Source organism: Hymenobacter sp. BT491, assembly GCF_014349165.1.
Classification (GTDB): Bacteria; Bacteroidota; Bacteroidia; order Cytophagales; family Hymenobacteraceae; genus Hymenobacter; species Hymenobacter jejuensis.
Genome location: NZ_JACSJJ010000001.1, coordinates 576,716 through 634,386 on the forward strand (window position 1 = coordinate 576,716; position 57,671 = coordinate 634,386).

54 protein-coding genes (2 of these 54 running past the window's edge) are annotated in these 57,671 nt (G+C 56.7%); 46 read left to right on the top strand and 8 right to left on the bottom strand.

Annotated elements, in window-relative coordinates:
• From H9I52_RS02465 to H9I52_RS02490, 6 genes are all read left to right on the top strand, one after another.
• Nucleotides 1-2, top strand: partial view of an amidohydrolase family protein gene (locus H9I52_RS02465; protein WP_187452503.1) — a 2-nt sliver only. The gene continues 3,049 nt to the left of window position 1, outside the view; a 2-nt sliver of its 3,051-nt coding sequence is all that appears in the window; its start codon lies off the left edge, out of view; the stop codon is cut by the window's left edge — 2 of its three bases fall inside, at nt 1-2.
• A gap of 81 nt (nt 3-83) precedes the next feature.
• A complete protein-coding gene (locus tag H9I52_RS02470) occupies nt 84-1,388 on the top strand; it encodes an amidohydrolase family protein (RefSeq protein WP_187452504.1) in 1,305 nt (434 codons plus the stop codon).
• Between the two features lie 304 nt (nt 1,389-1,692).
• Nucleotides 1,693-2,376 (top strand): response regulator, encoded by a 684-nt coding sequence (locus H9I52_RS02475; RefSeq protein ID WP_187452505.1) that lies wholly within the window; start codon nt 1,693-1,695, stop codon nt 2,374-2,376.
• A gap of 640 nt (nt 2,377-3,016) precedes the next feature.
• Nucleotides 3,017-3,229, top strand: a complete 213-nt coding sequence (locus H9I52_RS02480; protein WP_139514198.1) for a hypothetical protein — start codon at nt 3,017-3,019, stop codon at nt 3,227-3,229.
• Nucleotides 3,230-3,378: 149 nt separating this feature from the next.
• The gene (locus tag H9I52_RS02485) at nt 3,379-5,409 is read left to right on the top strand and encodes an RICIN domain-containing protein (protein ID WP_187452506.1); all 2,031 of its coding nucleotides are present in this window, start codon (nt 3,379-3,381) and stop codon (nt 5,407-5,409) included.
• A 37-nt stretch (nt 5,410-5,446) separates the two neighbouring features.
• Nucleotides 5,447-6,364, top strand: a complete 918-nt coding sequence (locus tag H9I52_RS02490) for a DUF6929 family protein (RefSeq protein ID WP_187452507.1) — start codon at nt 5,447-5,449, stop codon at nt 6,362-6,364.
• A 32-nt stretch (nt 6,365-6,396) separates the two neighbouring features.
• Here the strand turns inward: H9I52_RS02490 and H9I52_RS02495 are convergent, their stop codons facing one another.
• Nucleotides 6,397-7,902, bottom strand: coding sequence for a pyridoxal phosphate-dependent decarboxylase family protein (locus tag H9I52_RS02495; protein ID WP_187452508.1), 1,506 nt, complete (start codon nt 7,900-7,902; stop codon nt 6,397-6,399).
• 246 nt (nt 7,903-8,148) lie between these two features.
• Between H9I52_RS02495 and H9I52_RS02500 the strand changes: the two genes are divergently transcribed.
• Nucleotides 8,149-8,622 (top strand): MaoC family dehydratase, encoded by a 474-nt coding sequence (locus tag H9I52_RS02500; RefSeq protein ID WP_139514194.1) that lies wholly within the window; start codon nt 8,149-8,151, stop codon nt 8,620-8,622.
• Between the two features lie 34 nt (nt 8,623-8,656).
• On the opposite strand, the gene H9I52_RS02505 is transcribed toward H9I52_RS02500, so the two are convergent.
• Nucleotides 8,657-9,079: a BLUF domain-containing protein gene (locus tag H9I52_RS02505; protein ID WP_187452509.1), complete on the bottom strand. Its 423-nt coding sequence runs from the start codon at nt 9,077-9,079 to the stop codon at nt 8,657-8,659.
• 543 nt (nt 9,080-9,622) lie between these two features.
• The gene (locus H9I52_RS02510; RefSeq protein ID WP_187452510.1) at nt 9,623-12,046 is read right to left on the bottom strand and encodes a prolyl oligopeptidase family serine peptidase; all 2,424 of its coding nucleotides are present in this window, start codon (nt 12,044-12,046) and stop codon (nt 9,623-9,625) included.
• A gap of 293 nt (nt 12,047-12,339) precedes the next feature.
• Here H9I52_RS02510 and H9I52_RS02515 point away from each other — a divergent pair, with 293 nt between their 5' ends.
• Nucleotides 12,340-15,342, top strand: a complete 3,003-nt coding sequence (locus tag H9I52_RS02515) for a DUF2723 domain-containing protein (protein ID WP_187452511.1) — start codon at nt 12,340-12,342, stop codon at nt 15,340-15,342.
• 63 nt (nt 15,343-15,405) lie between these two features.
• Here H9I52_RS02515 and H9I52_RS02520 read toward each other — a convergent pair whose 3' ends face one another.
• The 4 genes from H9I52_RS02520 to H9I52_RS02535 all read right to left on the bottom strand — a co-directional run bounded on the left by H9I52_RS02520 (nt 15,406) and on the right by H9I52_RS02535 (nt 19,798).
• Entirely contained in the window at nt 15,406-16,131 is a 726-nt protein-coding gene (locus tag H9I52_RS02520) for a LytR/AlgR family response regulator transcription factor (RefSeq protein ID WP_139514190.1), read from the bottom strand.
• Nucleotides 16,132-16,376: 245 nt separating this feature from the next.
• Nucleotides 16,377-18,467 carry an ATP-binding protein gene (locus tag H9I52_RS02525; RefSeq protein WP_187452512.1) on the bottom strand — a complete coding sequence of 697 codons (2,091 nt, stop codon included), beginning with the start codon at nt 18,465-18,467 and terminating at the stop codon, nt 16,377-16,379.
• A 168-nt stretch (nt 18,468-18,635) separates the two neighbouring features.
• Nucleotides 18,636-18,896: a hypothetical protein gene (locus H9I52_RS02530; RefSeq protein WP_187452513.1), complete on the bottom strand. Its 261-nt coding sequence runs from the start codon at nt 18,894-18,896 to the stop codon at nt 18,636-18,638.
• An 8-nt stretch (nt 18,897-18,904) separates the two neighbouring features.
• The gene (locus H9I52_RS02535; protein ID WP_187452514.1) at nt 18,905-19,798 is read right to left on the bottom strand and encodes an XRE family transcriptional regulator; all 894 of its coding nucleotides are present in this window, start codon (nt 19,796-19,798) and stop codon (nt 18,905-18,907) included.
• 146 nt (nt 19,799-19,944) lie between these two features.
• On the opposite strand from H9I52_RS02535, the gene H9I52_RS02540 reads away from it, so the two are divergent.
• The 16 genes from H9I52_RS02540 (at nt 19,945) to H9I52_RS02615 (ending at nt 34,168) form a co-directional block, all read left to right on the top strand.
• Entirely contained in the window at nt 19,945-20,214 is a 270-nt protein-coding gene (locus H9I52_RS02540; RefSeq protein WP_187452515.1) for a hypothetical protein, read from the top strand.
• 37 nt (nt 20,215-20,251) lie between these two features.
• Nucleotides 20,252-20,638: a hypothetical protein gene (locus H9I52_RS02545; protein WP_187452516.1), complete on the top strand. Its 387-nt coding sequence runs from the start codon at nt 20,252-20,254 to the stop codon at nt 20,636-20,638.
• Between the two features lie 13 nt (nt 20,639-20,651).
• Nucleotides 20,652-20,915: a hypothetical protein gene (locus tag H9I52_RS02550; protein WP_187452517.1), complete on the top strand. Its 264-nt coding sequence runs from the start codon at nt 20,652-20,654 to the stop codon at nt 20,913-20,915.
• Nucleotides 20,912-21,247 carry a hypothetical protein gene (locus H9I52_RS02555; protein ID WP_187452518.1) on the top strand — a complete coding sequence of 112 codons (336 nt, stop codon included), beginning with the start codon at nt 20,912-20,914 and terminating at the stop codon, nt 21,245-21,247. The genes H9I52_RS02550 and H9I52_RS02555 overlap by 4 nt, the downstream gene beginning before the upstream one ends.
• A 181-nt stretch (nt 21,248-21,428) precedes the next feature.
• A complete protein-coding gene (locus H9I52_RS02560) occupies nt 21,429-21,689 on the top strand; it encodes a hypothetical protein (RefSeq protein WP_187452519.1) in 261 nt (86 codons plus the stop codon).
• A 9-nt stretch (nt 21,690-21,698) separates the two neighbouring features.
• Entirely contained in the window at nt 21,699-22,049 is a 351-nt protein-coding gene (locus tag H9I52_RS02565) for a hypothetical protein (RefSeq protein WP_187452520.1), read from the top strand.
• Entirely contained in the window at nt 22,042-22,467 is a 426-nt protein-coding gene (locus tag H9I52_RS02570) for a hypothetical protein (RefSeq protein ID WP_187452521.1), read from the top strand. The genes H9I52_RS02565 and H9I52_RS02570 overlap by 8 nt, the downstream gene beginning before the upstream one ends.
• Nucleotides 22,464-22,973 carry a hypothetical protein gene (locus tag H9I52_RS02575; RefSeq protein ID WP_187452522.1) on the top strand — a complete coding sequence of 170 codons (510 nt, stop codon included), beginning with the start codon at nt 22,464-22,466 and terminating at the stop codon, nt 22,971-22,973. The genes H9I52_RS02570 and H9I52_RS02575 overlap by 4 nt, the downstream gene beginning before the upstream one ends.
• On the top strand, nt 22,970-23,260 hold the full coding sequence (locus H9I52_RS02580; RefSeq protein WP_187452523.1) for a hypothetical protein: 291 nt from the start codon (nt 22,970-22,972) through the stop codon (nt 23,258-23,260). Before H9I52_RS02575 ends, H9I52_RS02580 begins: the two co-directional genes overlap by 4 nt.
• Nucleotides 23,261-23,662: a hypothetical protein gene (locus tag H9I52_RS02585; RefSeq protein WP_187452524.1), complete on the top strand. Its 402-nt coding sequence runs from the start codon at nt 23,261-23,263 to the stop codon at nt 23,660-23,662.
• Between the two features lie 4 nt (nt 23,663-23,666).
• On the top strand, nt 23,667-23,966 hold the full coding sequence (locus tag H9I52_RS02590) for a hypothetical protein (RefSeq protein WP_187452525.1): 300 nt from the start codon (nt 23,667-23,669) through the stop codon (nt 23,964-23,966).
• Nucleotides 23,959-24,267, top strand: a complete 309-nt coding sequence (locus tag H9I52_RS02595; protein ID WP_187452526.1) for a hypothetical protein — start codon at nt 23,959-23,961, stop codon at nt 24,265-24,267. Before H9I52_RS02590 ends, H9I52_RS02595 begins: the two co-directional genes overlap by 8 nt.
• Nucleotides 24,268-24,280: 13 nt before the next feature.
• On the top strand, nt 24,281-27,841 hold the full coding sequence (gene dnaG, locus H9I52_RS02600) for a DNA primase (protein WP_187452527.1): 3,561 nt from the start codon (nt 24,281-24,283) through the stop codon (nt 27,839-27,841).
• An 811-nt stretch (nt 27,842-28,652) separates the two neighbouring features.
• On the top strand, nt 28,653-29,150 hold the full coding sequence (locus H9I52_RS02605; RefSeq protein ID WP_187452528.1) for a hypothetical protein: 498 nt from the start codon (nt 28,653-28,655) through the stop codon (nt 29,148-29,150).
• The gene (locus H9I52_RS02610; RefSeq protein ID WP_187452529.1) at nt 29,143-29,802 is read left to right on the top strand and encodes a hypothetical protein; all 660 of its coding nucleotides are present in this window, start codon (nt 29,143-29,145) and stop codon (nt 29,800-29,802) included. Before H9I52_RS02605 ends, H9I52_RS02610 begins: the two co-directional genes overlap by 8 nt.
• Nucleotides 29,803-29,812: 10 nt before the next feature.
• The gene (locus H9I52_RS02615; protein WP_187452530.1) at nt 29,813-34,168 is read left to right on the top strand and encodes a hypothetical protein; all 4,356 of its coding nucleotides are present in this window, start codon (nt 29,813-29,815) and stop codon (nt 34,166-34,168) included.
• A gap of 58 nt (nt 34,169-34,226) precedes the next feature.
• Here the strand turns inward: H9I52_RS02615 and H9I52_RS02620 are convergent, their stop codons facing one another.
• The gene (locus H9I52_RS02620) at nt 34,227-35,423 is read right to left on the bottom strand and encodes an acyltransferase family protein (RefSeq protein WP_187452531.1); all 1,197 of its coding nucleotides are present in this window, start codon (nt 35,421-35,423) and stop codon (nt 34,227-34,229) included.
• Between the two features lie 373 nt (nt 35,424-35,796).
• Between H9I52_RS02620 and H9I52_RS02625 the strand changes: the two genes are divergently transcribed.
• From H9I52_RS02625 to H9I52_RS02730, 22 genes are all read left to right on the top strand, one after another.
• A complete protein-coding gene (locus tag H9I52_RS02625; RefSeq protein WP_187452532.1) occupies nt 35,797-36,297 on the top strand; it encodes a hypothetical protein in 501 nt (166 codons plus the stop codon).
• A gap of 110 nt (nt 36,298-36,407) precedes the next feature.
• Complete coding sequence (locus H9I52_RS02630) at nt 36,408-37,781, top strand: S49 family peptidase (RefSeq protein ID WP_187452533.1); 1,374 nt, start codon at nt 36,408-36,410, stop codon at nt 37,779-37,781.
• 52 nt (nt 37,782-37,833) lie between these two features.
• The gene (locus H9I52_RS02635; RefSeq protein ID WP_187452534.1) at nt 37,834-38,844 is read left to right on the top strand and encodes a hypothetical protein; all 1,011 of its coding nucleotides are present in this window, start codon (nt 37,834-37,836) and stop codon (nt 38,842-38,844) included.
• A 58-nt stretch (nt 38,845-38,902) separates the two neighbouring features.
• Nucleotides 38,903-39,187, top strand: a complete 285-nt coding sequence (locus tag H9I52_RS02640; protein WP_187452535.1) for a hypothetical protein — start codon at nt 38,903-38,905, stop codon at nt 39,185-39,187.
• Between the two features lies 1 nt (nt 39,188).
• Entirely contained in the window at nt 39,189-39,761 is a 573-nt protein-coding gene (locus tag H9I52_RS02645; protein WP_187452536.1) for a hypothetical protein, read from the top strand.
• Nucleotides 39,762-39,867: 106 nt separating this feature from the next.
• Complete coding sequence (locus H9I52_RS02650) at nt 39,868-40,083, top strand: hypothetical protein (RefSeq protein ID WP_187452537.1); 216 nt, start codon at nt 39,868-39,870, stop codon at nt 40,081-40,083.
• A 51-nt stretch (nt 40,084-40,134) separates the two neighbouring features.
• Nucleotides 40,135-40,806 (top strand): hypothetical protein, encoded by a 672-nt coding sequence (locus tag H9I52_RS02655; RefSeq protein WP_187452538.1) that lies wholly within the window; start codon nt 40,135-40,137, stop codon nt 40,804-40,806.
• Nucleotides 40,799-41,431 carry a hypothetical protein gene (locus H9I52_RS02660; RefSeq protein ID WP_187452539.1) on the top strand — a complete coding sequence of 211 codons (633 nt, stop codon included), beginning with the start codon at nt 40,799-40,801 and terminating at the stop codon, nt 41,429-41,431. The genes H9I52_RS02655 and H9I52_RS02660 overlap by 8 nt, the downstream gene beginning before the upstream one ends.
• A complete protein-coding gene (locus H9I52_RS02665) occupies nt 41,428-43,098 on the top strand; it encodes a hypothetical protein (protein ID WP_187452540.1) in 1,671 nt (556 codons plus the stop codon). Before H9I52_RS02660 ends, H9I52_RS02665 begins: the two co-directional genes overlap by 4 nt.
• 346 nt (nt 43,099-43,444) lie before the next feature.
• On the top strand, nt 43,445-43,810 hold the full coding sequence (locus tag H9I52_RS02670) for a hypothetical protein (RefSeq protein WP_187452541.1): 366 nt from the start codon (nt 43,445-43,447) through the stop codon (nt 43,808-43,810).
• A complete protein-coding gene (locus tag H9I52_RS02675) occupies nt 43,810-45,144 on the top strand; it encodes a hypothetical protein (protein WP_187452542.1) in 1,335 nt (444 codons plus the stop codon). The genes H9I52_RS02670 and H9I52_RS02675 overlap by 1 nt, the downstream gene beginning before the upstream one ends.
• 169 nt (nt 45,145-45,313) lie before the next feature.
• A complete protein-coding gene (locus H9I52_RS02680) occupies nt 45,314-46,327 on the top strand; it encodes a DUF6712 family protein (protein WP_187452543.1) in 1,014 nt (337 codons plus the stop codon).
• A 13-nt stretch (nt 46,328-46,340) separates the two neighbouring features.
• Nucleotides 46,341-46,865 (top strand): phage holin family protein, encoded by a 525-nt coding sequence (locus H9I52_RS02685; protein ID WP_187452544.1) that lies wholly within the window; start codon nt 46,341-46,343, stop codon nt 46,863-46,865.
• Nucleotides 46,862-47,362 carry a lysozyme gene (locus tag H9I52_RS02690; protein WP_187452545.1) on the top strand — a complete coding sequence of 167 codons (501 nt, stop codon included), beginning with the start codon at nt 46,862-46,864 and terminating at the stop codon, nt 47,360-47,362. The genes H9I52_RS02685 and H9I52_RS02690 overlap by 4 nt, the downstream gene beginning before the upstream one ends.
• A 230-nt stretch (nt 47,363-47,592) precedes the next feature.
• Complete coding sequence (locus H9I52_RS02695; RefSeq protein WP_187452546.1) at nt 47,593-48,624, top strand: hypothetical protein; 1,032 nt, start codon at nt 47,593-47,595, stop codon at nt 48,622-48,624.
• 187 nt (nt 48,625-48,811) lie between these two features.
• Nucleotides 48,812-49,186, top strand: a complete 375-nt coding sequence (locus tag H9I52_RS02700; protein ID WP_187452547.1) for a hypothetical protein — start codon at nt 48,812-48,814, stop codon at nt 49,184-49,186.
• Nucleotides 49,187-49,191: 5 nt separating this feature from the next.
• On the top strand, nt 49,192-50,025 hold the full coding sequence (locus H9I52_RS02705; RefSeq protein WP_187452548.1) for a hypothetical protein: 834 nt from the start codon (nt 49,192-49,194) through the stop codon (nt 50,023-50,025).
• A gap of 4 nt (nt 50,026-50,029) precedes the next feature.
• Nucleotides 50,030-50,572 (top strand): hypothetical protein, encoded by a 543-nt coding sequence (locus H9I52_RS02710; protein WP_187452549.1) that lies wholly within the window; start codon nt 50,030-50,032, stop codon nt 50,570-50,572.
• Between the two features lies 1 nt (nt 50,573).
• A complete protein-coding gene (locus H9I52_RS02715) occupies nt 50,574-52,610 on the top strand; it encodes a SprB repeat-containing protein (protein ID WP_187452550.1) in 2,037 nt (678 codons plus the stop codon).
• Entirely contained in the window at nt 52,607-54,079 is a 1,473-nt protein-coding gene (locus H9I52_RS02720) for a hypothetical protein (RefSeq protein WP_187452551.1), read from the top strand. Before H9I52_RS02715 ends, H9I52_RS02720 begins: the two co-directional genes overlap by 4 nt.
• Nucleotides 54,079-54,510, top strand: a complete 432-nt coding sequence (locus H9I52_RS02725; protein ID WP_187452552.1) for a hypothetical protein — start codon at nt 54,079-54,081, stop codon at nt 54,508-54,510. The genes H9I52_RS02720 and H9I52_RS02725 overlap by 1 nt, the downstream gene beginning before the upstream one ends.
• A gap of 10 nt (nt 54,511-54,520) precedes the next feature.
• A protein-coding gene (locus H9I52_RS02730) for a hypothetical protein (RefSeq protein ID WP_187452553.1) crosses the window boundary here: on the top strand, nt 54,521-57,671 show its 5' portion. It continues 215 nt past the right edge of the window; 3,151 of the gene's 3,366 nt are visible here — the first part of the coding sequence; it begins with the start codon at nt 54,521-54,523; its stop codon lies off the right edge, out of view.

Here is a 57,671-nt window from a genome sequence, read left to right on the forward strand (position 1 = left end):
AACTAGAGCTAAAAGCTCCCCTCCTTAAAAAAGAAGGGAGACTGCTTTAGAATCAAAATTTGTAGAAGCATAAAATATTGATAATGAAACACATACTGTTTTCATTGGCTTTGCTTACCGCCGTTCCGGCTTTCGCGCAGGTGCCCATTCCGGCGGCGCCTCAGAGCAAGCCGATGCTGCTGCTGGGCGGTACATTGCACGTCGGCAACGGCACGGTCATTCCGGATGCGGCCGTGGCGTTCGAAAAAGGCCGCATCGTGTATGCCGGTGCGCAGGGCGGTTTCGGGCAAGACCGCGGCGCGTATCAGGTGGTGGATGTGAAGGGCCAGGAAATCTATCCGGGCCTTATTCTCCCTAACACTACGCTGGGTCTCACGGAAGTAGAGTCCATTCGGGCTACCGTAGACGAGCAGGAAGTGGGCACGTTCAACCCTAACGTGCGCGCGTTGGTCGCCTACAACACCGACTCCGACATCTTGCCTACCGTGCGTACCAACGGCGTCCTGCTGGCGCAGGTAACGCCGCGCGGCGGCGTCATTTCGGGGCAGAGCAGCGTCGTGCAGCTCGATGCTTGGAACTGGCAGGACGCCGCCGTAAAAGCCGACGACGGCTTGCACGTCAACTGGCCGCCGCTGCTCGTGCGCCTCAATCCGGCCGAAGATGCGCAAGCGTTTGAGCGTCGCGAGAAAGCCCGGCAGCAGCAACTCCGCGACCTGGAGCAACTGCTGAGCGAAGCCTCGGCTTACCGCAAACTACCCGCTGGGCGCAAGGAAAACCTGCGGCTAACGGCGCTGAGCGGCTTGTTCGACGGTTCCAAGACCATGTTCGTTCACGCCGACGACGGCAAGGAAATCATTGAGGCCGTGCGCTTTGCCAAGCAGCAAGGCGTGCAGAAAATAGCCGTGGTTGGCGCCCGGGACGCTTGGATGATGCTGGATTTTCTGAAGCAAAACGACATCGCAGTCGTTCTGTCGCGCATTCACGCGTTGCCGCGCCGCGCCGGCGACGATTATGATTTGCCCTACAAGCTGCCCAGCTTGTTGCAACAAGCTGGCATTCGCTATTGCCTTGACTATGAAGGTAGTATGGAAACCGCTGGATCGCGCAACTTGGCGTTTATTGCCGGCACCGCCGCCGGCCACGGCCTGACCAAAGAGCAAGCCCTGACGGCCGTAACGCTCAGCACGGCCCAGATTTTGGGCCTAGACAAAGATTTCGGCAGCCTGGAAGCTGGCAAAAGCGCTACGCTCGTCGTGAGCAGCGGCGACCTGCTCGACATGCGTACCAACAACGTGACCCAAGCCTACATCGATGGCCGCGCATTCAGCCTCGACAACAAGCAGCTTTACCTCAACAAAAAGTTTCGCGGCAAGTACGGTTTAAAGTAAACACAGCCCTTTGTCAGCCTCAAAAAGCCGCTTCCTGAAAGGAGCGGCTTTTTTGGGCAGTGAATATTGTGTAAAATGCTTTAAATCAAGAAGATAAATACAATTAAGCTTAATTATATAAGCTCAACAGTAGCGCTTTTGTTAAGGAAAATCCTTCAAAAGCTTATACGATTATTGTATCTTTCCATTCCGCCCAAAACGGAAAAATAATAAGGCGCTGAGCTTGGATAAACTACTCAAGAAGCTTTTGCCTTTGGAGTACGACTTCTTGCGTTGCTGCTAGTACTGTTTAAAGCCGTATTCTATGAGTGATTTGTTACCTACTGCAACTGGTATTCCCGTGCGTGTCCTCATTGTCGATGACCATCCGTTGGTAATTGAGGGGGTTAAAATGCTTCTTAAGCAAGAGTCTGATATTGAAATAGTTGCGCAAGCAGAAAGCGGCTTGGAAGCCCTGCAAAAGCTAAAGCAGGACCCAGAAATAACCGTTGCGCTGGTCGATTTGAACATGCCGGAGATGTCGGGCGTGGAACTGACCCAAGCCATTCGGGAGCAGGCGCCGCAAGTGCGCGTGCTGGTGCTGAGCATGACCCACGATCATGCTTCTGTGACGGAAGTACTCGAAGCGGGCGGCTCAGGCTACGTATTAAAAAACACGACCCGCGAAGAACTGGGCGAAGCCATCCGGCAGATTGTGGCGGGCCGCACGTTTTTTAGCCGCGAAGTAGGCGCAACGCTGCTACAGAATTACGAGCTGGCCTCGTTGCGGCTGCCGCCGCGTGAAGAAGTACCGGTCTCGCTTACCACCCGCGAACGCGAGATTCTCAAACTTATCGCCCAGGAGTACTCCAACTACCACATTGCCGAAACGCTCTTCATAAGCGAGCGCACCGTCGAGACCCACCGCAAGAACATTCTGACCAAGACCAACTCGAAATCGGTGGTGGGCCTGATTCAGTATGCCATGCGTCATAAGCTCATCAGTTAAGCCGTCTCGGCGCTCCTTTACAGACGAGCCGAAAATTGACTAAAACCAAGACCGAATAGCCGCAGTTCTATATATAGGGCTGCGGTTTTTGTTTTTGCCGATTGCTCGTATGACGCTGCCTAATCGCGTTTAGGCTAATGGCCCTCGCTGGGTCCGTTATCTCGAGCACGCAAAATATTTGGGGCTTGCAACAACGCACCCACGGTTGCGGGCACTCCAGCTTAGCCGCATTGCCTTTTTATGTGTTTGATGGAGTTTGGAAGCAATGGTGTAAAATATTGACAATCAAAATATTGTAAATATATATTGCTTATATTATATGCTTGCTGGCAACGCCGGAGCGATTGGGTGCAGCCAGTGAGGTGCAAAGGGGGCGAGCTAGCAAGAATCTGCTCTACCGAAGAAGTTATCCGTGCTAATACGGATGCCGTGCTCAGTGCTGCCGCGGACATTGATTCAGGGGTAATACGTATTTACATTTTAATAAGAAAAAATTTACCTTTATATCATACAAGCAAATGGTAATATCTTTACATTTGTTCAGATCGAATTAGTACTTAGTTAATGAAAATTTGTCCTTTTAACTTCTGAGATCTTTTACCCGTTTCGCCCATCGTTCACACTCTAACTGAAAACAAGCATGGCTTCAAAAATCCTCTCCTTCATTGTGCACGTGCCCGGTATGGTTCCTGGCGCATATCCTGCAGTTCCAACTGCCGCTCCAGCCAAACCCGTGGAACGCAAAGCTGAATCTAAGTCGGGCAACACGTCCAGCACGGCTGGTGGCCACTTCGCGGCCATCTACGAAAATGATCGTTTTGTTCGCTTCAAGTATATCAGCAACAATGCATAAACTCTACTAAACCATTGAGTTAATCCTCATACGCAGACGCCGTACTCATCTGACGAGATGAAGTACGGCGTCTGCTCTTTTGTAGGCCGGGGTAGCCCATCGGTTCAGATTTGGGCTAACTTGCCGCCGGTACCATCCGTTTTGCGTGCATGAATCATTCGCTTTTCCGGTCGCTGTTTCTTCTGTTCGTCCTTCTGACCACCGGGCCGCTACAGGCCCAGCAGGTCGATTTTACCATCGACGAATCTGCGTGGTACGGCATCATTGCCCGCAGCAGTGGCCTTTCGCTGGACGTTACCAACTCTTCGGCGGAAGCGGGCGCCGCCACGGTGCAGTGGGAGTTTACGCATTCGCCCAGCCAGCAGTGGCGCTTCGTGCGGGTTACGCCGGGCAGCGTATTCTTCCGAATTGAGGCCAAAAACAGCGGCAAATGCCTTACTTCTGAAGGGCCGGCCGAAAATGCTGCGCTAGTGCAGCGTCCTTGGTCAGGTAGCTTGTACCAACAGTGGGCGCTGGTGCCCGCCGGCCCGATGGGCAGCTTACAGCTGGTAAGCCGCGGCAACGATAAATGTGCCGCCATCGCTACGGCCGACAAGGCCAACGGGACGCCCGTGGTATCGCAGAAGCCGGCAAACCGAGCGACGCAGCAATGGCGCTTGTTTAAGCTGCGCCTCACCGTCGATGGTAGTCAGTACGGCACGCCCGAAGCGCTCTCGGCGGTAAGTACGCCCGGCAACGAGCTGCAACCCGTCATTACACCCGATAACCGCACGCTGTACCTGACGCGTACAAAGTACACCGGCAACACCGAAGGCAACACCGATTCCGGCGACATCTGGGTAAGCACCACCGCCGACAATGGCAAGACCTGGGGCCCCGCCACCCGCCTCGACGCGCTCAACACGCCCCAAAACAACGGCGTGATGGCTGTCGTGGGCAATGGCAACACGCTGGTGGTGCGCGGCACGTACGAACGCGACGGCTCTTTCCGAGACGAAGGCGTGTCACAAGTCGCCCGCAACGCCAAGGGGAAAGCCGCCGTGCCGCAACCTCTTGATATTGAGAACTATTACTCGGCGGGTACGGCCACTACATTCTTTCAGACCCCGGACGAGAAGGTACTGCTCCTGTCATTAGAACGTGCTGATTCACAAGGTCTTAACGATTTGTACGTTAGTTTGCCTGCCGGCGATGGTTCCTGGACTGAGCCGCGCAGCTTGGGAAGCGTAGTCAATTCGCCGGGCTTTGAGTTTGCGCCGTGGCTTTCGCCCGATGGCAAAAGGTTGTATTTCTCGTCGTATGGGCACGCGGGCTACGGCAGCGCCGACATATTCGTGAGCAATCGTCTGGACGAATCTTGGACCAACTGGAGCGAGCCGCGCAACTTGGGTGCGCCCATCAACGGGGCCGGATTCGACGCATATTTCATTCTCGAACCCAACGGCAAGCATGCTTTCTTTGCCTCCAGCCGCACGCCCAACGGCCCTACCGACCTGTACCGCGCCGAAGTAGGAGTGGCCCCGGTGGTGGCGCCCGCCGATACGGCCAAGCCTGCAGCGCCGCCCGTGGCGGTGCGCACGTTGCTGACGGGGCATGTGCTGGACGCCGGTACGCGCAAACCCATCGCGGCGGAAGTAAAAGTGGTTCGCCTCGGCGACAACATCGTTTTTAATGCTACGGCCCGCAGCGAGCCATCGGGCGGTAATTTCCAGTTCTCCTTGCCCGCCGGCCAATACCGAATTACGGCCATCAGCGGAGGTTTCCTGACGGCTACCGACACCGTTAGGATGGTGGGCTCGGTTAGCCGCGACTTGTTGCTGGTGCCGGCGGCCGTTGGGTCGCGGCTGGAGCTGCCGACGCTGATTTTCGCCCAGGGCAAGTACGACTTGTTGCCGGCTTCTTACAGCGAGCTCAACCGCTTGGCGCGCACCCTGATCGACAACCCTGCGGTGAACATTCGGCTGGAAGGCCACACCGACAACGTAGGGCCCGCCGACAAAAATCTGAAGCTCTCGGAAGATCGCGTAGCCGAAGTAAAGCGCTACCTCGTGACCCGCGGCATCGGCGAAAACCGCATCACAACCGTCGGCTACGGCGGCTCGAAACCACGCGCCAGCAACGCCCGCGAGGAAACCCGCCGCCTCAACCGGCGCGTAGAGTTTACGATTACGAACAGATAAACCCCTCCATTCTTCCGTAGCCGACGGCGAACTGACGATGCAAGCCCTTATCCTTCAACAGATTAACTTGCCCAATCTGCCGTCGGCTTCCGGGGTGGAGGTGGTCGGTGATACGGCTTATATCATCGGCGACGATGCCCCGTATCTGTACGCTTTCAAAGCCAATTCCCTGACCAAAGGCGAACAAATCACGCTGTTCGAAACCGCGCATTTCAGCACCGGTCGCATCCCTAAAGCTCTGAAGCCCGATCTGGAATGCCTTACGGCCTTCACCACGTCGGCAGGCGAGAAGGGCTTACTCGTATGCGGCTCCGGAGCGACGCCGGCCCGTGAGGTAGGCTTTTGGGTAACGCTGCCCGGCGGTTCGGACGCAGGCGCAACGGTTTACCCCTTGTCGTTGAGCAACTTATATGGTTTGCTGCGGCAGTATTTGCCGGCGGGCATCGCCCTTAACCTAGAGGCCGCGGCGGCCACGGATACCGAGTTGTTGTTGTTTCAGCGTACGGTGGGTTCGGCAGTCGGCAACTTGGTTTTCTTTTTGCCGTTGGGCGCTACCCTCGATTATATCCGGCAGCGAACCGAGCAGCCACCCGCAGTACAGCGGCAGTTTTACGAGTTGCCAGACCTCAACGGCAAGCCAGCCGGGTTTTCGGGTGCATCGTATTCGCATGATCTGCTGTTGGTTACCGCTTCCGTGGAAGATACCAGCGACCCCGTAGCCGACGGCGAAGTGCTCGGCAGCTTCGTGGGCGTACTGGATCTGGCGCGGCGGGCTGCCACTCCTGTGCCCCTGCAATTGGCCCATCTGGTTTTGCCAACGGGCGCGGCCTATACCGGAAAAGTAGAAAGCGTAACCGTGCAGAAAGTGCTGGGGCCCAAGCACTACCAGTTGCTACTCGTTACGGACGACGATTTGGGCGGCTCCACGGCCGTAGTGGTGGATTTAAGTTTGTAACAAGCACCCGGCCTGCCTCGCCCGATGAAGCGCTAGGCGCTCATATTCAAACTATTCCGGAAGCTTTTGTGCAGCTCTCTGCCTTCCCGGACTATGATTTCGATAATCTCCTCGATATCCTTTTTTGATGTTCTAAAATTCACCACGCACCCCCGTAGGCAATACCTATCGTTTACCACCGCATTCGACAGAAATGCTTCGCCTCCGACTTGCAGGCGGTTTAATAGTTCTTTGTTTAAGTCATTGATATACAATTTGTTGTCTTCTGAGTCCTTTGTTATGCTTTTCGGAACGTATTGCAGCGTAACAATGCTCAGGTTGTGCGTAACGGCTTGTAGCTCGGGGTGCTTTTCCGCTAGGCTGAAAAGGTAGTTGGCGAGTTCTATGTCCTGCCTGATCATTTCTACATAGCCGCTTCGGCCTACGTGTTGCAGCGCTACCCAAACTTTCAAGGCCCGAAAGCCCCGCGAGTTTTGAAGACCGTATTCGTAGTAATTGTGCACGGCGTCTTCTTCCGTACTATCGAAGTTGTAGTAAACGGGATGCGAGCTGAACGTGTCGCGCAAGTAGTTCTCGTTTTTTACCAACGTGCAGCCGGCCTCCAGCGGACTATATAGCCATTTGTGAGGGTCAAGAGCAATGGAATCAGCCTCTTCCATGCCCGCAAACAGGGTTTTTAGCTCGGGAAGCACCGCGGCCGGCGCGCCGTAGGCCCCATCGATGTGAAACCAGAGGGCGTAGGTTTTGCAAATGGCCGCCAAGGCTTGCAGATCGTCTACCACGCCCGTGCTCACGTCGCCGGCGGTGCCGATAACCATGATGGGCGTATGGCCCTTTTGCAGATCGTCTTGGATTGTTTGCTCCAGAATTTGGTGATCCATTTTATAGGCCGCGTCGGTTGGGATCCACCGAATGGCTTTGGAGCCCAACCCAAACAACACGGCCGCTTTTTCTACCCACGTATGGGTCATTTTGGAGCAGTACACGATCAACTGCGAAGCCGCGTTGCCTAAGCCGTCTTCTTTGGTATTGCCGGGCGCTTTGGCCGTTCGGGCCGCTACGAAGGCCGTGAAATTGGCCATGTTGCCACCACTGACCAGTATGCCGCCGTACGTCGGCGAAACGCCTATGAATTCGGCCAGCCAACGAATGGTTTGCTTTTCGATTTCGGTAGCAATGGGGCTCAATATCTGTGCGCCTACATTGGCATTGACTGCCGCCGCCAACAGATCCGCCAGCGCTCCAAGAGGCGCAGCGGAAGACGTGATGTAGCCCAGAAATTTAGGGTGCCCGTTCAACAGAGAATGGTTTAGGACCAGATCGGTCGCTTTCGCCAGGACTTCTGTGGCCGAAGCGCCAGTTTCGGGCAGCAAGGCCGACGGCAGCAACGCCTGAAGCTGCTTGGGGGCCTCACCGGTTGTTACGGGCTTCTCTTCAATGGCATCGAGAAAATTGGCGATGGCATCAACTAGCTGATGGCCAATTACTTGGAACTCGGCTTTGCCAAGCTCAATGGGCGCTTTTCGGGTGCTGGTCATGGTGGTGCGGCCGGGGATGTGGTCCGTTATAACGGCGCGCCTTGAATATAAATGATTGATAGTCAAGTAGAAAACGGCATATGTGATTATTGCCGACAACGGGGCCATCGGCAGCAGGAGCGAAACCGTTGGCCCCGCTGTCGGCGGCCTGAGTTAAGAATTATTGTTACTCGGCAGTCTGCGTGCGTACAAAGCGGTTCCGGGCGTATGTTTGCGGCTCTTTTTCTCCACCCTGATCCTCGTTCTATGTCTATTCTGACCATCCGTAGCCTCCCCGAACTCGAAAGCCACGTGGGCCACGAAATGGGCGTTTCGGCCTACCATACCATCACCCAAGAGCAGATCAATCAGTTTGCGGATGCCACCCTCGACCACCAATGGATTCATGTGGATGCCGAACGCGCCAAGGCCGAGTCGCCGTTTCAGGCTACCATTGCCCACGGCTACCTCACCGTGGCCCTGTTGCCTTTTCTGTGGCAGCAAATCGTAGCCATTGAGAACCTGAAAATGCAAGTCAACTACGAGATCGAGCAGTTGCGCTTCAACCAGGCCGTGACCGTAAACAGCCAGGTGCGCCTGCGAGCCACGTTGCTCTCGGTGGCCAACCTGCGCGGCATTGCCAAGGCTCGCCTGAGCGTAACGCTGGAAATCTTGGATTCTAAAAAGCCCGCTTATACTGGGGTAATCACCTTCCTGTATCACTTTCAGGATCAAGCGTAGCGCTGGCGGCGATTCCGGGCTGGTGCGTCCGTTGCTATTCCCAGGCGACCGCGTGCAGCACGAAAGGCTGAAGCAAGTCGCGCAGGGAAAGCGCGGCGCGGGTGCTGTCGACTGCGGCTTGGGAATGCCGCACCAGTTGGCGTAGCCGGGCTAATATGGGATAGCTCAACTGGCTGAAACCCATGCCCCAGTGCGGGAACTCGCGCCTACGCACCGGACCGCGCACCACTACTCGGATGCCTTCGTGGCGCGGGTCTTGTTGGATGCGGTCAAACAGCGCCTCAACTTCTTCCTGCGCCCCTTCTAGTATTTGCAAAAAATGGCCGTCGGCATGAAGGAGGACGCCCGTCAGGTGCCGCGCGGTGTTATAGGCGCGAGCCTGTGTCAAAAGTAAACGCCGAGCCTCTTTATCTAGGGGTACAGTGGCCTGGCTGGTATAAATCAACGAATACAGCATAACAAGAAAAATAAAGGGAAAGCGCTGCACTCTAGGCGCAGCTATAGGCTATCCGAGCAACTAGAATGGCCAGGCTTGCCGCTGTAAAACTCCTGCGTGAAGCATGATGCGGCGCTGGTTCGTTGTGACAAACATTCTGGGTACGTCTTAACCTCGCACTAGTATAAGCGGCGAGTTTGGTGAAAGAATACTCCCGCACCAGTTGAGCAGGCAGTAGGGGCCAGCACGCATTTGCTGCCGGCCCGGCTGTAACTACAGCATAAAGGCGGGAGCATGCTGGTCGGTTGGCCAGACCAGCATAAAGCAAAAGGAAGGCCCGGTGACTACAGTACACATCGTTGCCGGAAGCAAATTCGGAACTCCTTCTTTGTAAGCTGTACGTATATCACAATAATAAGTGTCTAGTGTTCAGCTACATATGCAAGTAAGGCGGTAGCTGGTGTGTAGGGCCTCGCGGCCGCTTACTGTAACATAAAAGAGCCGTTCTGTAGTCCTACAGAACGGCTCTTTTATGTTACAGTAAGCCTCAAAAACGATAGCGGCTTAGTTGGCCGGTGCGGGCTCGCCTTTTACATATTTATTCAGCCACGTATCCATTTCCCAGAGCATATGCATGATGGATTCTTTGGCGGCGTAGCTGTGCGCCTCGAAGGGCAGCGTGACGTAGCGCACCGTGGCGCCGTGGCCTTTCAGGGCGTTGTAGAAGCGCTCGCTTTGCAGCGGGAAGGTGCCGGAGTTGTTGTCGGCTTCGCCGTGAATGAGTAGGATGGGGGTCTTGATTTTGTCGGCGTAATTGAAAGGTGACATCTGGTTATATACCTCGGGCGCTTCCCAATACGTGCGCTCCTCGGCTTGGAAACCAAATGGCGTGAGCGTGCGGTTGTAGGCACCGCTACGGGCAATTCCTGCCTTAAATAAATCGCTGTGCGCCAATAGGTTAGCGGTCATGAAGGCACCGTACGAATGGCCCATCACGCCCACGCGCTTCGGATCGACTACGCCCAGGCGCTGGCCTTCTGCAATGGCGGCCTTGGCACTGGCAACGAGCTGCTCGGTGTAAGTGTCGTTGGGCTCCTTGGTGCCTTCGCCCACAATCGGGATGGAAGTGCCTTGCAGCACAGCGTACCCTTGCGTAACCCAGAACACGGGCGAGCCCCAACTCAGGCGCGTAAAGGCGTAAGGCGAGCCTTTTACCTGCCCGGCATCCTGCTTATCCTTAAACTCGACGGGGTATGCCTCCATAAGGGTCGGCAGCGGACCGTCTTCTTTTTTGTAATTGGGGGGTAGATACAGATTTGCAGTCAGGTCGACGCCGTCGGCGCGTTTGTATTTGAGCACCTGCTTCTTGAGGTTGCCGATCGACGCGTACGGGTTCGGGAAACTGGTAATCGGCGTCAGCTTGGCGTGCCGCACGTCGCGCAGAAAGTAGTTGGGGCTTTCCTGCTGCGACTCGCGCCGCGTGACCAGCACCTGCTTATTGAGGTCGAGAATGGTAATGGGTACCTCGTAGTAAGGTGCCTCCGAACGCCACCAGCGCGTGCTTTGCTTGGTCTTCAAGTTCAACTCATCCACGAAAGGACGATCGCCTTCGGGTGAGGCGCCGTTGCCGATCAGGAAGATATTTTCGCTCTTTGCGTCAGTGGCCAGCACGTAGCGGCCCGCGGCATTGCGCTGGACAAACGGAGTACCCGGATCGTGGTACGTGTCCTGCGACGACCGATCGAACAACACCGTTAGTGGCGCTTTCGACAGCGTAGGATTCAGCGTCCAGGTCATTTCCTTGCGGTCGGCCCAGCGGTAGCCTTCCACCAACGCTAGGTTGGCGTTGCTCCAGAGTACATCGCGGTAGCGCATAGGCAGCGCGGCTAACTCTGTGGCTGGCGCGTCGAATGGCGCTATCTGCGTAAAGATCTTGTCGCGGACCGAAGCCTGCGTTTTGGGATCGCCGCCGTCTTGGGCTTCCACCCAATAGAGGGTAGCCGGCACGTCGTCGCGCCACGCATGCTCACGCGGGCCGTTGGGCACGGCATCGAAGCTCGTGGGTACGTTATCGGCCAACGGCAGATCGGCTACGGCTTTCACGATCAGTCCTTCCATGCTCAGTACATCCACTTTCACGGGGAAACTGCTGGCTGGCAGGGTATAAGAATACGGGCGGTGCATGGTTTTGAGCAGCACATACCGGCCGTTGGGCGAGGGCGAAGCCTGCTGGATAAGGCCGGGTTCGCCCAGCGGCTGCATCCGACCGCCAACGTCCACTTTCACTGTCTGGGCCGAAGCGTAATATTCAAACAGCTTCTCGTCGAGGGGGCTTTTCAGCAAATCCTGGTAGGTGCGCGCCGCTGCTTTCTTGCCGCCGTTTTCCTGCACTACAGGGCCGGTTGGAGCCGCCGTAGTTACGGGCGCTTCGCCACGACCGCCCACAATGGCGCGGGCAATGATGGTGCGGCTGTCGGACACCCATTGGTAGGAGTTGCCGAATACCGCATTCAAAAACAGATTGGGCAGCAGGCGGGCCGACGCCGAAGCTACGTCCACCGTCCACAGCTCAATGTGGTTGTCGGTGGTGTGCGTAAAGGCAATTTTGGTGTTGTCTGGCGACCACGTCACTTCGCTGATGCGCGCTTTGGCGGGCAAGCCTTGTACCACTAGCTCTTTGCCGTCGGGCAGACGACGCAGGCGCAGGCTCGTGGCATAGCTGATGCGGCTGGGCCCGTTGGTGCGCGGGTTGAGGCGCAACCCCGCAACGCGCAGCTCAGGCTGCGAGAGCTCCGCGATGCTGGGCATGCCTTGTACATCCATGAGCAGCATCCATTGGCCGTTGGAGGCAATGCTGATGCGAGGCGTAGGCGCCGCGCTGGCTAGGGCCGCAATGGCTTTGGGGGGAGTTTGGTACGTAAGGTCTTGGGCGTGAGCCGCTAGGCTGGCCAGCCATAAGGCCCCGGAAAAAAGGTAGGCTTTTCTCATATAAGCAAAAGAGCGAAGAAAGGTCAAGAATTAATGCGCGTATATCGGGCCGGTAAAGCTAGGATAAGATAGCACGCCCGACCGTGCAACTACTGTGCGAGAAACGAAAAAGTACAAGCATAAAAAGAAGCGAAGCATCAACCGAGAGCGCAAGCAGGCCGCTGCTAAGCAACCCTTTAGCAGGGAGGTACATCTATCCTGTTTGGGAGGGCAGAGCTGCCGCGCCATCTCGGAATACAAAATTATGCTTTTTAAGTATGTCTTTTTCAATGCACTTTGTTAAGTAGTTGTAAATGAGGTATAAACATATAAACAACCTGTTGGGCTGGTTGGTATTCCTGCTGGCTTTGGGTACCTACCTGCTCACCCTCGAGCCCACGGCCAGCTTCTGGGATTGTGGCGAGTTCACGGCCAGCGCTCACCATTTGTTAGTGCCGCATCCGCCGGGGGCGCCTACTTTTTTGCTGCTGGGGCGTTTGGCTTCGCTGCTGTCCTTTGGCCATGTCACCTACATCCCGATTCTGATCAACGGCGTGTCGGCCTTGGCGAGCGCGTTCACGGTGCTGTTTCTGTTCTGGATCATCACGATGCTGGGGCGAAAGCTTTTGCAATTACAAGTATTTGATAATCAAAGATTTGTAAAAGAGCCTGATTTCAGCCAAACCGCTCTGATTCAGGCAGCCGGCGTGGTGGGTGCTTTGGCGTTCACGTTTTCCGATTCGTTCTGGTTCAATGCTGTCGAGGCCGAGGTATATGCCATGTCCACGCTGTTCACGGCCTTTGTGGTGTGGGCCATGCTGAAATGGGACCGCCGCGCCGACGAAGCCGATTCGGATAAGTGGCTCATTCTCATTGCCTACGCGGTGGGTCTTTCCATTGGGGTGCACCTGCTGAACCTGCTGGCAATTCCGGCGTTGGGCTTTGTGTATTACTTCCGGCGCGCCAAAAAGCCCAGCACCCCAGGCGGCTTACTGACGCTTGGGCTGAGCTGCGCCGTGGTGTTGGCTATTCTGGTGGGCGTTATTCCGGGGCTGCCCACGCTGGCCGGCGCCTTTGAAGTGTATGTTGTCAACAACTTCGGGCTGCCCTTCAACTCCGGCCTGCTCTGCTTTTTGGTGCTGTTCGTCGGGCTGATTGGCTGGGGATTTCGCTATTCTTTCCGCCGCGGCAGCCGTGTGCTCAACACGGCTATGCTCTGTTTCGTGTTTGTGCTGATTGGGTATTCATCGTATTTAATAGTGCCCATTCGCAGCAGCTACAACCCAACCATCGACGAGAACAAGCCCGGCGACGTGCTTTCGTTCGTGAGTTATCTGAAGCGCGAACAGTACGGCAACCGGCCCTTGCTCTACGGCCCGCACTTGTTTGCCCAACCCATTGATCAACAAGAAGGTGCGCCGCACTATATCCGGCAGGGCAACCGCTACGTGGTCAGCGATCATCGGCAGGAACTAGTCTATCCGGAGCAGGACAACATGCTCCTGCCACGAATTTACGGCGGCCCCGCCGGCGCCACGCCCGACTTGGTGCGCGAATACCAAAAGTGGGTCGGCATTCAGGAAGGGGTGAAGCCAACGATGGCGCAAAACCTGGGCTTTCTGCTTAACTACCAAGTACTGCACATGTACGGCCGCTATTTCTTGTGGAATTTCGTGGGCCGAGAAAGCGACGTGCAACAGGCCGGCGCGTTGTGGCCAACCGCTACCCAGCACGGTTTGCCCCAGTCGCTAGCCGACAACAAAGCCCGCAACAACTTTTTTGCCCTGCCGCTGCTGCTAGGCTTGGCCGGCTTGTTTTTTCAGCTCCGATACGATAAACGCAATGCCTTGGTGGTGAGCATGTTATTTGTGCTCACGGGGTTGGCCATTGTGTTCTACCTCAACCAACCGCCCGTTGAGCCGCGCGAGCGCGATTACACGTTTGCAGGCTCCACGTTCGCCTTTGCCATCTGGATTGGTCTGGGCGTCATGGGGTTAGCTGAAATGCTGCGCGCGGTAGTCAAAGCGGAGCGGGTGCGGGTAGCTTTGGTGACGATGCTCGGGCTGGTGGTACCCACGGTGATGGCTACGCAAGGCTGGGACGACCACGACCGCTCGGGCCGCTATGCTTCCGTCGATTGGGCCAAGAACATGCTCAACAGCGTGGCCCCCAACGCCATCCTCATCACGGAAGCTGACAATGACACGTTTCCGCTGTGGTACGCACAGGAAGTGGAAGGCGTGCGCCGCGACGTGCGCGTGGCCGTGGTCAGCTACCTCAACACCGATTGGTACCTCAACCAGATGAAGCGCCGCAGCTACGCCTCGCAGCCGCTGCCGCTCTCAATAAAGTCGGCGCAGTATCAGCAAGGCACCAACGACTACTTGCCCTACGTGCCCAACGCCGAGGTAAAAGAGGTGAATCTCAAGGAGTTCATTCAGTTGGTTGACCAGAACAGCCCGTTGTTGCAAGTGAGCTACGGAGATGGCGGCCCTGCCATGCTCTCGTTTCCGACCACCAAATTCTATCTGCCCGTTGATACGGCGGCCGTGCAGCGCCTAGGCATTGTGCCCGCTGAGCGCCGTTCGCACTTGGCGTCGCGGATGCAGTGGGATGTGGGCAAAGGTGCGCTGGAAAAGAAAAGCCTCGCCATTCTGGATCTGCTTGCGACCAACAACTGGCAGCGGCCCGTGTATTTTTCCTCGTCTTTGCACCAAGAAGAGTACCGCGGTCTGGAGCCGTATCTGCAAATGGAAGGGCTGGCGTACCGGGTGCTGCCGTGCCGCACGCCCGAGCCCAAATCGCAGGCGGCCGTTGAGGTAGGCTACGTGGCCAAGGACATCACCTACGACTCGTTGATGCGCAAATTCACGTACCGCAACCTCAACAACCCGCACGTGTATTACGACGAAACGCAGCGCCGTACGTTGGCCGAATACCGCGACAAATTTGCCCGGCTGGCCACGGCTTATCTGGCTTCCGGCGAAAAAGCCAAGGCAAAAGAAGTGCTAGATAAGTGCCTGACGGTCATGCCCGACGCGGCCTTGCCATATGATTATTACTCAGCCAACTTGGTGGCGCCGCTAGTGCAGGTGGGCGAGCAAGCCCGCGCAGCCGAAATAATGGATACCCTGACCAGCCGTACGGAGCAAAACCTGGCCTACTACCGCACTCACGATGCCGCTATTTTCGAGCGGGAAGTGACGGCCAACCTCATCACGCTTCGCAATTTGTATCAGGCGGCTGCCGACACCGGCAATCAAGCGCAGGTCGCGCGACTTGGGCAGCTGGCAGAACAATATTTTCCGAGGCAATAACTGGTTCTACCCGAAAAACAAAGCGCCTGGCTGCAAGCCAGGCGCTTTGTTTTTCGGCCTCTATTAAAAGCTGCGCAGCTTGCGCAAAAAGTTTTCCTGGTAGGACTTGCCAATTGGTACTTCGTGCGCGCCCAGTTGCAGGGTATTATCCTGAATAGAGTCAATGCGCTGTGTATTAACCATATACGAGCGGTGAACGCGGGTGAAGTGCGCGAAAGGAATTTTGTCTTCGATGGCCTTCAACGTCGAATACACAATGTGCTTCTGGGTAGGCGTAACCAAGATGGAGTAGGTTGACAGGGCCTCGATGTAGAGCACCTCGTCGAAGTCGATGCGCACCAGCTTGTTGTTTACCTTCACAAACAAGCGGTTGTCGCCGGCAGAAGCCCAGCCATTCGTGGCGTTTTCGGCTTGCAACGCCGCCCGGCGAGTGCTCACCCGGCTTATAGCCTGGTTGAAACGCGCATAATCGACGGGCTTTACCAGGTAATCCGTTACGTTAAGCTCGTAAGCCGTGACAGCAAAATCGCTGTGCGAAGTCACCAGTACAATATCGGGTAGCGGCTCGGGCAGAATCCGGACCAGCTCCAGGCCGTTGAGGTGCGGCATCTCGATGTCCAGCAGCAGCAAATCGACCGGCGGATTTTGGCGCAGGTAGTTAATGCCTTGTACCCCATCAGCCAGCGACGCCACCAATTCCAACGTCTCGGTCATCTCGACAAAGTGTTCGAGCGTGAGGCGGTTGATTTCGTTATCATCGATGATAACGCACGAAAGTTTGGTGGGCATAAAGGGCTAGTGAAAGAAGCACACATCTGGAGTTCGCAGAGGAAAACCAGACGTTCGGCAAGTGAAATCGTCTGTTCAACGTTTCTTGTTAGAAAACAGCAAGGTTAAAATAACCATATCGCTTTCAGATTGCCAGCCGCTTTTCGTCAAGCTGGGCTATTCGGCCGACGAAAGGCCCGCCAAGTCGGTTCGGTTTTATGCCTCCACAAGCTGCGCCTGGGCAGAAACTGTATTTAAGGTCTGTTTCAGTAAGCTAAAACTTTCGGAATAGACAGCTTTGGTTGCAGCGGCAGCGTGAGCATAAATTCGGTGTATTCGCCTTCTTGGCTCTCAACGGTGATGGTGCCGCCATGCCCTTTGGTGACAATGTCATGGCTTAAAGATAGACTCAGCCCCGTGCCTTCGCCGGTGGGCTTGGTGGTAAAAAACCGCTGGAAAATGCTGTCTCGGGCGGATTCGGGAATGCCCATGCCGTTGTCGCGCACCCGGATTTCGACGTGGTCGTTTACCCGTCGGGTGCTGACCGAAACCTGCGGCACATAGTCTTCCTCAGCTAGCCGCTGCCGTTGCTGCACCGCATATAAAGCGTTGGTAAATAGGCTGACCAACACGCGGCCAATGTCGTGACGGGCTAGGCTTACCAAGCCCACTGCGGGGTCGAGTTGGGGAAGGAGGGCTACGTTGAAATTGCGGTTTTTGGCGCGCAAGTCGTGGTACGTCAAGCGCAGATAGTCGTCGGCCAGCGCGTTTAGGTCGGTGGGTTGTCGGGGGCTGGGGCCGGCGCTGGAGTATTCCAGCATATCGCGCACAATGGAATCGGCCCGCTGCCCGTTCTGCACGATTTTGGCCTGATACTGACTCAGGTTCTGCAACAGATCATCAATAAGGTCCTGATCTTCAATCGAAAAGGGCAGGCGCGCCATTTCTTCCCGCAGCTCCTGGCACAGCCCCGCGCTGATGCCGGCAAAGTTCTTCACGCAGGTCACCGGATTCTGGATTTCGTGCGCCACTCCGGCCATGAGTTCGCCCAACGAAGCCATTTTCTCGCGCAGTACCAATTGGCTCTGGGTGGCTTTGAGCTCCTGTAGCGTGCGGGCTAGGTTGTCGCGCTGATCGCGAAGCTCTTCTTTCTGCTGCGTAACCTGCTCGTTCAGCGCTTGCAACTTGATATTAGCCCGTTGTTGTTGCTGGTTGTTGTACCACAGCAGCAGTGCAATGAGCAGCAACCCGCCCACACCGGCCAGCAACGCGTACGTGCGCACCTGCGAAATAAATTGCTCCCGTTCTTGTTCGAGCTGCCGCAGTCGCTGCTGCTCTGCAAAACCAATTGCATCTAACTGTTTGATTCTTTGAGGATTATATAAACTGTCCTGCGCCACCAGCATGATGTTCATATACTTTAAGGTGCTGTCGTGCTGGCCACGGGCCTGAAAAGCGTTCGCCAGCAGCGAACTGGTCCGGACGATGCCCACAACAAACGGCAGTGCCTGCCCCACAGCCAGTGCCTTGCGGGCGTAGTACACGCTGGAGTCGGTTTGGTGTCGCTCGCGGTACAGCTCCGCCATGTATTGGTAGGAGCGGCAGCGGCTGCGCAAGTCATTTTCGGGTACCGCAGCCTTGGCGCCGCGCCGGTAGTACCGCAGCGCCTGCTGGTCACGCCCAAGCGAAGCCTGCAACAACCCTAATTCGCGCAGCACATACGGCAAGGGGTTGCCCCAGGGGCTTTGGTTGGTGGTGTGCGAGCGAATCGCCAAACCATATGCCCGGTTCAGGAAATACTGGGCCGAATCCAGTTGCTTGCGTCCTTCGTAGCTGGCGCCGATGTTGGTTAATACGCTGATGAGCTGTGAGTCGTCGCCGATGCGCTCGTCCATCTCATAGATCTTCTTCGACCGGAAAAAATAGTTGAGCGCGGGCCGAAAATCATCGAGTGCATAGTACAGGAGTCCGGTTTGGTTGAGCGTGCGCGCCGTGCCTTCCAAGTCTTGGCTTTTTTCATTTAGCTGCAAAGCTTTCAGGTCGATGCGCAGCGCTTGAGGCAGGTTGCCGCGCTCGCCCATCAAAATGCCAATGCGCGACAGGCAGCGCCCTTCGCCCTTCGGGTAGTCGATGCGCTGGGCCAGTTGCAGCCCCTGCCGGGCGTACCACAGCACCGAATCGAAGCGAGAGTACCGATAAGAAGCACTCAGATCGGCCAACAGTAGCGCCCTACTGGTGTCGGAAGTAGCACGGGCAAGGGCTTGTTTGAGCCTTGGGGTTTGCGGACTCTGGGAGTAACCAGGAAGTGAAAGTAGAGCCAATAACAACAGCAGCAGCGCAGGCAGACGTCGGTTCATACGTGAAAGTAAACAACCTTAGCGAGCCTGACAGCTAGAAACTTAACAAGGCGCCGTAAAACAAAAAGGACTTTGGCAAAACTGCCAAAGTCCTTTTAGAGTACCCAGAGCCGGGGTAACAATCTGCGTTGAGTGTTAACACGTTAAGTGCCTTTTGCTAAGCAGATGCTAAGCATTATCCTGTTCTTGGGCTTCTGCTGGGTATTCAGCAGGGAAGGGCTGCAGCATGGCCAGGATGCCCGCGCCTTCTAATTCCGACGCCTGGCGTAGGGCGTGCACGTGCCACTCGCCGGTGTCACCATCTCGCAGGTGCGCCCAGCAGGCACCAGTTTGCAACTGCTCTTCCGGGGTTCCGCGAAGACGCTTGCCATCTTCGTCTACCAGGTACGCCGCGCCGGTGCGCAAGGCATTTAGTGCTGTGATTTCCATGAACGTGCTTATTTGATTTTGCGAGAATTCTTTTTCGCACCTAGCTCACGCGCTGGAACCCCCAGCTTGCTGGCCACTGCCTTTTTTAAATCGTCAAACTCAGCGGCTAATTCTGCGAGGTTGGCCTGGGTTTCGAATAGCTCATGCACCACGTCGTAGCGGCTGTTGATGAATTGCGACGAAAGCTTGGCCTTGGCCAGCCATACTTCCAATACTTCTTCTCCTTCGAGCAACTGAGTAGGGAAAGCCAGGTTCTCACTTTTCAGTACCAGGTGGCCACTGTCTTCGAGCCGATTAAGCACCCGCTTAACCAGAATGTCATCCCGAGTAACGACGATGTGCACGTACCCTTCGCGTATTTCGGTAGCCCAGTTATAGAGCTTTTGCGCAATCACCAAATCGCCGGCATACAGCACGTTGGTCATGGAATCGCCTGCAATTTCAAATGCCCGAAAAGTGCCATTGCGGAAGCGCGTACCTGGCAGCGAAAAAGCAGGTAGGTCTTTCAGGTATTCCGGCTCCAGAAAACCGCCGGCGACATAGCCAGCGCGAGCCCTTGTGCTGACCTGCGTGATGTTCTCGTTGCCAGCAGAATCAACCGTGACCGTGATGATCTGATTACCAGATTGCTGGAGGGTAACAGATGGCTCTTCTACCTGGGAGGGCACGGAATCCATTGACAATAGCATCGGCCCTTGCTGGAGAAGCAGCCACTGCGGATTCACATTAAATTTTTCCACCAAAAGCAGAATTGTCTCCTCAGTCAGCTTATTCCGGCCGGTTTCCAGGGCACTCCACGCTTGAACCGACTTGCCAAACTGCCGGGCCATCTCTTTTTGATCCAGCTGAAGGTGAACACGGAGTTCCTTTAACCTTGTATTAATGGATTTTTTCGTGGTCATTATCAGCTAGTTGCGAATTGTTAAACCACTAATAAGAGATTGAGTGAATCTATTCTCTTATTAGTGTAGTACATTTGGTCATTCCCGATCTATTCCGGAAAATTCCTGAATAGCGAAGGTAGGAAAAACAGAAACGCACTTTTCCCATGACCGCTTTAGCTACCATCGACATCGCCCCTTTGGCCGTGCGAGACCTAATGCCAGCCAACTACCTGAAGAGCATTCAGGAGCAGCTGACCAAGAAGAAACAGCGGGCTTATTCCGACTCAGTTATCAGCGACGTGGTGAGCAAAGCCCGCACGACGCACCCGGTTTGGCCCTTGGCTTTGAAGCTGGCTAAACAAGAGAAAGCCCGTCGGCAACGAGAAGAAGAACTCAATGCAGAATACCTGAAGGCCAAGACGCTTCAGGCTTAACACCCCGCCCCATTTACCAACTACCACTTCTTATCTAATGCGTACCCCTACAATTTCTTTACTGGCCGGTGGCACCGCTCTACTGGCCGAGGGCTTCCGCCCCCACGACGTGCTGCACGTGGCCACGTCGGTCGATGATTTACAAGCCGGCGATGAGCACCAGGTACTAGGCTACCGGCTGCTCTACACAGCGCACCGCCGCGTGATGGGCGTAACCGCCTACGTGCACGGTCGCCAAAAGCCAGCTACTGAGCGTGAACACCTGCTGTTTCCTGACGAACTAAGCCGCGAGGTACTGTTCGTCCCGATGCTGCCAGTCTATCTGCGCGAGTTGGAAGTGGACGTGTATGCCGAGGCCCTGCAACTGGAACGCCAGGAAGGCCGCGTGGTACCGATGGTTGCATCCCGCCTGTTGGCGGCCTAAGCCTGGTACCGTGATGGAAGCCCTTCTACAACTTCACTTTACTGCCCCAGACGACCTGCATACGGGCAAAATCAACACCAGGCAGTTGGTGCACGTGCGCACCGAATTGCTGCCGCCTCCGATTGTGGCGTTGGTGCCCTTCGACGAGCTGGAGCGGCGCAAGGAGGAAATCGACAGCCAGAACCCTGAACTGGCCGACGAAACCCGCTGGGTGTTGGCTGACGAAGCACGCCGTCGGGAAAAGGCCCTTCAACCCCGCATGAAGGTAGTGGCATGAGCACGCAGACCGCTACCACCTACGAGCCCGATTACCTGACCTGGCTCAAGCTCGGCTTCCGCCGCACGACGGCCCGGGTAACCAAACGCCAGCGTCCAGACGGGCTTCTCGATGTCGTATTCAGGGAGGCCAACGGGTGCTACTCGGCGTGGGTATCTGAGGCCAGCAGCATCTGGATGGTGGTGCTGGAGCTGATCACCTTCGACGGGCTACAGGACCTCGACGACCTGCACCAGCTGGTGCGCCACTTTCCCGCTGAACCCATTGCGCTGGCCCAGCAACCTGCTTTCCAGGCCTCCCTTCCGCCCCTTTCGGCAACTGATTCTTACTGATTATTCCACCTCTACTTCTTTATCCTATGAGAAAGCGCCTTCCTATTGCCTTTTCCAAGCCTTTGGACTCTTTCAAGAGGTTTGACTTTTACCTTATAATGTTGAGTGTCAGTGCGTTGGTTGTACTTCCTTTTGAAGTCCGCGCCCTGGGCTTGGTGCCACTCTTAGTATTCATCGGGAAATGAACCACACCAACATTTCCACGCTCCTGAAGGACTGCCCACTGGAGCAAAAAGGGCAAATGCTGCTGAGAATCTACTACTACCAGAAGTCGCAGCAGGCCAAGCTCAACGAACAGAAGATGAACTACTACGAGCACGGCCACGCCGATGTCTGGGAAGCTCACTACAGGGAAATCCAGGACATCATCGACGATGCCGAAAAGGCTTTCCTCTCCGATTACCTGCTCATGCTTTTCGCCTCTCTACCACCTCTTATCTAACCCTTTTCCATGTCAACTACCACGCTCACCACTACGCCCCAGCGGGCCATTCAGCCCAAGCTCACCAAGCTGGAGCGGCTGATTTTCAGCATCACGTGCCACCGGCAAGAGCAGGTGCGCACCCTGGCTACGCCCGACCTCGGCAATCCTGAAGACGACCAGCAGATGATCGAGACCATCGACAACGAACTGGCCAGCGAAGTAGCCCAGCTACGCAAGCTCACCACCATGCGCTTCGGCGGCATGACCACGCGGGAGCAAGCGGACTGGTTCATCAAACTATTCAACAAACCCGCTTACCTCGAAATGCAGCAATGGCAGCAATTGGGTGAGCAGAAAGGAGACCAAAACAATGGCTGAGCAACTCAAAAGCCTTCAAGAATACAGCCGCCAAGCTAGTCAAGTCGGTCGTCCGGCACTGTACGCATACGACGACCAAGGCGCCAAGCTCAATTTAGAGGCCCTGCAGGTTGGTGCACAACTCCGCATCGCGGATGCACTGGAGCGTCAGACGAAGCTATTGACACAGGTGCATGGCCACGTCAAACTGCCCTTTCAATTTGATTTGAGTATCAACACGTCAGACGTGGAGGCCTTTCTTAAGGTGGCAGATGATTACGCTAGAGTCAGTGTTCTCGGCGGTTATGCCAAGATTCTCCGTCGCGAGGAAAAGAAAGACTATACCCACTTCCTCATCGAAATGCCAGATGCCAACGATGCCTTTTACTTGGGCATGGATTGGGCTGAATTCAAGCAGAAAGGAGGGCAAGCAGAATGAAAAAGCACGCTCCTAAATACATCAAGCCAGCCGAGCCGCAATGGACTGTTGATGAAGAGGTTCGGCAGTTAATGGTGCTCTTGCACGCTGCCAAAATGCAAGCCGACATGCTCATTGGGCGTGTCGGCGGGCTGCCCAAAAAGCGCATCAACGACATGGGCACCTATTTGGACAACTCCGAAAAGTGGATTCGCAACACGTTTGCCAAAGGAAAAGCAGCGGAAGCCGCGGATTACGCCGAAAACGAGGCTGCCGCGGTGTGGGAAGTGGTAAATGAACTCCGCAAAGCGGATGACAAAGGTGTTTTTCTGGCGGCCTGCTATGGGTTTACAGCCGGCGCATTAGTCGATGCAGACTCTGGCAAGCCCATGAATCAGCTTACGGCTGAAGAAGCACAGCAGAATTGGAGCGAAGCGGCTCAGGCTGAAGGCGAGACGGCAGTAGTTGGCCCTTACATCGGGCTCAATGAGCAGGAAATCAGAACTCTAGAAAATATGGCGTCATGAGTAACGAAGTAGAATCAAAGCCCTGTGTAGCGGAAAAGTTAGTAGGCACTGAGATCGAGGTGCGTTATGGCCGCAATCCCAAAAAGCGCCGCACTGTCAAAGGCATCATCCAGGCTTGGCGCTATGGGACTGGTGTTATTGAAAAGATGAGCCCACCTGAAGACGGCAGCCCCCGGTTGTGCTGGCCTTCTTTCGAGATAAAAATCAAGCCGGAAGATGGCAGCAAGGCCGTTTGGGTTGGCCCTTTCAAGGACTCTAATAATCCACAACCCAGCGAAATCCACTAAATGATCCTCGGCTTTAAAAACGCTTTCGTGCCGTCTGTAGCAGACGGCACGAAGCCCCACTCGATTCGCAAGGGCAATCGCTGGAAGGTGGGCACAAGCATCCAGTTCTACCAGAATGTGCGCCAAAAGTCGATGGCCAAGATTCGGCCCGATGGCGTGGCCAAGGTGGTGCAGGAAATCACCATTAGCCTTCCTGGGGAACGCTACTTGGGACCGGCGAAACAGCCCACCATCATGATCGACGGCCGGCTGCTCACACCGCTGGAGTGCCAAGTACTGGCCTGTACAGATGGCTTTGACGATTTCGCGCAGCTGCTCCGATTCTTCCGCGAAAACCACGGCCTCAAATTCAAAAAACCCTTCACTGGGCAGCTCGTGTGCTGGACCGACTTACGCTACTAGCCTAATGAAAAAGCTGACCATACTAGTATCTGCGGAAATCGAGGTGCAGTACGACGAGAATTCACCCGAATTCAAAGAGGCCTTAGAGGCTTACAATGAGGTGATTAGTGACGGCAATGCGGTGGATATGGTGAGCTACGCCGTAGCGCAACTTCGCGTATGGGGTGACCACCAGAGCATGATTGAAGGTGTGGGCTACGTGGGCTTGATTGACAACCCACTGCCCAAAAAGCTCTACTGCGGCATTCAGGTAAGCCCGAACTACGACGCCAGAGATTTCGAAGTTCAGGAAGAGGATGAGTAGGTACTTCAACTATGGCCGCTACCATCCGAAATGGAACCTGATCAGCCGCCTGATCCGGTTCCGCCGGGCTGGCAACAAGTGCGAGTGGTGCCAAGCCGAAAACCACCAGCCACACCCGGTTACGGGCTCCAAAGTGATCCTCACGGTGGCCCACCTGGACCGCGATCGCAACAACAACCGCTTTAAAAACCTGGCGGCCCTGTGCCAGCGTTGCCACTTGAATTACGACCGCCCAACCCATATCAAAAATCGCAAATACGGTACGGAACACAGTTACACTACGCTGCGCCTCGACCTATAAACCCGCCGTTACCATGCTTATCTCAGACTCAACCGTGCAGAAAGTAAAGAGCCTCAACATTCTGGATGTGGTGCGCCGCTACTTGCCTGCGTTAAAAACCAAGGGCAACAAGCACGAAGCCTGCTGCCCCTTCCACGACGAAAACTCACCGTCGTTTACCGTCAACGACCGGCGGCAAATCTATAAGTGCTTCGGGTGCGGCGCCGCCGGCGACGTGGTGCAGTTCGTGATGCAGTACCGCCGGCTCACGTTCCCGGAAGCGGTGAAGGAGCTGGCCACCGAAAACAGCATCGGTATCGAAATGGAGGTAGAAGACCCGGCTCAGGCTCAGCAAAGCCAGCAGGAGCGGCTGCAGCGCGAAGCGGTTTTGATCGCCTTGGAGTTTGCGGCTTCGTGGTTTCTGGCCAACGACCTGCCCACGGACTTCATCAAGATGCGCAAACTCAGCCCGGGCACGCTGCAAACCTTCCGCGACGGCTACGCCCCGGCCGCCCCACGCCGCTTTTACGAGGATGCACTTCGCCAGGGCTTCTCGGCCGAGGTGCTGGAGCAAGCGGGCCTGGTGCGCAAACACCAACCCGAAGGCGTGGCCACGCCCCAGTACTTCGATTTCTTTCAGGATCGGGTGATGCTGCCCATCTGCGACGCCCGGGGCCGCGTAGTGGCCTTCACCGGCCGCCTGCAAACCGAGCCCACTGCGGATGCCAAATACAAGCCGGGCAAGTACGTGAACAGCCCGGATTCGGTGTGGACCAAAGGCGACCACCTTTACGGCCTGGACATCGCCGATAAAGCGATTCGCCGGCTCAAGTTTGCGTACCTGGTCGAAGGCAACCTGGACGTGCAGCAGATGCACGAAAAAGGGCTGACCAACACGGTAGCCAGCTGCGGTACCGCCCTGACGGAAAACCAGATTAAGCTGCTCAAGCGTTACACCAGCCACGTAGTGGTAGTGCCCGATACCGACAAAGCCGGGCTGGCCGCCCTGCACAAAAGCAGCGAGTTGCTGATTGAAGCCGGCTTTCGCGTGGAAGTGTTGGTGCCGGTGGCCACCAAGAAGGACACCAAAACCGACGCCGATGAATTTTTACGGCGTAAGTGCCACACACCCAAAGATGTAGACGAATGGGTGGCCACGCGCCGCGACTACGTGACGAGCTACCTGCTGGCCGAATGCCTGCAGGATTCGGACCTGGGACCCCACGAAAAGGCACAGGCCATGCAGCGCATCGGTGCCGTGATCGAGAAGATCCCGAACGACATGCTGCGAGGTTCTTACCACAGCAGCGTGGCCGAGGCCTGGCCCGATTTCAAAAAGCACGTGAAGCCCGTCAAACGGACGGAAGACGTAGCCAAACGGGTGCTGGAAAATCTGGACGAGGAGGAGCGCGACGAAATCAGCACGTTCAAGTTTTTCGAGAAAAACAACTGCTACTACACGATTGAAGGCGGGAGCAAATCGGTTCGGGAAGTGCGCATTTGCGGCTTTACAATCAACGTGCTCTATTTCGTGGGCGGCAAGGAAGACTCGAAGTGGGTGTGCCGCTTCACCAACATGAAGGGCAAAACCCGCGTGGCGGCCGTGAGCACCGACGACTTCTCGGCCGCGACGGGCTTTAAGAAGACCGTTGCCCGCCTCGGCAACTTCATCTGGGAAGGCAGCGACGACCACCTGAACCAGATCAAGTACCGCAAGTTCGACGAAGCCCCGGAAGCCGAGGCCATCAACTACATGGGCTACCACAACACCGGCGGCTTCACCACCTGGGCCAACGGATTGCTGCACAACAAGCAGTTCGTCGAGGCCGACAAGTACGGCATCGTGCAGCTGCCCCGCACGCTGGCAGCACTCGACGACGTGCGGGCCCTGGCCCCCGAATCGCACGTGGAAGTAGCAGGCCAGCGCCACGTCCTGCAGTCCAACAAATCCTTCATCGAGCAAATGGGCGAGGAGAACCTGGTGCAGATGCTGGAGCAGGGGCGGGTGCAGGAGCTGCGCTACTACTACCTGCCGTTTGCCTCGAAGCTCAAGCTGTTTGCCGAGGACGATGACCGTTTTGAACAGCACCACCGCTACTTCCACGACCAGAAGCCAGGCCTCACGTTTGCTGACTGGAGCCAGCTGCTGCTCAAGGCCTACGGCGACAACGGCCGCGTGATGATTGCCTTTTACGTGGCCGCCATTTTCCGCGACATCGTCTTCAAGGCCAACAACAGCTACTTCCCGCTGCTCTTCAACTACGGCCCCCGGGGCGTGGGTAAAACGCAGGCTGCCGGCAAGCTGGCCGTGATGTTCGGTAAGGAGCTCGATAAACCCCAGAACTTGGAAGGTGGCCTCACCACCACCGCCATGCAGCGTCTGCTCGACATCATGAGCAACGGCCTGCTGTTTTTCGACGAATACAAGAACCACCTCTCGATGCAGATGATCGGCACGCTCAAGGGTATTGCCGGTGGAATGAGCAAGACCCAGGGCCGCGCGACGGGTGGCAATGAAACCAAGTCGTACAAGGTGCGTTCGGCGGCCATGGTATGCGGGCAGGACCTGCCGACGAAAGACCCCGCGCTGCTTTCGCGCTGCATCCTGTGCGAGTACAGTGAAGAGTTGTTGCGGCAAAACGACAGCCAGGCGTACCACCGGCTTTCGGAGTTGAATGAAGAAGGCCTGCTCACGTCGGTTACCAGCGAAGTGATTGGCTACCGCGACTACATTCTGGCCTACCGCAAGCGGGCGCCCGAGGTGAGCCGCGAAGTGCGCGAGAAGTGCGAAGAGCTGCTGGGGGAACAGCCCGAGGAGCGCACAGCCCTAAACGTGGTCAGCCTGCTCACGCCGGTGAAGCTGCTGATGGAAGCCGGGCTGGAGTTTCCCTTTACTTATGAGGAGATGCTGAAGCTGATGGTGTCGCGCATCAACCTGCAGCGGATGATCCAGGCCAGCACCGACGACGTGGAGCAGTACTTCCAGGTGCTGATCACGCTCATCATCCGGGGCGAAATCCAGGAAGGCATGCACTACAAGCTACAGCGCGAAACGGACGGCGTGACCAAGCTCTTTTTGCGGGTGCGCATGGTCGATGGCCTCTACCAGAGCGAGGCCCGGCGCCAAAGCGAAGTGGTGGGCCTGTCCTCGGCTACGGTGCGCACCTACCTCAAGCAAAGCCGCTTTTTCGTGCGCGACGCCAAGCGCGGCGTGATGTTCGAGCACATGAAGGGCAACGAGACCAGCGCCATGGTGTTCAACTACGATTTGATGCGCGATGCCGGCATTGAATTCCCGACTTCGATCGCACTGGACGACATGGAAGCGGCCGACGATCCGAGCCTGAAGGCCGCCACCACCGTCGCCTTGACGCCTGGCACCACACCTGAGCTAATCCGCGAGTTCATCGACGAGCAACGCATGGGCAACTACACGGTGCACGAACTGCTGCGGCGGTTCAATGTGGGCAAAGCGCCCCAGCTCACGCAAGCGCAATTTGTGGAGTACCTGAAGAACTACGCCGGCAGCCGCCATCGCCTGGCAGTGGACTTCAGCAGCGATTGGGAACGCCTTACGCTCAAAACACCCTTTTAAACGGGAGAACGGGAAATAGTCTAATTTGAAAAGGGGGCCACGCGGCCCCCTTTTTTTGGCTTTGGGCGGTTTGGCGAAAAGTGAGCTTGCAGATAAGAGGGTATAACCTCTTTTCTATTTCCCGTTTCCCGGTATGCAAAAACAGAGATAGGTAATGTATTTAGTAATAAGTAGTTATAAAGTATAATACGTATCTATTATCCTATTATTTGGCGGGAAAAACCGGGAAATAGAGGGGAAATACCGGGAAACACCGGGAAATAGAGGTGGCAGCGGACTCTGTGAAACAGCAGTAAAAACCCTTCCGGGAAATGCGTTTTCGAAAATCCGGGAAATGTTTCCCGGAAAGTTGGTGCTGAGTATCAGCGTAGTTAGCTGCTGGCGGGAAACCGGGAAACCGGGAAACACACCCAGGCGATTTCAGGGGTGTTTTTTAAAAGTGGCATTCAGCGCAAAAAACGGCCCGGGCTAACTACCGGCTGAAAACGGCCCGTCCACGCAAACGGGTGGCCTTTAAAAAGTGATAAACAGTTACTCTATCAGTAATAGATATAAATTATTCAATAATCTATTTATAACAGATTTAATGGTATTATCTTAGCACAGTTAGTTATAAGCGCGTTTTAGTTGGCTTTTAGCCTGATCAACGCCCTGCGGTCAGCTTGCCTAAAGCTGTATAATTCTGATATTTTGTATTCCGAATTGTCCTCTGTAGAGCGGGCCCTATTCGGTAGTATTGTCCAAAATGGGAACGAATAGAAAAACGATTACCCCACCCGCCTTTACGTTGACTGTAGCCTGCCGTCCGGCAGTGCTCAAATTCCTCCTTAAGAAGCTGGATTTGGAAGGCAAGGAGCCTTACCGGCTCAGCAAGCGCGGCCAAGTGGGGCGCATCCTTTATCATTTGCTCCGGACGCCGAAGCAGGACCGCCAATACGACACGGTAGCGCAGTATCCGGCCAAGTTCAGCGTCGTCATTTCGCCCCAGATGAGTTGGCTCGACGGCTGTCGCCACCTGACCTCTCAGGGCATCCACGACTTCAACCGCCAGATCGAAGACATGATCGAGGAGGAGTTCATCAACTGCCTGCAGGTGCTGCGCAAGTACAGTGTGCAGGTCGAAACCAAGAAGTACGCACGCGATTTCATGGACCTCTACGGCTTCACCGACGAGGACTTTAGCCCGGACGCGCTGACCAAAGCCTATTACCGCCGGCGCAAAGCCCTACAAAACAGCCTTAAACAGGCTTTTTCTATTCCGAATTGTCCTTCGTCCGCGAAGGCCCTAACTGCTGCCGTTCGTGTCTGACCTTTCTCCCTACGAGCTGCGCAACCTGGAGCAGTCCATCGGCGACAACCTGGGCGGCATCGAAGCCTGCTGGTACGTGCCGGTGGAACAGGTGCAGCACATTCCCGACTCGGACGCGCCCATCCTGTTCGAAGACGTGCAGCTGCGTGCCGGCGCCACCTGGTACCAGGTCGTCGCCGTGCAGGATTCCATCCGCTACCAGCAGCCCGGCAAAAACGACCGCAGCGGCGACTGGTTTCAGCCCAAACTAACCGGCGTGCTGGCCAAGAACACCAGCGGCCTGGCGGCAGGCCTCGAAGCCATGCAAGGACACCTGTACGTGGTGCTCTACCGCGACGCCAATGGCCAGGTATGGCTGGTGGGCAGCCTCGACGAGCCGCTCACCTGGTCTGAAGTGCTCGATGCCGGCTCCGCTACTTCCCGCAACCAAACCAGCTTCACCTTCGCCACCGACACCACGCGCCGCGCGCGGGCCTATTTCGGCTATTGGGTGGTAAGCGAGCACGGCGTGGACGGCGGCTTGGTGCTGCAGCAGGGGCAGGGCGGCAGCATCGAACTGCGTGATCGGCGCGGCGTGCTCATGGCCACAGTGCCGGTGGGCAAAACAGTCATTATCCGAAGCGGCTTCCGCGTGGCTTTTACCATCCAATAACCTTATGGCTATGACCAGAGCGGAATTCGCCGCTAAATACGAATCCATATTTGCTGATAACGAATATCAGAATATCACCGAGGCGACGTTCCGGGACTTTAAAGACGACATTGCCCAGACTTTTCTGAGCGATGTGATTGTACCAGGTGGTACGTCCGCGAATCGCCTTTTTGCCTTTACGGGCACGGCTCAGCAGCCGCAACCAGTCGAGAAAGACAATTTCTACCTGGTCACCAACCAGCGACTGGCCCGGGCGAAATCGTCGTTCAATGCTTCGGCGATACCCACCGTCAACAATGCCTACTGGGAAATTATGCTGGAGGTGCCTGCGGCGGTGCAGGTGCTGCAGGGAACGGGCATAAGTTCTACGGCTACCATTTCCCAGCAGGTGCTTACTAACCTTCTGGCAGCCGAGGCCTGGACGAAGGTGCCAATGGGGCAATACGGCACGACGCAGGCGCTCGATACGGAAGAAGCCTTTGTGGCGTATGTGCTGACCATGCTCAGCCAGATTCTGCCAAGTCAGATGCCTGGCAAGCCCGCCGATGCACAGGTTGATGACGTGTCCAATACCTTCAGCGCGTTGCTGGTTGCGGGCTTTCCGAACTTGGCAGAATACGAAGGTTATGGCTTTCCGAATATTTCGGGTACGGTACCGCTCACAGCCGCCAATGCCTACCTGCAAAATGGCCGCGTTTATCTGAAGGGCCTGGAAGGCCCACTGGGTGTAGGAGAAGTGGGCTTCCGCGTGGCCGCTTCGGGGAGCCGCCCGGCTGGGCCATTTGCTACCAATGCCTCCTCTTTTACAGGAATTGTTGTAGCTCCTCCTACTGCCAATACTTCGCCTGTTGTAACTGTCTCGGCTTCAGCAGTTGTAGGTGGTCAGAAATTGACGGCCATTGCGGCCGATAGCGATGGGGTGAAGAGCATCTATATCAAAGTATACGATGCCCAAACGAATGCCGTGGTGCAAACCTTTGGACCTTCCGTGCCCGGCGATACGCAATACATCACCACATGGGCTTCCCCGGCCGAGGGCAGCTACTACGCCAAGGCCATCGCCACCGATACGAAGGATGCCGTAAGTGTGTCCGATCCGGCAGTGTTCGTGATAGCTTCGCAGAACGTAACGCCGGCTGCGCCAGTTGTGGTGTACCTGAGTGCCACGCGCAGACTTACTGCTACACACGATTTGGGCGGTGTCCTGCTCTACAGCTACCAAGGCGGCGCCTTTGTCGAATACACGGGCAGCCTCATCGTAGATGATTTGGCGCATGATCCGCAGGAGTGGCGCTTCAAGCGGGCCGCTTCTACGGGCTATAACGAGAGCCTTGTTGCGTATAGCCCGGCCATCGCAGCCAAACCCGCAACGCCGGTTGGCACGGCCACACGCCAAACCTCAGGGTTGTTGGTGAAAGCGGACGGCACGCTGGCAGAGTGGAGCCATTCGCCGGAGTGGACCAGCGAGGATTCGCCCGCTTTGATTGCGTTCGCACCGTCTGCTATTGCCGCCCTTTCCGCGGGTGCGGCAGGATCAAGCGACTTCGGTGGGGTGCGCGAAGGCCACCTGTACATCGAAACGATCGCGGGCATCGAGACCTGGTTTATGTTCTACGGAGCAGGTGACGGCAGCGCTTCGACCGATCCGGCCTACACGGGCAACGAATGGCGAATCCAACTGGCCAAAAGCACGAACCGCGGCCTCACTTGGCAAAAGCTGGGGCCAACCAGCATCGGCCCTCGCACCAACGGCAGCGGGGCAGAGCCCCAGTGCCGCGACATGTTGTTCATGGCTCGGTGGAAAACGTCCCCCCTCGGCGACGTCTACTGCTTGTATTCCATGAAAGGCCTCGGGCCATCTTACCCAACGGAACTCGGGCGCATTCCCAACCCCAGCTACACCAGTGACATCTGGATTCTTCCGGTAACGGCCAGCGGCCCGCAAACCACCGGTTGGACGTACGTGCGCAACGATCTGGAACTGCAAGCCAGCGGCCTTTTTGACGCGTTCTGTGCGTATTGCGCCAGCGTGGTGCCCTACAACAACAAGTACTACGATTTCTACTCCGCGTCCCGCACCAACAACACGCTCAACATTGGTGTGTCGATCGGCGATACCCCCCTGGGCCCCTTCACCCGTACCGGAACGCCCTTGTTTGCCGACGCCGACGTGAACCCACGGGTGCCCGAAAACCCGAAGGTCTTGCAGTACCTGGGCTTTGGTTTTCCGATGTGGCTTATGCTCTTAAATGAAGGCAGCCTGTCCCTCGGAAGTACCGATTCCAATGCCTACGTCCTGTCCGAATCGCTGACGAGCTGGAATTTTGCCAACCACCGGGTTTTCCAGAAGGCCAACCTGCTGCACGGACAGTCCACGCTGGGCATTCCCAGCCCGTTCTACAAGGCGGATGGTCAGCCTTACATCAGCGACGAGGGGTATTTGCCCTACACCTACGACTGCGATCCGTTCGGTCCCGCGTTTCCCGACATTCACATGGGGCGCAAATTGCGCTACAATATGTTGGAGCCCTCGCGGCTTGCCTTGCGCTTCAACGGGCAAACGGCCGCTGGAACATGGTCCGACAACTTCAACCGGGCCGCGCTCGGTGCCGAGTGGGTACAAGTAGAAGGCCGGCCATTTACCGTCAACGGCACGCAGCTGGTGATGGAAACCACGCCGAACAGCGACGTGATGGTGGTCCCCGGCGCAACCTTCACGGACGGGACCATTACGCTGGATACGCTCATTGATGATTCCTGCGGCGTAGGCGTAGTTTTTCGCTACAGCGGGCCCAAGGAATTTTACTTCATTGGGTTTTCCCCCGGTCCGGCCTCGGATACGACGGGCAGCATTCACTTCTACAAGAAAGTTGACAACGGCACCCCTACAGGCACTTACATAGAAATCGGCACCGGCACGGCCGTTAATCGAGCCCTGCTGCCGATTGGAGGGGCGGTGGCCCTGAAGCTCGTGATTTCGGGCACTACCTATACCGTCTTCAGCGGCACCACGCAAATCGGAGAATTTACCGATGCAACGTACACAGGGCCAGGTGCTTTTGGCCTTCGCAGTGGTGACCCGGGTGTAGGGAGAAGGCTTGTCGACAATGTGGTAGTTACGCCCGCTGGGGCGCAGTCAGGGACCTTTGTACCCACAGGCAATATTCTAATCGACTCGTTTGATCGCGCCGACGGGCCGTTGGGAGGCTCCTGGAGACTGGTGGAAGGCACCAATGCCTTTGCCATTGTTAACAACCAGTGCGATCTGGGCACCCTAGCCGGGAACAACGCCGTCATGGTCAACGACGCCGTTTCGTGGCTGAACGGCACGGTGAAGGCAACGCTCAGCATCGGAACAGGGGGCGGCGTGGGGCTGATCTGGCGCTACACCAGCGGCAGCAGCTTTTACATGCTCGACTTCAGCCGCGACCTGGAAGGCGTGCTGCGCTACAGTTTTTACAAGAAAACAGGCGCCGGGTACAGCCAGATTGGCATCAGTAAGGCGATATCTACCAGCCTCGTGGCCACCGGCGCCACTTTCACGGCTTCTGTCGCCGTGAGCGGTAGTTCTTTCTCGCTCTTTATCGGGGGCAGTCAGCTCGACCAGTTCAGCGACAGCGCCTACGCGACGGCTGGCACATCGGGCCTGCGAAATGGCAGCTCAGAAGCAGCCATGCGCTTGGTAAACGACTTCAGCACGTACCAGGACAACGTTGTCCTGACTCCGCCCGTCACCTCGGAGACGCCCTACCTGAAGCGCGTGCTTGCGCATAGCGATTACGTGGCGGAGTTCGCGTTGGAATTCGATGACGTGAACACACCAGGCTATGTGCAGTTTCAGCCGCGACAGCAGGCCAACGGCGATCACTATGCCATTCAGGTTGCAGCGGGTGGATCGTTGGTGGGCAGTAAAACCGTCGGAGGGGTCTCGGCTTCCTTGGCCGCCTCGTTGGGTACCACTACCACGCAAAAGACGCAATCAAGCATTCGTCACGTCCTGCGAATCGTGCAACAAGGCAGTAGCCTAAAAGCGTGGCTCGACGGCGAATTGCAGATCAATACCACCGATGCGAGCTTTACCAGCGGCAGTAGCATGGGCTTTGTGGCTACGGGTGGCGCTTGCCGCCTGCGTGGCATCCTTATGTACAAGGCCCAAACGGTTACGCTCAGCAACGTGCCAGTTGGTGCGTCCGTCACCTTGCGGGGGTATGGAGGTTTTCCAATTGCAACCACGGTGGCTTCGTCCTCGACGGTGCAACTTTCTCACACCCACTATCCCGTGGCCAGTATCGATGTCAACAACGCTGATGTCGCCGTACCGGCCGGCGGTGTGTACGGTGGGGAAAGCTATGCTTATGCGGCCTAAACGCTGCCAGGCATCAGCAAGTCAACAAAAAAGCCCCGCCGGTAAGGCGGGGCTTTTTTTAAACAGCAACAGCTTGTTTTGGTGCAGCTGGCTTTGCTCGCAATCGCAGGTTTAGAGGATGCTCAATGGTCTTGTAGAGCACAATGGAAATGAGCAGGTAGGCCACTAGGCACACCAGGTTGTTGTTGGATACGTGCTGGCGAAACAAGGTGTCAAATGTGCCCAAGTGAAGCAGATAGAGGATGTAGGAGCTTTTGCCGAGCAGGTCTGCCGTTTTAGTAGAGAGCACTCGGCTGAAGGCCGTCGTTTCCGTCACCAGTCCTCGCAGCAAGGCACACACAAAGAGCGGGGCCACCACGTTGTTAACAAGTATCTGCCCAGTAGACCACTCAGGCGTTCCGCTGACAGGGTGATAGTGATTGAAGATGGCCAAGCCGACGAGCACTGACAAGATGCCCAAGCAGCCTATCCACGTATAAAGCCCTCTGGATGAACGCTGCACAGGATGGCGTGCCATCCACAGCGCGAGGCCCATGCCCAGAATAAACTCGGTGCTGCGCCCGAAAAAAGTAGAGGTGAGCATAAACCAGTTGGCACCCATCAGCCCGTACACGGGTACAAAGCGGGAACAAACCGCCACCAAACCCAGTCCCAAGAGCAGGAACAGAACGGGATATAGAATAATGAGGCGCAGGTTGCGCTTCAGGCCCAGCAGCAGCAGCGGAGCGCTTAGGTAAAAGCATTCTTCGACCGTTAATGTCCACGCGGTAGGCAGCCCCATTGTGCCCAAATCCACAAAGAAAGAGCGCGTCAAGGTCAGGTTCAGCAGGAAGACACGGATCTGGTCCGTGGTATTGTAATAGTCAGGCCATTCGTACCAGGCGTGCCGTGGGCGTAGCCACATCATGCCAAAGGCGAACGCGGTGAGCAGGAAATAAATGGGGTAAATGCGGGCAAAGCGGTTTTGAAAGTAGCGCCGCAGCCAAGGGCCCGTCAACTCTATTTTCTGCGCGTATCTGGTGGCAATCAAAAAACCACTCAAGACGAAAAAGACGACTACACCCAGATGCCACTGACGCACTAATTCCAGCCCGTGCTTGGCGAGGGACGAAAACCCTTTTGTATCCAAACCGCCGCTCGTTCCCATGTGGAAGAAAACCACCATGAGCGCGGCAACGGCACGCAATCCGGTTAAGGCCGGATAATGTTCTTTGTTCTTAGCAGGCGTAAGAATAGCTGTTTCTTGAAGGCGCATATAGCACTAGCGTTGCGAAGTCGATGAGTATCAGACTGGCAAAGGTACGCCCAGATTGATATCATCATCCGAACCTTTGCCAGCTCATCGCCGTGCTCAAGCGCCAGCGGATTTAGCGTGAATGCGGCTGGCTTAGCGACTCAGGAGGGAATACGGCGTGCGGTTCTGTTTTGCTGGAAGGGGCCTTGTGCACAACGTGCAGCAAGCACACAAACAGCCCGATAAAGGCTGCGATCACGATTGCTGTGCTAAGTTTATTTCGCATGCCCAAAGGTAATAAAGCATACGAATGGCGCAGTTAGATTGGCCCCGCCCGAAACAGCGGGGCTTTTTTGCAATTTGTCGCCTCACCAAAACCCTTACCAGTCCCTTTATGGCTAAAATCATCACCTCGCCCCGCAAAATTTTTGATCATGCCGAGTCCTTCAATAAGGTTTACAACTTATCGGCTTCGCACGGCCGCCATGATGAATCCCTGATGTTCCCAATTGCGTCGTTGGGCGCCTTTACCCTTGAATTGTACTTCAAATGCCTGTTGCTGGAACAAATAGGTAGGTTAAACCCAGGGGAAAAGATGACGCATAACTTGGTTGAGCTCTTCAATGCGCTACCAGACGAAACCAAACTCACAATCAGCCGATATAGCGACGAATTTGTAAGCCGTGACCCGGATTACGAGGCGATGAAACAGGTAATACCTGGCTTTAGTACGTCGGTTGAGTACTTTATTGAAAGCGGGCAGAATGCCTTTGAGGAGTTTCGCTATCTGTATGAAAGCGATGCTACTTCCCCCATGTATATCATGGGCACCGTAGTTTGGGCGGCCAGAAAATATATTTTAGAGCTTCACCCGGAATGGGCAAGCAAAGAGTAGAGCGATATACTATCAAGTAATAAGCTGAGCCTCACCCTTGGGTGGGGCTTTTTTTTGTCCTTTCTGCCCAACAGGGCTACAGGCACATTTGCATCGATCAATACTATTCGATGCGTACCAGTCCAATCCTACGTGCTATTCTGGGTGGTCAGTTCCTCATGGAGGAATCGGCTACCCAGGCTTATTTGCCCCTGGTTGCTGCCTTATTAGACGGCTCTTTCAAAGCAGAAGACTGGCGGGAGCTGCAAAGTGAAAATGCGGGTTCCGCTAACTTTCACGCGATCCAAGGCAGCGCCACCAGCCTGTTCTTCGAAGGCTACAGCAGCCTGGACGAAATGCCCGTCGGTAGTGTGAACATCATGTCGGTAGAAGGCGTGATGATGGAGGAGGATACCTGCTTTAGCGCCGGCACCCGGACGATGGGCCAGCGTATCGAAGAGGCCGACGACCACGCCAACATCGTAGCCCACGTGGCATACGTCAACACGCCAGGCGGCTCGGTAGCAGGCTTGGAGCGGTTTGCAAACATCGTGGCCAATACCAAAAAGCCGTTTGTCGTGCTGGCCGTGCAGATGTGCTCGGCAGGCGTCTGGGGCTTTTGCGGAGCGGATCACATCGTGGCCAACGGCCGCACGTCGATTGGGGGCAGCATCGGCACCAAGTTCGATACCAAGGACTACAGCGAGTTTTTCAAGAAAATGGGCGTTGTACACCGCTCGATTACTGCTACCAAATCGACTAACAAAAACGCCGCCTTCGAAGCCGCTGCAGCTGGTGATCCAGAGCCCCTGCGTGCGCAGCTGCTCGACCCGATGAACGAGGTCTTTCTGAGCACAGTCGAAGAGCATCGCGGCGATAAGCTGCCCACCGGCGAAAAGGAGCGCGCTGAAGTGCTCAGCGGCATGTGCTACCTGGGCGAAACGCTGGTGGCCAAAGGCATTGCCGATTCCATGGGCACCATGCAGGATGCCATCCAGATCGCGCTGGACCTGGCTGCTGCGCAGGCGATCGCCGCGCCTACACCCCCCACTGCTATTTCTCAAAAACTTTCTTTTTCAACCTCTAACCCCAATTCCATGTCGCTATTCGGCGCAAAATCAAAATTCCCAAAGCTGGAAGCGCTTTCGGGCAAAACCACCATCACGGCTGAAGAAGCCACAGCAGCCAACGAAGAGCTGCGTGCCGCCGGCATCACGACGGCTGCCCTCATTACCGAGGGTAACTACAACGCCTTGGTAGAAAAAGGCAACAAAGCCGAGGCTGCTGAAAAGCAGGTAACGCAGTTGACTTCCGCCAAGGCAAAGCTCGAAGGCGAACTGGCCGACTCGCAGAAAGAAGTTGAGCGCCTCGGTGCTTTGGCTGGTGATAACCCTACCACTGCTGCCAAGAAAGACGGCGACAACACGGAAGCTTCTGCCAAGGCTCCTTCTTACTTCGATCCGAACGCTGAACATAACCAGGAGGCTGCGGCTCTGCTCGGTTAAGGCACGGCTACTAGGCTAGACTAATTCATTCACTTTTTATTCTTACCCCACTATGTCGATTAACGCGACGCAATTAAAGGCTGAGCTAGGTGCCTACGCTCGCACCAACAACAAGGAAATCCGCAGCATGGCCTATGGCAAGTCGGTGACGGCCAAATTCATGCGTACGGTGCCTTCCGTTAAAGGCAAGTTTCCCGCTCTGCAGGCCATTACGGGCCATGTAGTGCAGGCTTTCTCGGCCGTTTGGACGCCGCTGGGCGTGACCAAATTCAAGGTCAACGAACTGAAGAACTACCGCCAGAAGGTGAACTACCCTCTGCGTCCGGACGATATCCAGGCAGGCTGGTTGGCGCACCTCTATGAGGAGAACAAAAAGCCTCAGGACATGCCCATCTCCAAGTACATCATCAACGATCAGTTGATGCCCAAAGTGGTAGAAGACCGCGAAGTACTGCTCTGCCGTGGCGTCTATGATGCTACCAAGCCCCAGGAGTTTGGCAAGTCTATGGACGGCGTGGAGGAAATCATCCGCCAGGGCCTGCAGGCCAACAGTGCAAACCCGGTGTTCCAGATTCCAATGGAGGCCATCACGGTGGCCAACATCACGGATCAGGTAACCGAGTTCGAGTTGGCCCTGCCAGAAGTACTGAAGCCCCTGCTGAAGCGCATCTTCATGAGCACCAGCAACCTGGAGCGCTACCGCCTTGACTACTTCAAAAAGTACGGTGCTTACCCCAGCTACACCGAAAACAAAGGGTACACCACGATTCTGGGCAACCGCGAACTGATCGGCTTGCCCGGCCTGGCTGGCTCGGACCTCATCTTCTCGACTCCTGACGAGAACTTCCTGCGTCTGATTGACCTGAACGACGAGCCGGTAATTACCGACGTGCAGGCTCAGGACTACGACGTGAAGATTTTCATGGAGTGGTGGGAAGGTGTCCAGTTCTGGACTAACCAGATGGTTGTTGCGGGTGTGATTGGGGGCAACGTGACGGGCTTGGCCCCGGCCGGTGCCAACGAGGAGTACTATGGCCAGCCAGCCTTGGTAGCTCAGCCCTAATCTGAAATGAGAACCTTGCCCACCCCTCAGCTGAGGGGTGGGCTTATTTTAGAGCATCATGCCACTAACCGTAAAAATTACCTCTGAGTCGAAAGAGAAGGGCACGTTCCACGCCAGCGGTGTGGTAACCAACCCGGGCGGCTCCGAGAAAGGCAAAGCCAATGTGCTGGTGAAAGCCGGCGAAAAAGGGCCCCAACTTGTCGTTTCCGAAGTCGCTAAAACCAAAATCCTCAGCAACGTGGTGACGGAGTATAAGCGCTTCGAAGGCCCAACTACTGAGCAAGTGCCAACGCTCGCGAAAGACGTGGAGCTAACATTTACCAACCTTCAATTCGCCATCTAACGTGCCCGATTTAGTTTTAGAAGATATCACCTGGGAAGACGGCCAGGATAATACCGCTGGTATTCAGCAGACGGTTTATTTCATCCGCAAGTCCGATGTAGAGACGTTCCCTGCGTTGCCCAAACTGGACGGCGCAACTAAGCTCGAAGATCTGGCTATCGTGGCCGGCAACATCGTGATGAAAGCAGATAAGAAGCCGTTTGCCTTCTACACCACGCTGGAAAAAGGCGGCGCTACCAGCGACGCCCAGGGCGAAATGGACGGCATCAGCTTCAAGAATTCGATCAAGCTGTTCCACCCCGGCAACAAGGCCACGGCAGAAGGTTTTGCTCGTTTCGTGAAGAACGGCTCCTTCTACATCCTGTTTGCCGATTTGGATGGTGAGGTATACCTGCTCGGTCACCCGGGCTATCCCGCCAAGTTCGTGAGCGCTCCAGGCGGCACCGGTGAGAAAACTTCGGACGCCAAAGGCCGCACGTATACCCTCCAAAGCGTATGGAGCGGCCCCGCTCCGCGCTTTACTGGTAAAGTAATGGTAGGTGCCGTGGAACAAGTATTGGTGTTCCTGGCGTAACTTTAGAGCAGATAAGACGTGGTAGTTGGCACTTAGTCGGCTACTACCGGCTAAAAGGCCCTGGCGATGCCAGGGCCTTTTTTGCGTAGTTTTGGGCATGGCGGAAATGAACTGGATTCTAGAACCGGCGGTGTTGCGCGATTACCTCCAATCGCGGGCTTCGTTATTGAATTTGGATGCGGTTGGACGCGCGACGAAAATCAGTCGGCACGACTTAGACTACTGGTTGGCGGGCGTGGACACAGCTCTGACGCTCGATGAACTGCAGGAACTCGATGCGTGCATGCGGTCGCTAACCTATCCGCACTCGGACCGCCTGTAGGGGCTTTTTCCTGTCCTTTGGCCCCGGCAATTGCCGGCGGAATTTCGGGGTATGACGCCCCAACAATGGCTCCATTCGGAGCGCGATTACGAAGCCGGCCGGTGCATTTACGAAGCGCTCGGCCCCAATGCCATCCTGAAGCGCACGCTCAGCAGTGGCCCCAATTCCTACAACTGCGAGGCGCTGGCCTATGAGCTGGGCAAGCTGGCCAAAGCCGGCGTGGCAACGGCCGTCGTGTTGCCTCAGCCACCTACTCCAGCGCCCGAACCCAGCCCAAACGCAACGAATTCGTTGCAAAGCGAACCTGTTCAACCTGAAAAGGGAGCTGAATTGCTGGTGGTGCTTAAAGAGCACGTGCAGGCCCTGTACGATAAGCGCCGCTACCTGCACGCGCAACTGGAGCATGTAGACGAGTCCACCCGGTTGTCATTTGCGCTGGACATTCAGGGCCTTTCGCGCGGCATCAACGAACACTGGAAAACGGTCGCTTACGTCAAGGAACATGGGTGTATGCCCAATCCTGAACCCACAGCGCCGGTTTTCGACGTGAATACTGGCACTCTGGCCGAATTGAAAGACCTCCGAGCCAATCTGCGGTGCAACATCAGCAAGTGGAAGAAAAAGCCCGCCCGGGCGGCTGATCTGGCACGTGCTCAGGAGCAGGAAAAAGCACTTACGGCCCGTATCGAGGTGCTGAAAGGAGAGGAGGGCGCACGTGGCTAAGAAAGACGCCCTGCAAGTGCCCAAAGTGCTGGAAACGGCCTTTGACCGCATCTATTTCTCGTACCTGAGTGAAGAGGTCGAGCAGCAGCTTACGCCCCAGGAGCTGAAGCACCGCAACCGCATCGACGAGGCCTGGCACCACATGGTGCAGCGCAAATCGGCGCAATCGGCGGCCGAAATGATCCAGGCCACCTACGACTGCAGCCGAGCCACGGCCTATCGCATCGTGCGCGATGCCTTGCAGGTATTCGGCGACGTGGTGAAAACGTCCAAGGACGTGAAACGCAAATTGTTGTGGGAATATTCGCTCAAAGGGCTCGACCACTGCCTGGCGTTAGGCGACATGCGGGCTTATGCCGCCATTTTGAAGAATATGACCACGTTCGAAGGCCTCAATTTGGAGGACAACACCTTCGACGGCGAAGCGATTCAGGCGCACACCTACCTCATTCAGCTCGAAAGCGCCGCCGGCAAAACCATCCAGTTCAACGCCGAGAAAATCGAAGACTTGCCCGAAGCGGAATACTCCGAGGTGATTGATGCGGTGGAAAACATGACCATTCCGGTCGATGAAATGGAGCAAATGCTCGATAAGGCCGAGCGGAAAGGAAAACGCAAGAAATGAGCGCAGAAATCAACGTTAAGGCGCTCAAATTCAACCGGCCCCAGCTACGCTTCATCGTGACGCTGATGACGGCTGCCATCAGCATCTGGGGCCGTGCCACCGGCAAGTCGTCGTTGATTGCCTGGCTCATGCACCTGGTGGTGCAGCAGCTGCCTCGCAGCGCCTGGGGCTTGTGCGGGCAAACCTACCAGCAGATTCTGACGCGCACGCTGCCCTCGACGATTGCCAGCTTGGAGCGCATCGGCTATATCCAGGGCATTCACTACGTCATTGGCGTAAAGCCGCCGGCGGGCTGGATATTGCCGTTTGAGCCGCCGCTGAACTGGAAGCACTGCATGTGTTTCTACACTGGGGCCTGTTTTCACCTGATTTCGCTCGATGGAGGTGGGGGCAGTGCCCGGGGCTTGAACCTGGACGGCATTATTGCCGACGAAAGCCTGACGTTGAACAAGGAAAAGTTTGATGATGAAGTCGTTCCGGCCAACCGCGGCAACGAACGCCAGGTATGGGCCGATAACCGCCTGCACCACGGTATTTTTCATTTTAGCTCAATGCCGTATGGCAACCAGGGCAAATGGCTGCTGGAGGGCAGCAAACACTACCAGGAATCGGGCAAGGATTACGAGTTGCTCACCCGGGAGCTGATTAAGCTGCAAATCAAGTACATCGATACGAAGGACCGAGAGGCGCGGCGGGCTATCTGGGTTGATATTCAGAAGCTTACCACAGAACTGCGCTATTACGTAGATGCGGAAGGCCAGCTGTATTCGGAGGCCAATGCCTTCGAAAACCTGCACAACGTGGGCATCCGGTACCTGGAGCAGCAGCGCCGGGTACTGACCGATTTCACGTTTCGGGTGGAATTGCTCAACCAGCGGCCGTTTGCGGTCGAGGCGGGCTTTTACCCCACGCTCGATACCAGCAAGCACGCGTATGAGGCGTTCAACAACGACTATCTGCAGGGTGCCGTTGATGGCTTGGCATTCAACCTCAAGAAGTTACAGCGGTTAGGCGATAAGCCCGATAGTAGGCAGGATGCAGACTGTGACCCCACCTTGCCCTTGCGAATTGCCCCGGACTGGGGCAAAGCCTCGTTTATCACAATAGCTCAGATACATGCCAAGCAGCGGGAATACCGTTTTCTGAAGGGCCTGTACGTCAAGCACCCAGAGCTGATTCGCCACCTGGCGGCCAAGTTCACGGAGTACTATGCTTACCACTACAACAAGAAGGCAGACTTCATTGAGGATGCCGAGTATGGCAATAGCCGCGTGCCCAACAGCGACGAGACGTACAACCAGATGTTTGCACGGATGCTGCGAGAAGCAGGTTGGAAGGTGAAGGTGATCAAGCTAGGGCGCACGCCTGGCCACCATGCCCGTTACCTGTTGGCCCATGAGCTGCTCGCGGAGCTGGACCCGCGCAACCCGAAGATTCGCTTCAACAAGCACCACTGCAAGGAGGTGCTGCTGGCCATGCAGCTCACCGAGATCAAGGAGGGGCCGCGAGGTATCGAGAAGAACAAGAAGCCGGAACAGCTATCCAGTGTACCTGCTGAGGAAGCTCCTCACTTCACCGATACGGTAGACCTGCACTTGCTCAGCATCGACGACACCACGCTCAAGCCCGCAGCTGACTTCACCGGCTTCATTATGGAGGTAGGGTAGGGCTAGCCTAGGCAAGCTTGGCTTGGCCAGGTGTTCACGTGCATAATTGCCATTCAAAACAACTTAAAAACCGCGTTTCCTGCATGGTAACGCGGTTTTTGTTTGTCCAAACCCCATTCATATATCCCTTTTTTGCCAGTGGCAATTGCCAAAACGCGATAGTGCAAGCTGGGGTCTTTTGGCAGAAAATGAGACGGAATTTTCTGTTTTCGGGGCAAAAACGGCGATTCCAGCGCGTAGGGCCACAATGGCGTGAGACGGGTTTTCAAAAGCCCGATTGCCGCCCCTCAGCAGGCTTTTTTCTGTCCTTTGCCCGGGGCCGCGAGGGTGGGAGTTTCGCAGTGTTATGTCAGGTCAACCACTCCTACCACTGAAGCAAGCGCTGGCCGAAATGCAGGCCGCGAAAGAGCCGTTTGCGCTGCGGTTTGTGAAGCTGAACGAAGGGAAACAGCAGGGCGGGGAAATCGTGGAACTGCCTTCTGTGCTGCTCAGCGGCCGGAATGAGGGGAAGGAAACGGCTTCAGGAGTGGAACGGAAGGGGTCGCCGGTGGCCGAGGCGAGTAGTGAACACAGTCAGCCGGGAAAGATCACCCGCGACCCCAACCATTCCGACAACATGACGCGCAACCTGGTGAGCACGATTAACGGCCGCTACGCCAAGGTGCATATCTATTTGATCCTGAGCTACAACGGTAAAAAAGTGATTATCTAATGGTTGATGCTTTTGTAAGTAGTGACCTATCCTTTGGGTATTTAAGCGGCATCGGCGCCGTCGTGCGCACCGGCACCGGGGCGGGCCAGGAAGCCGGCGTGAACTCTACCACGCCCATCAAAAAGGAACAGGGCGGCAACGCAGATGTCGCCTTTTGGGGTGACGACAACCTGTTTCCGCAAAACGTGGTGAAGGATGCCGAATCGAACACGTCGCTGGCCACCATGCTCAACTGGAAAGCCAAGGCCTGGTACGGCGGCGGCCTAGTGTACGGCACGCTGGACTTCGACGACAACGGCGAAGAGGTGTTCAAGCGGGTGCGCAACACCGAAATCGACGCTTTTCTGAACCGCACGCTGATCAATCGGTATGCGATGGAAGCGTTGCAGGACGTATCCTGGTTTTCAAACGGCTTTCCGGAGCTGATTTTGTCCCGTAACCGGGCCAAAATCGTGGGCATTTCCGAGCAGGAATGCTGCGATACGCGCTATGCCAAGGCCAAAGGCCCATTGGATTTCAAGCGCAAAGTGTTCATCAACGCCAACTGGGCCAACGGCGGCCGCTGGGACGACGAGTACACGACCACGGTGCCGGTTCTGGACCCGTACTACGATGCTGTAGAAGCCCTTCGGGAGCGCACGGACGGCTTTAAGTACATCTATCCGATTAGCTTTCCGTCGCCCGACAAGTCTGAATATCAGCTGGCTAGCTGGAATTCGGTGCGTCGTTCCGGTTGGTTGGGCATCGGCAAGGCCGTTGTTGAATTCAAGGCTAAGCTGCTGGGGCAAATCCTCTCGATCGAGTGGCTCATCGAAATTCACCCGGCCTACTGGCAGTGGAAATACAAGGATTGGGAAGACAAGACCGAGGATGAGCAGCGCCGCCTGATGAAGGCCGAGCTGAAGAATTTTGGCGAGGTGATGAGTGGCGCTAACGGCGCCGGCAAAGCGCTGATGACCACGATGGTGAAGGACAGCGACGGCAAAGACGTGCCGGCGTTCAAAGTCACAGCGCTCGACAAGGCCAGCCGCGAAGGGTTCCTCAACGAAGACTCCCAGGAGTCGGCCAGCCACGTGTTCACCGCCGGCGGGGTGGCGCCCACGCTGATGGGCATTCAACCCGGTAAGAACATGGGTGCGGGCAGCGGCTCCGATGCCCGCGTGGCCTTCAACAACTTCATCAGCACGTCCACTTTCGAGCAGGATTTGGTGCTGGAGCCCCTGCACTTCATCCGGGACTACAACGGTTGGCCCTCCAACATTCATTTCCGCTTCAAGCAGCCGCTGATCATGACACTGGATAAGGGCAAGCAAACCCAACAAGAAACTGCTTAGCGATGCCTGACGAGACCCATTTCACTGCTAAACAGCTTGCTAAGGAACTTAGAAACGTTACAACGGAGCTAAATAACATAGCACCCAACGATCCGCTACGAGCGGCCCTTGTCGCACGCTTTACTCTTCTCAAACAGCGCACCCAGTCGTTGCGCCAACCCCTTCAGGCATGGCTTTAATTCAGAACATCGAGCAGTTCATTGCCCACGTCACGTTTAATAGCCAAGCTGACGAGGATACTTACAAGGCCGTGTTGCCTGACTTATTGCTGATGGAGGATGAGCACATTCGCCCGTTGTTGGGGGATGCGTTTTATCAGGAACTAGTCGAGCAAATAGAGGAGGGGATTGCAACGCTAAATGAGCCCGCCAATCGGCTGCTGCAACTGCTGCATTCGGCACTGGCCAACCTGACTATGCTCAGCTACCTGGACATGGCCCAGGTGCAAATCAGCGGTTCGGGCGTGCAGATCATCAGCGATAGCACGCAGAAAACGGCTTTCCAGTGGCAGATAAACGACCTGAAGGTAAGCTTCAGCCGCAAGGGCTTCAACGGGCTGGAAAAGGCGCTGGCCTTCCTGCAGGCCCACGAAACGGAGTTTGCTACGTGGGCGTCGTCGGAAGCCGCCCGCAAGCACCGGGAGCTGTTTTTGTCTTCTGCTTCGCAGTTCACCGAGTACTACAGCATCAACAACGCGGGCCTGACTTACCGGGCACTGGTGTCGCTGGTGCGCAAAACCGAAGCGTTCGCACTGGAGCCCGCCATCGGCACGGATTTCTTCGACGAGCTGAAAGAGCAACTGGTGGACGAAACGCTCACGCCTGAAAACAAGGCGCTGGTAGCGAAGTACTTGCAGCCGGCTCTGGCCCACCTGACGATGGCGCAAGCGATCGGCGAACTGGGCTTCAGTTTGAATGGCAACGCGCTGGAGCTTAACGTCTACCGCCCGGACAATTCGAACGCGAAAGAATCCGACCCGGGCCTGCAGAAACTGCTCGAACTGAAGCAGGAACAGGCCCTCGACGACGGCGAACGCTACCTGCGTCGGCTGCGCAAGCACCTGAACGAAACCGCTTCTGCGACCCGCTACGCTACTTATTTCGGTTCCTCAGCCTATCAGACGCCGCTGAGTGAAGAATCCTACCTGAACGATTCCACCGCGCCGGTTTACGGTGCCTTTTAACGCTACCGTTACCGTGTATTTACTTATCCAGCTTGCCGGGCTGCTCCAAATGGGCGCCCTGGCCTTTCAGAAGTACGTGTTTGCCGATTGGAATTTCATCGGTTACCTGCTGGTGGTCTTCGTCGTCGATACGGCCCTAGGCGTGTGGCTCAGCCTGAAGCAGCACCGCCACCACAGCCGCCAGTTCCGGGGCATGTTCGAGAAGTTCATCCAGTACGGCGCCGTGCTGATCATGGTGCACGTGCTCTGTGAGTTCACCGTCGACGGCCAGAAGAATTCCATTCTGGTGATGCTGGTGCCCCACTTCAAGGCCGTGATGTACCTGGCCGTGCTCTGGGCCGAGGTGAAATCCATCGACGAGAACCTGCGGGGCCTGGGCTTCAAAGGCTTGCCTTTCCCGCCCTTCCTGCGCAAGCGCCTGGCCGACTGGGAAGAAACCGGCCAACTCGCGCAGCCGGCCGCTCCAGCTGCTGCGGACCCTTCTGCTGAGCTACCCACTTCTATTTCCTCACCTATTCAAGAAGGTATAACGTCATGAAAACCAGTGCGAAAGGATTGCAGCTGATCAAAATCAAGGAGCTCTACCGGGGCAAGATGTACTACTGCCCCGCCAACAAGCCCACGATTGGCTATGGCCACGTGATCGGCGCGAACGAAGCGCACCTGCGCACGGCCTTCATCACCGAGCCTGAAGCCACGGCGTTGCTGCAGCGCGACGTAGTGCAATACGAGCAGGCTGTAAGCAAAGCGTTGCCGATGGTGCTCACCCAAAACCAGTTTGATGCTTGTGTGTGCCTGTGCTACAACATCGGTACGGCGGGTTTCGCGGGCTCGACGCTGGTGAAGCTGATTCGTGCCCGGGCGGAAGAAGCCAGCATCCGGTCGGCTTGGGTGGCCTGGTGCAAGATGGATGGCACCCGCAACGGCAAGGACGATGACAAGGATGGCCACATCGACGAGCCGGGCGAAAAGCAGGTGGCACCAGGCTTGGTGATCCGTCGCAAACAGGAAGCCGACCTCTTTTTTACAAAATAAGCAACTGATAACCAGTTTATTATGAACAAATTCTTCTACACGTTTTTCGCAGTGGTAGTCGTTCTGATTGCCATATGCTGGGCTGTAGCGGCCCAAAGCCCTAATTATGGCCCAACGGAAGCTACCAGCTACCCGATTGCATTGGCTGTAGCGATAGTCCTGCCTGTAGGTGGCTCACTATTAGATCGTTATACAAAGTGAGGCTGCAGTACTTATTACTCGTACTGTTCGTGCTGATTGACGCTTTTGTACAGGGCCGTCAGACGTTGCGAAACCGATTGTATGTCCCAACCTCGGAACAGAAAAGTGTCAACCTAGACCTGCATGTTCTGCTGCCCACGCTCTACGCACTCCTGAGCATTGCAGTCTGTGGTACTGACTTGCACGGCTATTTAATTGCCTTGGCTGTGCGCATTGTGCTTTTTGATCCGGTGGTGAACATCGCAAAAGCAGACCCCGTTTTTTCAGTTGGAGAAAGTGCTTTGCTTGACCTTCTTCTGCGCCTTTGTGCAGATACACTGCATTTGTCAGTAGAGTTCTTCAGCGGCCTGTGGCGCACGCTGGTGGCTATGGCCTTGGTGGCAGTGCTGCTTACCAGCTGCCAGACGAGTCGCTCAGGCGTGGAACCGTTGAAGGGAGTGGTGCCAACGGCAGCTATCGATGGTTTGCCAGCGCCAGACGTGCGGTTCAAGCGCCCCAGCTTTGCGCGATCGTTGGGTGGTACTGTCGCCTCGATCTTCAGCGGCAAGCAGAAGGACAAGAGCCGCACCACGATCAACAACTACTACGCGCCGGCTAAGATGAAGAACAGCACGCTGGCCACGGATCAGGCCAGCGTGACGGATGCCAAGAAGGCCCATGCGCCAGTGGCCACCGGCACCAGCTCCGCGATCGACAACACCAAAGCCGGCCAGAAGGGTGGCGCAGCCGCAACAGGGGAGGGTAGCTCTGCTCAGGCGAGCACCGAAAAAAGCGGCATACCCTACGTCTGGCTGCTGGTAGTGGCCTTGGTGGCGCTGTTGATCTGGAAGCGCAAAGCGCTGCTTCCGTTCTGGTTTCCGACGTTGTGCCTGGCCCTTTGCCTGCTCAGCGCGCCGGCAAAGGCGCAAACGCTAGCCGCCGCACAGCCCGGCCGCATGATTCCCGTCGTGCGCGACGAGCCTGCTAAATACAAGCGGGTGTACCGCAAGGCCTTACGTCGCATCCAGCGCCAGCAACGCCGGCGTCAAGCCCGGGCGTACCGCCTGCACATGAATCATTAGGCGAAAGCCTGCTGGTCACAACGCCGCGAGGGGTAGCTGCTTCAACCGAACTTCACTTCTGGGCAGATAAAACAAACCGCCGCGTTGCCAAAAGCCTCACTCGATCCGGACGGGTAGGGCTTTTTTATGTCCTTTGCCGCCGGCAATTGCCAAAGGAATTTCGGGCTGTATTCAACAATCAGCCCCTATGAACGCGCTCAACGAATCCGTTTTCCCTAGCGAGCAAAAGACCATTTTATGCGTCGCAACAGACTCAAAATTTAAGGGAGCCCACAACTACTACGTGCAGCCCATGGTGGGCTACCAAGATGGCGCGGTCTACGGTGCTGAGCTGGTCTCCATTCCCTTCGTGAAGCGCAACGAAGACGGCACCTGGCAACCCGGTGTGCAAACGGAGCAACTGCTGCTTCTGCTAAAAGACCGGCACGAAAAACTGAACGAGGTGTTCCCTTCCGAGGATCATGCCCAGTTTATTGCCGGCATTGACATGGCGCTGGAAGCACTGGAGAAGCGCGTGCGGGAGCGGACGCAGCGCGGCGTGATGGGCCAATTGCAGAAGTAAGACCCATGGTCGACGTAGAAATTGGCCGCCGGCGCCGCAAGGTGGCCCAGACCTGGAACGAGCTGACAGGGCCGCAGTTGCTGCAAGTGTGCCAGGTCTATGGCCTAGCCTTTGACACGCCAGGCCCTCGGTACAAAGCCCTGCTCCGAATCCTTTTTGCGGTGCCCAACCGGGTGATGAACCGCATCAACGTGGTGCAGTTCGTGGACCTAAAGCCGCTGGCCACCTTCTTGCTGGACCCGACCAAAGGCCGGCCGCTCACGGACCAACTGCTGCCCCGATTGCCTACGTGCAGCTGGGCTCAGCTCTGGGCTGGCGTGCGCAGCCGCACCCCGCACCTCTATGGCCCGCGGGATTCGTTTCGCAACCTCACGTTTGCCGAGTTCATCTTCGCCGACACGTTCTTTCTGCGCTACCTGCAGACCAACGAGGAAGCATGGCTGAACAAGTTGGTGGCCGTGCTCTACCGGCCCCAGCGCGAAGACTACCGGCCCCACGCTGCCAGCTACGGCGGCGACAGGCGTGAAGACTTCAACGAACACCTGCTCGATGCCCGGGCTGGCTACATGGCCCGCGTACCGCACTATGTGAAGCTGGCCGTGCTGCTCTATTACCAAGGTTGCCGGCGGGAACTGGAGCGGCGCTACCAGCGCGTGTTCGAAGGCGACACCAACCAAAAAGCGGCCCTCAGCGGCTGGGAAGCTGTCTTGCACAACTTGGCCGACGGCGTGCACCGCGTCGAAGCCACTGCGGGCCAAAGCCTGCACAACGTCATGCGCGAAATGCAGCGCGTGCTCGAGAACTACGACCGGGCCAAAGCGGCCCACCAAGCTTCCTAACGCCATGTTTGCCAACCTCGAATACACCGCCCTGTTCAAAGAGGCGGCCACCCGACACAAAGAAATCCGGCATACCGAGAAGGACTGCCACTTCGTCAAGTTGGTGCTCAGCGCCGATCCGGTGCAGAAAGCAGTCGGCTGGAGCGGCTTTTTCAACAAACTGAAAACCTCCCTCAAGCCCGGGCTGACGCTGATTGCCGTCAGCTACGAAGCTGATTACGAAGACGCCGGCGACGAGCGAACGCTGACCCACCGGCACGGCTCCTTCATCATTCTGGAGAAGGTGAAGCGCAGCAACGACGAGGACCGAGACGAAGTACTCGACCGCACCGAGCGCGTGGCCCACGACGTGATGGGCTTCGTGCTGAAGGCCTTTCGCAGTCCCGAAGCCCGCCGGCAAGGCCGCATGATTGACCGCAGCAACATGCTGCTGGACTCGATCGGGCCGGTGGCCGACAACCACTACGGCAGCCAATTCAGCTTCAAGTTTACCCAGCCGGCCACCCAGGCGCTGGCTTTCAATTCCGACGCTTTTAACCTCGACTAACATGGCAGGAGAACGGTACGCCCGCCTCGAAATCGGCTGCATCACGCCCGCGGTAGGCGACGAAATTTCAATTTGGTTATCCGGTAGCTACCAGCGGTTTGTGGCCTCTGGGCAGCTTTTCCCCGCTGATCCGGAAGAGTTCTACATTCAGACGCGCTACGATCTGCCAGGCATCCGGTACGCCAACGCCGTGTACCTGATGAACGCCATCCAAGAGCGGCTGGAGGTTCTGGGCAAGTCGATGGACTACACCCTGACGGCCGATTACCTGAGTGGCTCCGACATTGGCCGCGTCACGATCACGGCCGCGCGCTACGATACGGCGCTGGAATTTCAGCCGGTAACAAGCTCAGCCCTAAACGTGCGCTATTCAGAGCTGGCCCGGCTGACTCAGATTCGGCCCGTGATCGTCACGCCGCTGGTTACGCTGGCCCGCTGCTTCGGCAGTGCCACCGCCAGCATTTCGCTGCTGGCCACCAACGGCACCACCGGCGACTACACCTACCAGTGGGCCGATGGCGTCACTACAAAAGACCGCCTAAATCTGCCAGCCCGCACCTACACCGTGACGGTGACGGACGCCAGCGGAGCCAGCACCACGGTAGACATTCCAGTGGGCCAGAACAGCCAAATCGTGCTGGAAGTCCACAAGGCCGGTGACGACATCACGTTGGTGCCGCGTGGGGGCGTGGCGCCCTATACCTTTTTGTGGAGCGACGGCGCGACGACAGCCGAGCGCAAGCAACTGCCCCCGGGCGAGTACTCCTGCAAAGTCTATGACAGCCTGGGCTGTGGGGCCGAACTGACCACGGCCATCGCACCCAGCCGCTTTTATTTCTCGCACGACCCGATTGTGCTGGCCCTGGATGCAGGCGACGATTACCGCAACGACCCTACCACAAAGCCAGAATTGAGCTTTGTGGTGGAAGTATTCGTCGAGCGCGAGTACCTGAGCGGCGAGTTCGCGCTGGCTGGCCAGGCGCAAGAGCAGCCCGCCGATCGGGACGGTCGCACCGTGTTTGAAGTGCAGGAATTGCTGGAGCCTTTCGTGGAGCCCACGTTGCCCTCGCTCGATAGCCAGTACCGCGACGAGGTGCAGCCAGCGACTAACAACTTCAAGCGCTTTTACCTGCGTTACCGCGAGCGCACTACTTCGGGGCTGGCCGACAGCACCGTAACCACGGAGATGAGCTACCTGGTGTACGGCGGTTTGAGCTTCGAGGAAGCCAGCCGGGGTACCTGGTTCAACGGCTATTTCGAGCGCGTAAAGCCCTTTTTGACCTGGGAGCCCGGCCACAAATCCGTGCTGCGCAACCAGCCGGAATACCTGTATTTCATGGTGAACAGCTACACCACGACGGCCATCAAGCGCTGGGTGAAAGTGTACTTCCAGGACGGCACGAATACGAGCTTTGCCCAAGATGGCTGGCCCACGGTGCAGCGCTACGAAGTGTACATTGTGCCGTTTGGGTTTGATGCGTTGCAACTCGGCAACCTGGAAACCAGTGCCAAGCACGTGGTCCGCTGGGAGGCCTGGGTTTCCGATCAGAACGACGGGCCAGTGAGCGAGGTGCGCACCTACAAGCTTGACCGGCGCTACCACCACACGCCGCGCTTTTTCTGGTACGTGAACAGCCTGGGGGGCGTGAACACGCTGGCCACCTTCGGGCGGGCGGAGCTGCAGGTTGCTACCAAAACAACCAGCTCGGCCCGCCCTCGCATTGCCGGCTACGATGCGGCCGAGGGCGATGTGGAAATTGATCGCAAAACCGGCTTGCCGACGCTCAAAGTCAGCACTAGCGCCCGTTCCAAAGCGCAAACACTGGCCGATCAGGACTTTATGCTTTCGCCCCGGGTGGTGCTCTTCGATACCGATCGCCTGCAGGCCGGGACCGTGAAAGACAAAACCTATTCGCCGCTCGAGGAGGACGAAACGCGCCTGGTGTTAAGCTTCGATTTCGAGCTGCCCCGCCAGCGCCACTATTCGCCCCGGTTGACGGTGCCCACCTCCAGCATTCTCATTGCCCCACAACCATGATCGGCTTTCGTGTACAGGAAGAGTGGCTGGACTACAACGCCACGCTGGGGCTGGAAATACGCAGCCCGTTGTTTGAAACGGATGCGGTCCCGGGCGTCACGTCGTACCCCACGCCGTTTCATGATACGCCCCTCAACCGCCGGCTGCTGCGGTTCCCGGCCCTGCGTGCTCGGCAGGTAGGGCCGGTGGCACCGGTGGAAGCCGATTGCTATTTGGGGGGCAGCCTCTGGCGGCGCGGCCTGCTGCGCTATAAAGACTACGACAGCGCCAAAGGGGAATACCAGTACCAGTTCGAAGCCGATGCCGATGCGCTGGCCACGCGCATCGAAGGCGTGACGCTGCCCCAGGTAGCGCTGCCTACCGTGCCGGTGCAAATGGTGCCGGAAACGGCTGATTACGTGCTGTTTCCGGTGCGCAATACAGCTTTTTATGATAAGGAAAAGGCCAAGGACTACCTGAACGTAGTCAATTACTGGAGCGGTACCGAGTTCCCGCTGAACACGCAGGAGCTTTTTTACACGTTCACGCCTTTCCCGAAAGTGGTTCCGCTGCTGCGCTACCTGTTTGCGGCGTTTGGCTACGCCGTGCAAGGCAGCTGGGTGGAAGATCCCGAAATCCAGCAGTTGGTGCTCTACTCAACCCGCTCCCTGGATGCCGCCACCGGGCTGGGTAACGTGGCTGAATTCGCGCTGGCCTCCTTGTTGCCGGACGTGCGCGTGGCCGATTTGTTGATTGTGCTGCAGCAAACCTTCTGCCTGGGCTACCTCTTCAATCCGGTGCGCAAAGTGGTGGAAATCCGGCCGCTGAAGGAGGTGATCCGGGATTTTACCTACCAAGATCGGCAAGCCCGGGCTGGTTGGCGCGACGTAGCCCCCGATACGGATGGCTTTACGCTGGGCTATACCGCCGACAGCGGCGACGAATTGCTCAAAAACTTCACCTGGCCGGAAGTACGCCTCGGCAACGGTATGGAAGTGATTCGGCCCCAAGCCGACACGCTGCGCATGGTGCGCGAAGTGCAGAGTGGGCGCGAGTGGCTGGTACCCATGGCCGAGCAGCAGGGCTATTCGCCCCGGGCTGATCTGGGCATGGAAAACAACACGCTGGGCCAGCTGCGCTTTCTGTTTTACCGGGGGCTGCAGCCGGATGCCAGCGGCACGTTATATCCGTTTGGCACGTCCGGTACCGAGAACTGTCAGGGCCAGCCGGTGGGCACCTATTCGCTGCAATGGGATGGCCCCAACGGGCTGTACGAAACCTGGCACAAGGACTGGTTGGCGTTCCGCACCAACGCCCGCCAGGAAGAGCGGGAAGTACCGCTCACGTTGGCCGAATTTCTGGCCCTTGACCCGGCGCGTAAGGACCGGGTAGAAGAGCTTCACTTCCTCTGGGAACGCATTTCGGTGCAATTGGGGGGTGACGTTACGGTGGGCACAGCCCGCTTCACTTATCACCAGACTGCGCACTGATGGCCACGCAGAAAATGACCGTCGAAAGATGGTTGGAAATCACGCTTTCCAACTTGCGGGAGCAGGTGATCAAGCAAAAGGTGCGGGACACCGACGAACTGCTGGATAGCATCAAGGGGCAGTTGGTGGCCGCGGCCGATGGCGACGTGGAGCGGCTGAGCATCGCCTATGCCCTCTACGGCAAATTTGCCGACATGGGAGTAGGGCGGGGCATGGGCGCCGGCGTGCGCAAAAGCAACAGCGCCTACACCAAAATTCGGGATGCCAAAGGCCAGCTCTACCGCTATTCCCGCAAAAAACGCCAGTGGTACAGCAAGGAAATGGGCCGGCAAACCATGCGCCTGAGCACGCTGCTCAGCGAATTCTACGGCGATACAATGATTGCCATGGCACAGGATGCCGTGCCAGGTACAGTGGAAATTAACTTATAAGTAAAGTCCGATGGCTACCGATAAGGATAAACGGGAAGTTGAGATAATCATTAAAGGGCAGCAGGCCACGTCTTCCATCAAGGAGATGGGCGCTGCTGCGGCCGTCATGAAGGCCCAGCTCGATAAGATGAGCCAGGACGACCCACGGCGCGAGAAGCTGCAGCGGGATTATGCCGAAATGACGGTGCGCTTGCGCGAAGCGAACGTAGCGGCCCGCACCCTGGTGAAAACTACCGAGGAACTGGCGGCTGAGCAGGCCGAGTCCAACGCAGAAGCGCTGCGCATTGTGGTGAACGGCAAGAAAGTGTCGGCTACCTACAACGAAATGGACGCGGCGGCCAAGCAGCTGGAGAAGGACATCAAGGATTTGACGCCGGGCACCCAAGAGTTCATCACCAAGTCGAAGGACTTGCAGCAGGTGAAGGGCCGGTTGGAAGAAGTCACGAACGAGATGGGCAACGCCACCCAGAAAACCAGCGCGCTCAAGCAGGCGATGGCCGTGGTAGGGGTGGCCTTGACGGCGGAAGCGGCGGTGGAAGGAATCAAGGCTATCGGGTCCGAGATTTACAACACTACTGCCAAGTTCGAAACGTACGCGGCGGTGCTAAAAACCGCCCTGGGGAGCGAATCGGCGGCCCAATTGGCGCTGCACGACATCCAGACCATGGCAGCCCAAACGCCGTTTTCGGTCGACGAATTAACTGCCTCCTTCATCAAATTTGTAAACCGCGGCCTGAACCCCAGCATGGCCGACATGAGCAAGCTGGCCGATTTGGCAGCTTCCCAGGGCAAAAGCTTTGAGCAGCTCACGGAAGCTGTGCTCGATGCCGGCACTGGCGAATTCGAACGCTTAAAAGAATTTGGCGTCCAGGCCTCCAAGTCCGGTGACCAGGTAACGCTCTCGTTTAAGGGCACCCAGCAAGTGGTGGCCAACACGCCCGAAGCCATCAACGCGGCCCTGCTGTCGTTTGGCGAACTCAACGGCGTCATGGGCAGCACGGCCGCCATCAGCGAAACGCTGGCCGGCCAGCAAAGCAACCTGGGTGATACGGCCGATCAGGTGGCCATTACTTATGGCCAAGTATTACGGCCGGCCTTCGTAGCCGTTTTCAGCACCATTGGGTTCTTACTGGGCGTGCTGAAGGCGTTGCCTGGTTTCCTGTCGGAAAACCGGGGTGTGATCATTGCCCTGGCGGGAGCCGTGCTCACGTTCAATGCGTCGATGGTGCAGAGCAATGCTTTGCTGCTCTACAATGCAGCCGTTGCCAAGGGAAAGGTCGTTTGGGATACGGCCGTAACCGTTTCCACTAAAGCATGGGAAATGGCCCAGCGCGGGCTGAACTTGGCGCTGGCGGCTAACCCGATTGGCGCCGTGATCGCAGTGGCCACGCTGCTGATCGGCGTATTTGTGGCCCTCTACGACAAAAGCGAGAAGGTACGCGCCGTCGTAGCGGGTTTGGGCAGCGGGTTTATGGCGTTGGTAACCACCCTGAAAAACGGGGTTGTGCAACAGCTTACCGGACTAGGCGACCTGTTGGTGGGCATTTTTACCCTCAATCCGGAAAAGATCAAGCAGGGACTGGCCAGCATTGGCGGCTCGATCAAAACAATCTACGTCGATGCCGGCCGTAACGCAGCCGCGGCCTTTAACCAAGGCTACGATGCGCGTATGGCCAGCGAAGCAGCGGCGCGCGCGGGGCGGCCAGCAGATGCCAAAGCCGAGGCAGAAGCCGCCCGCAAAAAAGCAGAAGCCGCGGCCAAAGCCCGGGCGGAAGCCGAGGCAAAAGCCCATCTGGAAGGGCTGAAAACGGAGGAAGCCAATTTGAAAGTGCGTTTGGCGCAAGTAGAAGACGGCTCGCGGCAAGAAATGAAGCTGAAACAGCAGCTGATCAGCGTACAGGCCAAAATCGAAGTGGAGGATGGCAAGAAAACCGAAAACGACAAGCGCGTCATTCGGGCCGAGGCACTTGATAAAATGCAGGATTTAGAGCGCGAATTCAATAAAAAGCAGGCGAAAGAGCGCGAAGAGAACCACAAAAAGCTCGAAAAAGCAGCGGAAGAAGCCTCTAAGAAAGAGCTGGCCCTGCAGCATTCCATTGAAGATTTGCAGGTGGCCTCGATTAAGGACAAGCATGAGCGGGAAATACAGGAAATCAACCTGCAGACCAACCGCAAAATGGCCGCTCTGCAAGGCGACGACGAGCAGATCATGGCCCAGTGGGAATTGCTGGAGCAGCAACGCCAGGAGAAAATCGCAGCCGTGCGACTCAAGCAAAAAGAGGAGGCTGACAAGCTGAAGGAAGAGGAGCTGCAAAAGCAGGTCGAGCAGGAGCAGGCCGATGAGGAAGCGCAAGCGGCCCAGATCGAACTGGCCTTTGCCAACGGGCTGATGGCTGAGCAGCAGTATCAGGATGCCTTGTTCAACCTGAAACAAGTGGCGTTGGCCAATCAGTTGGCCCTCGTCAAGCAGATGAAAGGCGAGGAAAGCGCTGAATACAAGCGCATTAGCAACCAGATTCTGGCCAATGAGGCGGCCCGCATCAAAAAAGAGAAGGAGCAGAAGCAGGAACTGCGCACGTTCGACATGAACACGCAAAAGCTTGGGGCTCAGTTGTTAGCCGAAGGCCTGGCGTTGGTGGAAGACAACTTAAATAAGAAGTCAGCCGCCTACCAGGTGTTCAAGGCGGTGCGTAAAGCCGCGGAATTGGCTGAAATCGGCATTGGCCTGCAGGCCGAATTGCAGGCCAACTCGCTCAATGCCGCCCGTAACCCACTGAATGCGGTACCCGGTGGCGCGGCACTGGTGGCCACCCAGCTGGCCATTCAAAACGGCATGTCCATCGTGCGGGCCGTCGCCGCCGGCATCAAGGTGGCGGCGTTCAAGGAAGGTGGCAACACCGGACAGGCCAAGAATATCATTGACGGCCGGCAGATGCTGAGCCTGCTCAGCGGAGCCAGCGGCGGAAGCCAGGCGCCCAGTGGCAGTTTCGTGGGTGGCGGGCCAGTGGGCAAAGCCACCATCGGCCTGATCGGCGAAGCGGGTCCCGAGTTGGTGATTCCCAACTGGATGTATGCTGATCCGAAGCAAGCCGACTTGATGGGTTTCTTGGAAGCGCAGATTGCCAGCAAGGGCAATGCGTTCGCCGCCGGTGGCGCTACCG

Excerpts from the sequence above, each read along its gene's own strand:
- H9I52_RS02470 (WP_187452504.1), top strand. The coding sequence starts at position 84 with ATGAAACACATACTGTTTTCATTGGCTTTGCTTACCGCCGTTCCGGCT.
- H9I52_RS02475 (WP_187452505.1), top strand. The coding sequence starts at position 1,693 with ATGAGTGATTTGTTACCTACTGCAACTGGTATTCCCGTGCGTGTCCTC.
- H9I52_RS02480 (WP_139514198.1), top strand. The coding sequence starts at position 3,017 with ATGGCTTCAAAAATCCTCTCCTTCATTGTGCACGTGCCCGGTATGGTT.
- H9I52_RS02485 (WP_187452506.1), top strand. The coding sequence starts at position 3,379 with ATGAATCATTCGCTTTTCCGGTCGCTGTTTCTTCTGTTCGTCCTTCTG.
- H9I52_RS02490 (WP_187452507.1), top strand. The coding sequence starts at position 5,447 with ATGCAAGCCCTTATCCTTCAACAGATTAACTTGCCCAATCTGCCGTCG.
- H9I52_RS02495 (WP_187452508.1), bottom strand. The coding sequence starts at position 7,902 with ATGACCAGCACCCGAAAAGCGCCCATTGAGCTTGGCAAAGCCGAGTTC.
- H9I52_RS02500 (WP_139514194.1), top strand. The coding sequence starts at position 8,149 with ATGTCTATTCTGACCATCCGTAGCCTCCCCGAACTCGAAAGCCACGTG.
- H9I52_RS02505 (WP_187452509.1), bottom strand. The coding sequence starts at position 9,079 with ATGCTGTATTCGTTGATTTATACCAGCCAGGCCACTGTACCCCTAGAT.
- H9I52_RS02510 (WP_187452510.1), bottom strand. The coding sequence starts at position 12,046 with ATGAGAAAAGCCTACCTTTTTTCCGGGGCCTTATGGCTGGCCAGCCTA.
- H9I52_RS02515 (WP_187452511.1), top strand. The coding sequence starts at position 12,340 with ATGAGGTATAAACATATAAACAACCTGTTGGGCTGGTTGGTATTCCTG.
- H9I52_RS02520 (WP_139514190.1), bottom strand. The coding sequence starts at position 16,131 with ATGCCCACCAAACTTTCGTGCGTTATCATCGATGATAACGAAATCAAC.
- H9I52_RS02525 (WP_187452512.1), bottom strand. The coding sequence starts at position 18,467 with ATGAACCGACGTCTGCCTGCGCTGCTGCTGTTGTTATTGGCTCTACTT.
- H9I52_RS02530 (WP_187452513.1), bottom strand. The coding sequence starts at position 18,896 with ATGGAAATCACAGCACTAAATGCCTTGCGCACCGGCGCGGCGTACCTG.
- H9I52_RS02535 (WP_187452514.1), bottom strand. The coding sequence starts at position 19,798 with ATGACCACGAAAAAATCCATTAATACAAGGTTAAAGGAACTCCGTGTT.
- H9I52_RS02540 (WP_187452515.1), top strand. The coding sequence starts at position 19,945 with ATGACCGCTTTAGCTACCATCGACATCGCCCCTTTGGCCGTGCGAGAC.
- H9I52_RS02545 (WP_187452516.1), top strand. The coding sequence starts at position 20,252 with ATGCGTACCCCTACAATTTCTTTACTGGCCGGTGGCACCGCTCTACTG.
- H9I52_RS02550 (WP_187452517.1), top strand. The coding sequence starts at position 20,652 with ATGGAAGCCCTTCTACAACTTCACTTTACTGCCCCAGACGACCTGCAT.
- H9I52_RS02555 (WP_187452518.1), top strand. The coding sequence starts at position 20,912 with ATGAGCACGCAGACCGCTACCACCTACGAGCCCGATTACCTGACCTGG.
- H9I52_RS02560 (WP_187452519.1), top strand. The coding sequence starts at position 21,429 with ATGAACCACACCAACATTTCCACGCTCCTGAAGGACTGCCCACTGGAG.
- H9I52_RS02565 (WP_187452520.1), top strand. The coding sequence starts at position 21,699 with ATGTCAACTACCACGCTCACCACTACGCCCCAGCGGGCCATTCAGCCC.
- H9I52_RS02570 (WP_187452521.1), top strand. The coding sequence starts at position 22,042 with ATGGCTGAGCAACTCAAAAGCCTTCAAGAATACAGCCGCCAAGCTAGT.
- H9I52_RS02575 (WP_187452522.1), top strand. The coding sequence starts at position 22,464 with ATGAAAAAGCACGCTCCTAAATACATCAAGCCAGCCGAGCCGCAATGG.
- H9I52_RS02580 (WP_187452523.1), top strand. The coding sequence starts at position 22,970 with ATGAGTAACGAAGTAGAATCAAAGCCCTGTGTAGCGGAAAAGTTAGTA.
- H9I52_RS02585 (WP_187452524.1), top strand. The coding sequence starts at position 23,261 with ATGATCCTCGGCTTTAAAAACGCTTTCGTGCCGTCTGTAGCAGACGGC.
- H9I52_RS02590 (WP_187452525.1), top strand. The coding sequence starts at position 23,667 with ATGAAAAAGCTGACCATACTAGTATCTGCGGAAATCGAGGTGCAGTAC.
- H9I52_RS02595 (WP_187452526.1), top strand. The coding sequence starts at position 23,959 with ATGAGTAGGTACTTCAACTATGGCCGCTACCATCCGAAATGGAACCTG.
- dnaG (WP_187452527.1), top strand. The coding sequence starts at position 24,281 with ATGCTTATCTCAGACTCAACCGTGCAGAAAGTAAAGAGCCTCAACATT.
- H9I52_RS02615 (WP_187452530.1), top strand. The coding sequence starts at position 29,813 with ATGACCAGAGCGGAATTCGCCGCTAAATACGAATCCATATTTGCTGAT.
- H9I52_RS02620 (WP_187452531.1), bottom strand. The coding sequence starts at position 35,423 with ATGCGCCTTCAAGAAACAGCTATTCTTACGCCTGCTAAGAACAAAGAA.
- H9I52_RS02625 (WP_187452532.1), top strand. The coding sequence starts at position 35,797 with ATGGCTAAAATCATCACCTCGCCCCGCAAAATTTTTGATCATGCCGAG.
- H9I52_RS02630 (WP_187452533.1), top strand. The coding sequence starts at position 36,408 with ATGCGTACCAGTCCAATCCTACGTGCTATTCTGGGTGGTCAGTTCCTC.
- H9I52_RS02635 (WP_187452534.1), top strand. The coding sequence starts at position 37,834 with ATGTCGATTAACGCGACGCAATTAAAGGCTGAGCTAGGTGCCTACGCT.
- H9I52_RS02640 (WP_187452535.1), top strand. The coding sequence starts at position 38,903 with ATGCCACTAACCGTAAAAATTACCTCTGAGTCGAAAGAGAAGGGCACG.
- H9I52_RS02650 (WP_187452537.1), top strand. The coding sequence starts at position 39,868 with ATGAACTGGATTCTAGAACCGGCGGTGTTGCGCGATTACCTCCAATCG.
- H9I52_RS02655 (WP_187452538.1), top strand. The coding sequence starts at position 40,135 with ATGACGCCCCAACAATGGCTCCATTCGGAGCGCGATTACGAAGCCGGC.
- H9I52_RS02665 (WP_187452540.1), top strand. The coding sequence starts at position 41,428 with ATGAGCGCAGAAATCAACGTTAAGGCGCTCAAATTCAACCGGCCCCAG.
- H9I52_RS02670 (WP_187452541.1), top strand. The coding sequence starts at position 43,445 with ATGTCAGGTCAACCACTCCTACCACTGAAGCAAGCGCTGGCCGAAATG.
- H9I52_RS02675 (WP_187452542.1), top strand. The coding sequence starts at position 43,810 with ATGGTTGATGCTTTTGTAAGTAGTGACCTATCCTTTGGGTATTTAAGC.
- H9I52_RS02680 (WP_187452543.1), top strand. The coding sequence starts at position 45,314 with ATGGCTTTAATTCAGAACATCGAGCAGTTCATTGCCCACGTCACGTTT.
- H9I52_RS02690 (WP_187452545.1), top strand. The coding sequence starts at position 46,862 with ATGAAAACCAGTGCGAAAGGATTGCAGCTGATCAAAATCAAGGAGCTC.
- H9I52_RS02700 (WP_187452547.1), top strand. The coding sequence starts at position 48,812 with ATGAACGCGCTCAACGAATCCGTTTTCCCTAGCGAGCAAAAGACCATT.
- H9I52_RS02705 (WP_187452548.1), top strand. The coding sequence starts at position 49,192 with ATGGTCGACGTAGAAATTGGCCGCCGGCGCCGCAAGGTGGCCCAGACC.
- H9I52_RS02710 (WP_187452549.1), top strand. The coding sequence starts at position 50,030 with ATGTTTGCCAACCTCGAATACACCGCCCTGTTCAAAGAGGCGGCCACC.
- H9I52_RS02715 (WP_187452550.1), top strand. The coding sequence starts at position 50,574 with ATGGCAGGAGAACGGTACGCCCGCCTCGAAATCGGCTGCATCACGCCC.
- H9I52_RS02720 (WP_187452551.1), top strand. The coding sequence starts at position 52,607 with ATGATCGGCTTTCGTGTACAGGAAGAGTGGCTGGACTACAACGCCACG.
- H9I52_RS02725 (WP_187452552.1), top strand. The coding sequence starts at position 54,079 with ATGGCCACGCAGAAAATGACCGTCGAAAGATGGTTGGAAATCACGCTT.